At 67.5% G+C, this 44,597-nt stretch carries 42 protein-coding genes (1 of these 42 cut by a window edge); 23 read left to right on the forward strand and 19 right to left on the reverse strand.

The annotated features are described in order from the left end of the window. The 7 genes from ACT54L_RS24310 to ACT54L_RS24340 all read right to left on the reverse strand — a co-directional run. Nucleotides 1-885, reverse strand: partial view of a cyclic peptide export ABC transporter gene (locus ACT54L_RS24310; protein ID WP_476088241.1) — the 5' portion only. Its footprint begins 753 nt before the window's first position; the window shows 885 of its 1,638 coding nt (coding positions 1-885); its start codon is at nucleotides 883-885; its stop codon lies off the left edge, out of view. Beyond that, nucleotides 882-1,583, reverse strand: coding sequence for a siderophore-iron reductase FhuF (gene fhuF, locus ACT54L_RS24315; protein WP_476088242.1), 702 nt, complete (start codon nucleotides 1,581-1,583; stop codon nucleotides 882-884). Before fhuF ends, ACT54L_RS24310 begins: the two co-directional genes overlap by 4 nt. Continuing rightward, nucleotides 1,580-3,595, reverse strand: a complete 2,016-nt coding sequence (gene fhuB / locus ACT54L_RS24320; RefSeq protein WP_476088243.1) for a Fe(3+)-hydroxamate ABC transporter permease FhuB — start codon at nucleotides 3,593-3,595, stop codon at nucleotides 1,580-1,582. The genes fhuF and fhuB overlap by 4 nt, the downstream gene beginning before the upstream one ends. After that, nucleotides 3,588-4,442, reverse strand: coding sequence for an ABC transporter substrate-binding protein (locus tag ACT54L_RS24325; protein WP_476088244.1), 855 nt, complete (start codon nucleotides 4,440-4,442; stop codon nucleotides 3,588-3,590). The genes fhuB and ACT54L_RS24325 overlap by 8 nt, the downstream gene beginning before the upstream one ends. A gap of 69 nt (nucleotides 4,443-4,511) precedes the next feature. Next, on the reverse strand, nucleotides 4,512-6,947 hold the full coding sequence (locus tag ACT54L_RS24330) for a TonB-dependent siderophore receptor (RefSeq protein ID WP_476088245.1): 2,436 nt from the start codon (nucleotides 6,945-6,947) through the stop codon (nucleotides 4,512-4,514). A gap of 144 nt (nucleotides 6,948-7,091) precedes the next feature. Further along, on the reverse strand, nucleotides 7,092-8,102 hold the full coding sequence (locus ACT54L_RS24335) for a FecR family protein (RefSeq protein WP_476088246.1): 1,011 nt from the start codon (nucleotides 8,100-8,102) through the stop codon (nucleotides 7,092-7,094). 151 nt (nucleotides 8,103-8,253) lie between these two features. Continuing rightward, the gene (locus tag ACT54L_RS24340; protein ID WP_476088247.1) at nucleotides 8,254-8,763 is read right to left on the reverse strand and encodes an RNA polymerase sigma factor; all 510 of its coding nucleotides are present in this window, start codon (nucleotides 8,761-8,763) and stop codon (nucleotides 8,254-8,256) included. Nucleotides 8,764-9,156: 393 nt separating this feature from the next. Here ACT54L_RS24340 and ACT54L_RS24345 point away from each other — a divergent pair, with 393 nt between their 5' ends. The 7 genes from ACT54L_RS24345 to ACT54L_RS24375 all read left to right on the forward strand — a co-directional run bounded on the left by ACT54L_RS24345 (nucleotide 9,157) and on the right by ACT54L_RS24375 (nucleotide 14,706). Further along, the gene (locus tag ACT54L_RS24345) at nucleotides 9,157-10,353 is read left to right on the forward strand and encodes a CaiB/BaiF CoA transferase family protein (RefSeq protein WP_476088248.1); all 1,197 of its coding nucleotides are present in this window, start codon (nucleotides 9,157-9,159) and stop codon (nucleotides 10,351-10,353) included. A gap of 85 nt (nucleotides 10,354-10,438) precedes the next feature. Next, nucleotides 10,439-11,599 carry an acyl-CoA dehydrogenase family protein gene (locus ACT54L_RS24350; protein ID WP_476088249.1) on the forward strand — a complete coding sequence of 387 codons (1,161 nt, stop codon included), beginning with the start codon at nucleotides 10,439-10,441 and terminating at the stop codon, nucleotides 11,597-11,599. 26 nt (nucleotides 11,600-11,625) lie between these two features. Beyond that, nucleotides 11,626-12,042: a MaoC/PaaZ C-terminal domain-containing protein gene (locus ACT54L_RS24355; RefSeq protein ID WP_476088250.1), complete on the forward strand. Its 417-nt coding sequence runs from the start codon at nucleotides 11,626-11,628 to the stop codon at nucleotides 12,040-12,042. Then, complete coding sequence (locus ACT54L_RS24360; protein ID WP_476088251.1) at nucleotides 12,035-12,469, forward strand: MaoC family dehydratase; 435 nt, start codon at nucleotides 12,035-12,037, stop codon at nucleotides 12,467-12,469. Before ACT54L_RS24355 ends, ACT54L_RS24360 begins: the two co-directional genes overlap by 8 nt. Nucleotides 12,470-12,479: 10 nt before the next feature. Further along, nucleotides 12,480-13,409, forward strand: a complete 930-nt coding sequence (locus ACT54L_RS24365) for a dihydrodipicolinate synthase family protein (RefSeq protein WP_476088252.1) — start codon at nucleotides 12,480-12,482, stop codon at nucleotides 13,407-13,409. 19 nt (nucleotides 13,410-13,428) lie between these two features. Next, a complete protein-coding gene (locus ACT54L_RS24370; RefSeq protein WP_476088253.1) occupies nucleotides 13,429-13,767 on the forward strand; it encodes a DUF4286 family protein in 339 nt (112 codons plus the stop codon). A gap of 24 nt (nucleotides 13,768-13,791) precedes the next feature. After that, nucleotides 13,792-14,706, forward strand: a complete 915-nt coding sequence (locus ACT54L_RS24375; RefSeq protein ID WP_476088254.1) for a LysR family transcriptional regulator — start codon at nucleotides 13,792-13,794, stop codon at nucleotides 14,704-14,706. Here ACT54L_RS24375 and ACT54L_RS24380 read toward each other — a convergent pair. After that, complete coding sequence (locus tag ACT54L_RS24380) at nucleotides 14,653-15,261, reverse strand: ureidoglycolate lyase (protein WP_476088255.1); 609 nt, start codon at nucleotides 15,259-15,261, stop codon at nucleotides 14,653-14,655. The genes ACT54L_RS24375 and ACT54L_RS24380 overlap by 54 nt on opposite strands. Before the next feature lie 166 nt (nucleotides 15,262-15,427). Between ACT54L_RS24380 and ACT54L_RS24385 the strand changes: the two genes are divergently transcribed. Beyond that, nucleotides 15,428-16,123: a FadR/GntR family transcriptional regulator gene (locus tag ACT54L_RS24385; protein ID WP_476088256.1), complete on the forward strand. Its 696-nt coding sequence runs from the start codon at nucleotides 15,428-15,430 to the stop codon at nucleotides 16,121-16,123. 23 nt (nucleotides 16,124-16,146) lie between these two features. Here the strand turns inward: ACT54L_RS24385 and ACT54L_RS24390 are convergent, their stop codons facing one another. The 3 genes from ACT54L_RS24390 to dapA all read right to left on the reverse strand — a co-directional run bounded on the left by ACT54L_RS24390 (nucleotide 16,147) and on the right by dapA (nucleotide 19,720). After that, nucleotides 16,147-16,890: an aldolase/citrate lyase family protein gene (locus ACT54L_RS24390; RefSeq protein ID WP_476088257.1), complete on the reverse strand. Its 744-nt coding sequence runs from the start codon at nucleotides 16,888-16,890 to the stop codon at nucleotides 16,147-16,149. 313 nt (nucleotides 16,891-17,203) lie between these two features. Next, on the reverse strand, nucleotides 17,204-18,730 hold the full coding sequence (locus tag ACT54L_RS24395; protein ID WP_476088258.1) for an AMP-binding protein: 1,527 nt from the start codon (nucleotides 18,728-18,730) through the stop codon (nucleotides 17,204-17,206). 111 nt (nucleotides 18,731-18,841) lie between these two features. After that, nucleotides 18,842-19,720: a 4-hydroxy-tetrahydrodipicolinate synthase gene (dapA, locus tag ACT54L_RS24400; protein ID WP_476088259.1), complete on the reverse strand. Its 879-nt coding sequence runs from the start codon at nucleotides 19,718-19,720 to the stop codon at nucleotides 18,842-18,844. Nucleotides 19,721-19,934: 214 nt separating this feature from the next. Here dapA and ACT54L_RS24405 point away from each other — a divergent pair, with 214 nt between their 5' ends. The 4 genes from ACT54L_RS24405 to ACT54L_RS24420 all read left to right on the forward strand — a co-directional run bounded on the left by ACT54L_RS24405 (nucleotide 19,935) and on the right by ACT54L_RS24420 (nucleotide 23,299). After that, a complete protein-coding gene (locus ACT54L_RS24405; protein WP_476088260.1) occupies nucleotides 19,935-20,330 on the forward strand; it encodes a hypothetical protein in 396 nt (131 codons plus the stop codon). Nucleotides 20,331-20,371: 41 nt separating this feature from the next. Further along, nucleotides 20,372-21,514, forward strand: coding sequence for an acyl-CoA dehydrogenase family protein (locus ACT54L_RS24410; RefSeq protein ID WP_476088261.1), 1,143 nt, complete (start codon nucleotides 20,372-20,374; stop codon nucleotides 21,512-21,514). A gap of 31 nt (nucleotides 21,515-21,545) precedes the next feature. Then, nucleotides 21,546-22,490, forward strand: coding sequence for a dihydrodipicolinate synthase family protein (locus ACT54L_RS24415; RefSeq protein ID WP_476088262.1), 945 nt, complete (start codon nucleotides 21,546-21,548; stop codon nucleotides 22,488-22,490). Nucleotides 22,491-22,594: 104 nt separating this feature from the next. Then, nucleotides 22,595-23,299: a GntR family transcriptional regulator gene (locus ACT54L_RS24420; RefSeq protein WP_476088263.1), complete on the forward strand. Its 705-nt coding sequence runs from the start codon at nucleotides 22,595-22,597 to the stop codon at nucleotides 23,297-23,299. 69 nt (nucleotides 23,300-23,368) lie between these two features. Here the strand turns inward: ACT54L_RS24420 and ACT54L_RS24425 are convergent, their stop codons facing one another. From ACT54L_RS24425 to ACT54L_RS24450, 6 genes are all read right to left on the reverse strand, one after another. Further along, complete coding sequence (locus ACT54L_RS24425; RefSeq protein ID WP_476088264.1) at nucleotides 23,369-24,205, reverse strand: ABC transporter substrate-binding protein; 837 nt, start codon at nucleotides 24,203-24,205, stop codon at nucleotides 23,369-23,371. A 24-nt stretch (nucleotides 24,206-24,229) separates the two neighbouring features. Further along, nucleotides 24,230-24,730 (reverse strand): MaoC family dehydratase, encoded by a 501-nt coding sequence (locus ACT54L_RS24430; RefSeq protein WP_476088265.1) that lies wholly within the window; start codon nucleotides 24,728-24,730, stop codon nucleotides 24,230-24,232. Nucleotides 24,731-24,784: 54 nt separating this feature from the next. Beyond that, nucleotides 24,785-25,546 carry an amino acid ABC transporter ATP-binding protein gene (locus tag ACT54L_RS24435; RefSeq protein WP_476088266.1) on the reverse strand — a complete coding sequence of 254 codons (762 nt, stop codon included), beginning with the start codon at nucleotides 25,544-25,546 and terminating at the stop codon, nucleotides 24,785-24,787. A gap of 1 nt (nucleotide 25,547) precedes the next feature. Beyond that, nucleotides 25,548-26,228, reverse strand: a complete 681-nt coding sequence (locus ACT54L_RS24440) for an amino acid ABC transporter permease (RefSeq protein ID WP_476088267.1) — start codon at nucleotides 26,226-26,228, stop codon at nucleotides 25,548-25,550. A gap of 10 nt (nucleotides 26,229-26,238) precedes the next feature. After that, on the reverse strand, nucleotides 26,239-27,102 hold the full coding sequence (locus ACT54L_RS24445; RefSeq protein WP_476088268.1) for an ABC transporter substrate-binding protein: 864 nt from the start codon (nucleotides 27,100-27,102) through the stop codon (nucleotides 26,239-26,241). Between the two features lie 364 nt (nucleotides 27,103-27,466). After that, nucleotides 27,467-28,354, reverse strand: a complete 888-nt coding sequence (locus ACT54L_RS24450) for a LysR substrate-binding domain-containing protein (protein ID WP_476088269.1) — start codon at nucleotides 28,352-28,354, stop codon at nucleotides 27,467-27,469. A gap of 160 nt (nucleotides 28,355-28,514) precedes the next feature. On the opposite strand from ACT54L_RS24450, the gene ACT54L_RS24455 reads away from it, so the two are divergent. From ACT54L_RS24455 to ACT54L_RS24465, 3 genes are read left to right on the forward strand one after another with little or no spacing between them, the layout of a single operon-like run. Then, complete coding sequence (locus tag ACT54L_RS24455) at nucleotides 28,515-29,051, forward strand: sugar ABC transporter (RefSeq protein ID WP_476088270.1); 537 nt, start codon at nucleotides 28,515-28,517, stop codon at nucleotides 29,049-29,051. A gap of 7 nt (nucleotides 29,052-29,058) precedes the next feature. Continuing rightward, nucleotides 29,059-29,385, forward strand: a complete 327-nt coding sequence (locus ACT54L_RS24460; RefSeq protein WP_476088271.1) for a hypothetical protein — start codon at nucleotides 29,059-29,061, stop codon at nucleotides 29,383-29,385. Nucleotides 29,386-29,405: 20 nt separating this feature from the next. Beyond that, on the forward strand, nucleotides 29,406-30,245 hold the full coding sequence (locus tag ACT54L_RS24465; RefSeq protein WP_476088272.1) for an MBL fold metallo-hydrolase: 840 nt from the start codon (nucleotides 29,406-29,408) through the stop codon (nucleotides 30,243-30,245). Nucleotides 30,246-30,284: 39 nt separating this feature from the next. Here the strand turns inward: ACT54L_RS24465 and ACT54L_RS24470 are convergent, their stop codons facing one another. Beyond that, a complete protein-coding gene (locus ACT54L_RS24470; protein WP_476088273.1) occupies nucleotides 30,285-31,010 on the reverse strand; it encodes a TetR/AcrR family transcriptional regulator in 726 nt (241 codons plus the stop codon). A 206-nt stretch (nucleotides 31,011-31,216) separates the two neighbouring features. Here ACT54L_RS24470 and ACT54L_RS24475 point away from each other — a divergent pair, with 206 nt between their 5' ends. From ACT54L_RS24475 to ACT54L_RS24485, 3 genes are read left to right on the forward strand one after another with little or no spacing between them, the layout of a single operon-like run. Continuing rightward, nucleotides 31,217-32,665: an efflux transporter outer membrane subunit gene (locus ACT54L_RS24475; protein WP_476088274.1), complete on the forward strand. Its 1,449-nt coding sequence runs from the start codon at nucleotides 31,217-31,219 to the stop codon at nucleotides 32,663-32,665. A gap of 49 nt (nucleotides 32,666-32,714) precedes the next feature. Further along, entirely contained in the window at nucleotides 32,715-33,836 is a 1,122-nt protein-coding gene (locus ACT54L_RS24480; RefSeq protein ID WP_476088275.1) for an efflux RND transporter periplasmic adaptor subunit, read from the forward strand. Between the two features lie 12 nt (nucleotides 33,837-33,848). Next, on the forward strand, nucleotides 33,849-36,938 hold the full coding sequence (locus ACT54L_RS24485; RefSeq protein ID WP_476088276.1) for an efflux RND transporter permease subunit: 3,090 nt from the start codon (nucleotides 33,849-33,851) through the stop codon (nucleotides 36,936-36,938). 88 nt (nucleotides 36,939-37,026) lie between these two features. Here the strand turns inward: ACT54L_RS24485 and ACT54L_RS24490 are convergent, their stop codons facing one another. Continuing rightward, nucleotides 37,027-37,824 carry an IclR family transcriptional regulator gene (locus ACT54L_RS24490; RefSeq protein ID WP_476088277.1) on the reverse strand — a complete coding sequence of 266 codons (798 nt, stop codon included), beginning with the start codon at nucleotides 37,822-37,824 and terminating at the stop codon, nucleotides 37,027-37,029. Nucleotides 37,825-37,990: 166 nt separating this feature from the next. On the opposite strand from ACT54L_RS24490, the gene ACT54L_RS24495 reads away from it, so the two are divergent. The 5 genes from ACT54L_RS24495 (at nucleotide 37,991) to ACT54L_RS24515 (ending at nucleotide 44,354) form a co-directional block, all read left to right on the forward strand. Next, the gene (locus ACT54L_RS24495; RefSeq protein WP_476088278.1) at nucleotides 37,991-38,761 is read left to right on the forward strand and encodes an enoyl-CoA hydratase/isomerase family protein; all 771 of its coding nucleotides are present in this window, start codon (nucleotides 37,991-37,993) and stop codon (nucleotides 38,759-38,761) included. Nucleotides 38,762-38,824: 63 nt separating this feature from the next. Further along, nucleotides 38,825-39,892 carry an ABC transporter substrate-binding protein gene (locus ACT54L_RS24500; protein WP_476088279.1) on the forward strand — a complete coding sequence of 356 codons (1,068 nt, stop codon included), beginning with the start codon at nucleotides 38,825-38,827 and terminating at the stop codon, nucleotides 39,890-39,892. Between the two features lie 25 nt (nucleotides 39,893-39,917). Further along, nucleotides 39,918-41,000, forward strand: a complete 1,083-nt coding sequence (locus tag ACT54L_RS24505) for an ABC transporter ATP-binding protein (protein ID WP_476088280.1) — start codon at nucleotides 39,918-39,920, stop codon at nucleotides 40,998-41,000. 34 nt (nucleotides 41,001-41,034) lie between these two features. Further along, nucleotides 41,035-42,804 carry an ABC transporter permease subunit gene (locus ACT54L_RS24510; RefSeq protein WP_476088281.1) on the forward strand — a complete coding sequence of 590 codons (1,770 nt, stop codon included), beginning with the start codon at nucleotides 41,035-41,037 and terminating at the stop codon, nucleotides 42,802-42,804. A gap of 32 nt (nucleotides 42,805-42,836) precedes the next feature. Further along, nucleotides 42,837-44,354: an AMP-binding protein gene (locus ACT54L_RS24515; RefSeq protein WP_476088282.1), complete on the forward strand. Its 1,518-nt coding sequence runs from the start codon at nucleotides 42,837-42,839 to the stop codon at nucleotides 44,352-44,354. Nucleotides 44,355-44,597: the final 243 nt, after the last annotated feature.

A 44,597-nucleotide genomic window follows, 5' to 3' on the forward strand; every position in this document is an offset into this window, starting at 1 on the left:
GTGTGCCCGGCCCGCCGCCGGCAAATGGTTGAGCAGCTGGTCGAGGGGCCCTTTCAGGAACAGGAGGACCAGCACGAAGCCGCGCGCCGTATCGCCACTATCCCCGCCATGGGAGGCCAGCCCCACCACCAGGGCCACCAGCAGGATCAGCAGGCCAGAACCTAGCGTCCGGCAGGCAATGAGGGTCACCATGGCCCGCGCCTGGAGCCCCCGGATGCGCTCCGCCGTGGCCACGAACCCCTCGGAGAGAAGTCGCTGCCGGCGGCCGCGGTGAAGCTGCAATTCCTTCGCCCCGTCCACCAGGGTGCGGAAATGCCGATGCAGGTCGTCCTCGGCATCGCGCGCAGCCACATAGAGCCGCACGCCCCGCACCCGCGCCCAGAGCTGCAGGGCGACGCCGGCGCTAAGCACGAGAAAGGTCAGGCCGAACAGCAGCGGCGACAAGGCCACCAGGTAGGCGAGGCAGCCCGAAACCACCACCAGCGCCACCGCCAAGGGCGGCAGCACCGAGGCCATCTCGCTGAGGATACCGATGTCGGACACCAGGATGGGGATCAGGCGGTGGCTGCGGAACTGCTCCAGTTCCAGGAGCGGCGCTTCCAGGATCAGCCGCGCGAGATGGGCGCGCAGCTCCGCCACCATCCTCTGGCCCACCAGCGTGGAGGTCACGTCGGCGGCCATGGTGCCGGCAAGCGCCGCGCCGCTAAGCCCGAGGACCAGCAGCAGATCGGCCCAGGCGGCGGGCGCCGCAAGTGCCGCGTTCACGGCCGCCAGAACCCCCGCCATGGCCGCGCCGCCCAGGAGCCCTGCCAGGCCAGCGAGCACCATGCGCCGGCGAAAGGGCGCAATGAGGCGCCCGAAGGTGAGAGGGGGCGCATCGGTCATGGGGGTGGCGCCTGCGGCAGGGGGCACGTGTCGCACAGGTCGAGTTCGGGAATGAGGTAGCGCAGGCAACACACCTTTCGCTTTCGCCCTTCGGGCGTGTGGCGGATGGCGGCAAAAAGGGGGTTGCGCGCCCCGCTCGGCGTGCGCTCCTGTGCCAGGAACGCACGGGCATCGCCGGCTCCCTCGGCCCCCAGGGCCTGCGCCTCGCCGGCGAGCACATCGAACCAGTTTCCCACGTTGCTCCACAGGACCTTGGGCGCGATGCCGCTGGCCTTCGCCACGGCCTTCACCAGGGGCGCGACGTGACCGTCAAGGAGCGGCGCGAAGCGAGAGAAGGGGTTGGCGCTGTCCACCGCTGCGCCCGCATGGGTCAGCACCAGCGCCACTGCCACGCCCTCCGGGCCCGGAAGGAAGCCGACCTCCTCCAGCGCCACCGGCATCTGCCGGCCGAGTACAAGGTTGGCCGCCAGCACGGGCGTCAGCACGGCGGAGACGTGGTGCTTCAGCCAAAGGGAGGCGACCGCCCGTCGTTCGGGCTGGGCAAAGCGCCTGGCAAACAGGGCCATCTGCCCGTCGAGGTGCGCGGGATCGATGAGCTCCGATCCCGGCCGCGCGGCGGCCTCCTCCCCACGCAGGCGCAGGGCATTGGCATAGGGCGCAAGGGGGCCAGCGAAGAGGGGCGCGAGCTCGGCGATCATGGCATCCGCCGCGCCAGCAGCAGCAGGAAATATGCCCCGCCCATCAGGCTCGCCACGAGCCCAGCCGGCATCTGCCAGGGAAAGGCCAGCGCACGACCGAGGAAGTCGGCGCACACCATGAGGCCCGCCCCCAGCAGCGCGGCGGCATAGCTCTGCACCAGCGCGCCACGGAACCCCAGAAGGCGCGCCATGTGTGGCGCCAGCAGGCCGGCGAAGGACAGTGGCCCGGTGACGAGCGTGCCCACCGCCGTGGCGAGGGCCGCCAGCCCCAGTAGGGCGAGCCGGCTCGGCGCCAGGGGAACCCCGAGGCTGCGGCTGATGTGGGGGCCGAGCGGCAGCACGGTGAGCCAGCGGCGCAGCAACGGCAGGAGAGCGAGAGCCGCCAGCGCGGCCGCGCTGGCCGCCGCCGCTTCGCCGGTGCTGACCCCATAGGTGGAGCCGGAGAGGAAGGCCATGAGCACCACGGCGCGGGGATCGCCGCTGAACAGAAGCACGGCGCCCAGCGCCGAGAGCAGGGCGGTGAGCGCCATGCCCGCCAGCAGGATATGGGCCGGGGCGAAGGCGGTCCGCCGGCCGAGCGCCATCATGGCGGCGAGGGTCACCCCGGCTCCAAGGCCGGTGCTGGCAAACAGAAGGACGCCCGCCACCTGAGGCAATAGCAGAAGCGCAACCAGGAGGCCGAGCCCCGCCCCCGCGGCAATGCCGAACAGTTCCGGGCTCGCCAGGGGGTTGCCGGTCGTGCGTTGAAGGATCTGGCCGGAAAGCGCGAACAGGGCGCCCGCCGCCGCGGCTGCCGCCACACGCGGGCCGCGCCAGGGGAGCATGGCCGTGAAGTCTGGGCCAATCGCCAGCCCCCAGCCATCGGCGGTGCGGCCGAACAGGAGCGAAAGGAGGCAGGCTGTCGCCAGCGCCAGGACGAGCCCGGCGAGGGCGATGATCGCGGTCCTTTCGCGAAGGCGCCGCCCCGCCGCGGGGGGCACCACCGGCCCGGCGGCGCCGGCGCGCACCCGCCGCAGCAGCCACAGGAGGATGGGCGCGCCGAGGACGGCGGTGACCGCCCCGGTGGGCAGTTGCGAGCCAAAGATGGCGACAACGATCTGGTCCGTCAGGGCGAGCAGCCCGGCGGACAGAAGGGGGGCGCTCCACAGGCGCGCGGCCAGCGTCCGCGCGCCCGCCGCCCGGGCCAGCGCGGGGCCGGCCAGGCCGACAAAGGCCATCACGCCGACCAGCGCCGCGACGCCCACCGCGAGCGCCACCGCCGCGCACAGGGCGGCCGCCCGCATGGGAGCCACCGCCACGCCAAGGCTACGGGCGCTGCCTTCGGACAGGTCGAAGGCGGCGAGCGGACGCACCAGCAGCCACCCGGCGGCCATCCCCGCCGCCAGCAGGCCGACCAGCAGGCGGGCCGGCCCCCAATTGTTCTGCGCCAGGCTTCCCGCCTGCCAGGCCAGGAGGTCGGTGAGGGCCTCGTGGTAGAAGAGCAGCAGCGCCTGCGAGGTGCCCTCGCAGAACAGGCCCACCACCATGCCCGCCAGGACCACCACCAGCGGCGCGAAGCGCTGCCGCGCGCCGATGCCGGCGACGGCGAGGAAACTCAAGAGGCCGCCGGCAAGGGCCGGGACCTCCAGACCGAAGGCGAGCAGGCCCGGGGTGAAGAGCAGGACGGTCATCACCGCGAGCTTTGCGCCCGCAAAGACGCCGAGGGTGCCGGCTTCGGCCAGCGGATTGCGCAGCACCTGCTGAAACAGAACGCCGGACAGCCCCAGCGCGGCGCCGGCGAGCAGGCTGACCGCAAAGCGCGGCAGCAGGGCTTCCCGCACCATGAGCTGTGCCATGTCGAAGGGGCTGGGCGTGCGCACCATGGACCACCAGAGGGCCGGCGACACCTCGGCGGCGCAGGCCCGCGCCAGCAGGGCGGCGGCAAGGGCCAGCAGAATAAGGCCGAGCCAGAGGCCGGAAGCGCCGGTGCGGGGGGGGGCAGGGGGGTGGCAGGCGGAGAGGGCTTCAGACACGGGGGCCGCCTTCGGCCAGATACAGGGCCTCCACCTGCGCGACGAGGCGCAGGGCCGACGCCACGCCGCCGCTGGGATAGATCACGGGCATGGCGGCGATCCGCCCCGCACGCACCATGGGCAAGGCCTGCCAGAAGGGACTTTCGCCAAGGCGGGCGAGGGCCCGCGCGGTTTCCGCGCCCCGGTCGAAATGAATGAGCCCGGCTTCCGGCACCTGCGCGAGGTCGGCTATGCCGATGGTGGCCACGCCGCTGGCATTGCCGCGCCCGGTCCAGGCATTGGGCAGGCCGATCCGGGCTGCCACATCGCCGATGAGCGAGCGGGTGCCGAAGATGGCTGCGTGCCGTCCATCCTCAAGAAGCCGTACCAGATAGACCGGCCGCGACACGCGTCTGGCGAGCCGGGCGCGGGCGTCGGCGAGCCGCGCGACAAGCAGGGCATTGCTCGCGGCAGCTTCCGCCTCCCGGCCGGTCCGGCGTCCGAGCTCGGACAAAAGGCCCTGGACCCCTTCCACCGGCGGCCCCGCCTGGCCCGGCCCCGGTAGGAATGCGACGGGAGCGATGCGTTCCAGAGCCTGCTGGCGGACGCCCTGCCAGCTCAGCCCGACGATGAGGTCGGGTGCCAGCTGCTGCATCAGCTCACGGTTCGGCTCCTGCTGGGGCCCCACCTCCAGGACGCCCGCGGGCAAGGCGGGCAGGGCCACCAGGCGCTCATAGAGCGGGATGTTCGCCACCGCGAGCGGAGGGACACCCAGGGTGAGCAATTGCTCCGTGAGCATCAGGTCCAGCGACACCACCCGCCGCGCCGCGCCCCCCGCCCGGGCCGCGGCGGGGAGGCATGACGCCAAAAACCCGCCAAGGAGGACCTTGGCGAGCATTCGGCGGTCGACAGCGGTCCCGGGAGCGCCTGCCATGCCTCACCAACGATAGGTGAGGGTGGCGGTGACCGAGGCCGGCGCGCCGTATCGGCACCCGTCCGAGGCGGCGCACGTCATGTATTGGGCGTTGAAAATATTCTTGCCGTTCACCGCCAGGGTCGCGCCCTTCAGGCTGGGATTGGCGGCGCCCAGATCATAGCGGACCATGGCGTCGACCAGGGTGTAGCCCGGCACGGAGGTGCCATCGTCGGGAATGTTCATGTCGCTCAGGTAGCGAATGCCGGCGCCGATCTTGAGGCCGCGCACGCCCAGTTCGTCCAGGGCGTAGTCGGCCCACAAGGCGACGGTGTTGAGCGGCACCAGGGCCACACGCTGGCCGATCTCGGCAGGGTCAACGCTCTGGGTGATGCGCGCATCGGTGTAGGAATAGGCGGCGACCACGTTGAGGGCGCCGAACTTGCCGGTGGCCGAGAATTCGAAGCCCTTCGAGTCCACTTCGCCGATCTGATACTGCAGGCCATTGGCGTCCGTGGTGACCACATTGGACTGCGTGATGTCGTAGACGGCGGCGCTGATGAGGTAATTGGCCCCCGCCGGCTCATAGCGCACGCCCGCTTCATATTGCAGGCCCTTGCTGGGCTGGAACGCCACGCCGGTGAAGGAATCGGCACCCACCTGGGGCTGGAAGGACTGGCTGACGCTCAAATAGGGCGCCAGGCCATTGTCGAACAGATAGACAAGCCCGGCACGTCCGCTGAATGCATTGTCGTTCTGGTTGGTCACCACGCCGGTTTGGTAGCTGGTGCTTTCGGACTGCGCCCAGTCGTAGCGTCCGCCCACCAGCAGCACCAGCTTGTCCCACATCTTCATCTGGTCCTGAAGATAAAGGCCGTACTGGTTTCCGGTGCTGTTGGAGCCGTAATTGACCTTGTAATTGATGGTCGGCGGGAGTTGGTTATTGTCCGGGAAATAGATGTTGAAATTGTTGTAGAGGCCGCTGCGATAGCGATCCGTGTCATAGCCGCGATAATAATAGTCGAAGCCGGCGAGCGCCGTGTGGACGATGGGGCCGGTTTCGAACTTCCATTCCAGATTGGTGTCCGAGGTCACCCCCGTGGACGCGTCCTGCCGGTCGCTGGCGCGCCGGATCAGGTTGCCGTTGGCCTGCAGCAGCCCCCACTGCATATAGTCCCAGGTGACATCCGCCTTGTAGTAGCGCGTGGCGTTGCGCAGGCGGATGCCATTGTCGAAGTCGTGCTCGAACAGATAGCCGATGGATGAGGTTTCGGTCTCGAACGTGTCGTAGTTGGTATTGCCGATGAACAGGCTGCGGGATACCTGCCCGGTCGAGAGCGCCGAATAGGGCATGGGCGCGACAAAGCGGGAGTCGATCTTCTGGTAATTGGCGAGGATTGTCAGCGAGGTCGCGTCGTCCCGCCATGTGAAGGCCGGCGCAATGTAGAGGCGATTGTCGTTCACATCGTTGATGCTGGTGTCCGCCTGCCGAAACAGCGTGGTGAAGCGATAGGCCATGTTGGGGTTGCCGAGCGCCTGTCCCCCCATGTCGGTGGAGATCTGCGCCCAGTCGAAGCTGCCGTACTCGGCATTGACCTCGTAGAAGCTGTCGAAGGTCGGCCGCTTGGACACAGCATTCACCACGCCGCCGGGCGAAAGCTGGCCATAAAGGATCGAGGACGGACCGCGCAGGATCTCGATGCGCTCCAGCCCATACGGCTCCTGACCGCCATCATAGACGTTGGACTGGTATTTCATGCCATCGCGCAGCATGCCCATGTTGCCGTTGGCGACGTTGAAGCCGCGGATCATCAGGTCGTCGACGGTGCGGCTGAAGGCGGGCGACTGGGCATTGACGCTGGGCGTATACTGGATGGCCTCCGACACGGTGGAGGCGCCGGTGTCCCGGATCAGGTCGCTGGTGACCACCGACACCGACTGCGGCGTCTCGATGATCGGGGTGGCAATGCCGGTGGCGGTGGCGCTCACCGTGGCCAGATAGCCGTCCACATGGCGGGTGGGGTCTTCGCCCTGTACCTCGATCATATCGAGCAGGAGATCGTTCGTGGCTCCGGCCCGGCTCGGCGGCGGCACCAGCGTGGCGGTGCGTGGGCCCGTCGCGCTCACGCCGATGCCGGTGCCGGCCAGCATGAGGCGCAGCGCCTCTAAAGGCGCATAAGCGCCGTTCACGGGCTTGGAGGACAAGCCGTCCGCCAGGGCCGAGGAATAGCCCACCTGCCACCCGGTGGTGCGGATGAAGGCGTCGATCGCCTTGGCCAGGGGCTGGGCGGGAATGGAGAAGGTCATGGTCTGGGCGGCGGCCTGCGGCGCCCCTTGCGCCCGTGCGGGAGGCGCGGAGAGGAGGCCGAGGGTCAAGGCGGTGGAGGCCAGGAGCGCCGGCCCCAGCCTCGCGAAACGCAGATGTCCACGCCCACCGCGCGCCAAACTGAAATAGGTCACCACGCCCTCACCCGACAATCTCGACCGGGACCGCACATGCGTCCCTGAGAATGGAACGGGCGGGGCGCGCAGACCTCACAAGAAAAACGTGACGCTACGCAAACATTAGATCTGATGGAGTTCCAAACTGCAAAAATGACCCTTTCATCTCAAGATGATGATGCCGCCGGGCAGGATGCTGGCCTGCGCGCCCGCCGCCTCCGCCAGGGAGCGGATAACGAGCACGGGGTCGTCGAGGCGGTAGCTGCCGCTGACCTCCCTTTGCGTGACATCCCCATTGAGGATGAAGATGCGGCCATCATAGTTGCGGCGGACATCCTCGATCACGTCGCCCAGCCGGCGCCGGCTGAAGCTCAGGCGCCCGTCGAGCCAGGCCAGCGCGCGCTCCGGGTCCACCTTGCGCACCGCTGACAGGCCTGTCGCGCTCACCGCCACCATGTCGCCCGGCACCAGCTTGGAGGGCGGGTCATTGCCGGCCAGGGGCCTCACCTCCACCTGGCCACGGGCCAGGACCACTTCGTCCGCGCTCTCCCCGAGCCGGACGGAAAAGGCGGTGCCCGTCACTTCCACCTCGCCGAAGCGTCCCACCGCGCGAAACGGCCGGCCGGAGTCGCTCACCACGTCGAAAAAGGCTTCGCCTTCCAGGAGGCGCACGGTGCGGCGGTCGCCGCCGAAATCGATGACTGCGGCGCTGGCGCCGTCGAGGGTCATTTGGGACCCGTCGGGCAGTTCCACCGTTCGGCGCTCGGCCGCCGCGGTGGCGTAGTCGGCCCCCAGACGGGGCCAGGCGTCGGACAGGTGCACGCCCCCCACCGCAAGGAGCAGGGCCGCCGCCATGCCGCCCGCAAGCCATGCGCGCCGTGGCCAGACGTGCGGGCGGCCGTGGCTCCGACGCGGCGCGGCAGCGGGGGCGAGGGCCGCTTCCCGCCGCTGCACGGCGCTGCCGAACGCGTCATCACCCCACATCTCGGCGATGGTGCGAAAGGCGGCCTCGTGGCGGGGATCCGCCTCGCACCAAGCCTCGCACCGGGCGCGCAAGTCCGCGTCATCAGGATGCCCCTGCAGGTGCGTGAACCAGTCGAGCGCCTGAGCCCGCACCGGGTCCGGGGGGGAGCGGCCGCCGGTGCCGCCGGGATTGGAAGTGGCGCCTGTCACCTGCACCCTCCGGCACGGTCCGAGCAGGGGGCGCGGCTACGATCAGGCAGCGCGGAGCCGCGCACAGGCCAGCCTTCGGCCCGCGCGGCAGCGGGGGCCCGGTGGGGAGGGGTGCGAGCCGGTGCTGCGCGGCAGGGCATTCCCACGGGCCTCACGGATGGTCGCGCTCGGCCAGCGCATCAAGGCAATGGGCGATGGCGTCGCGAACATCGCCATAGACCGTATTGGGAGAAACGCCGAGATGTGCGGCGATGCGCGGATAGCTCCACCCATGCAGCCGATTGAGGATCACGGCCCGCTGCGCCCGTTCCGGCAGGCCCGCCAGCGCCTTCTCCAGCAGGCGCAGGCGCTCCGCATCGATCACCTTCTGCTCGGTGGAGACCGCGCCGTCCGGCACGCCGGTCAGGGCGTCATCATCGGCGCCGCTCACCTCCACCGCGCGCCGGGTCCGCTCGCGGCGCAGGTGATCCACCGCCAGGTTGCGGGCGGTCTGGAACAGGAAGGCCTGCACATGGTCGATGGGCCGGTCGCGCAGGACCTTGGCCACCCGCAAATAGCTTTCGTGCGCCAGTTCCTCCGCCACCTGCCGGGAGCCGACAAGGCGATGGATGTGGCGGATCAGCAAGGTGCGCTTGTCGAGAAAAATCGCGTCGATCGACATGGGCATGAGCGAGAGACCGTTGGCGCACGCGGGCAATTCGCATGGCGTTCGGCGGAATCGGAAACCAATGGGAGAAGGCTTGGAGGACAGGCCCGCAACCCGAGCCAACCTATCGCGGCTCAGGGGTCAGAACCAGGGGCCATTGGCCGATCAGCTCATGTTTGGAGACATTCTATCCCTCCGCGCTTGCGCCTTTCCCCAGGGCGCGCGGCCGCTTTCCTGCCGGGCGCGCCATGCGGCATGAGCGGAATACTATTCATTACAAAAATACTCTATCACCTAAATATCATAGTTATCGCTAGTGCCCCCCGTGGAGGGGCGCGGCTAGACTTGCTTTCGGATTGCCCTGCCGCCTCCCGGCGCCCGCGGGGCCGCGTTCCCGGAGGACCAAGCGTGTCGCTGCTCAAGGGCGTTCGCGTCATCAGTTTCAATCACTTCCTGGCCGGCCCCGTGGCCGCGCAGATGCTGGGGGACATGGGCGCGGACGTGATCGCCGTGGAGCCCTTGGACGGCGCCTTTCAGCGTCATTGGGCGGTGGCCGGCCATTTCGTGGCGGGGGAGAGTGTCAACCATCTCAACACCGGCCGCAGCAAAAGGTCCATCGCCCTGGACATGAAGAACCCGGCGGGCCGCGCCATCGCCGAGCGCCTGGTGGCCGGCGCGGATGTGGTGATGGAGAATTTCCGCCCTGGCACCATGGCCAAGTTCGGCATGGGGCCGGACGACCTGCGTGCGCGCTATCCCCGTCTCATCTATGCCTCCGCCACCGGATATGGCGCCACCGGCCCCTTCGCCCACCGGCCGGGCCAGGACCTTCTGCTCCAGGCCATGTCCGGCCTTGCCGCCCATACCGGTCCATCGGAAGGCCCGCCGGTGCCGCTGGGCTCGGTGGTGATCGACCATCACACCGCCGTGCTGTGCGTGCTTGGCATCGTCACGGCCCTGTTTGCCCGCACGCAGACCGGGGATGGCCGCCGGGTGGATGTGAGCCTGCTCCAGAGCGCCATCGATCTGCAGGGCGAGCCCTTGACGGCCTGGCTGAACGGCGCGCCACATGACGGCCCCCGCGCGCCGCAGGGGGTGGCGAGCTGGTTCTCCTCGGCGGGCCACGGCATCCACCGCACCGCCGACGGCTGCATCGCCATCTCCATGGCGGCCCCCGCCATTCTGGCGCGTGCCCTGGATTTGCCCGAGCTGGCGGAGGTCTCGCCCGAAGCCATGCTGAAGGAGCGCGCTCATTACAATCGGCTGATCGTGGCGCAACTGGCCACCCGCACCACAGCCCAGTGGCAGGCGGCGCTGGATTCCGCCGGGGTCTGGAATGCGCAGGTGGACGATTTTGATGCCGTCCGCGAAAATCCCCAGCTGGCGCATCTGAACGCCTTCCAGACAACCAAAAGTTCCGGTGGGGCCGACGTCACCTTCGTCTCCCATCCGGTTCATTATGACGGCGCCGCATTGCCCATCACCCGCGTGCCGCAGCCCCTCGGCGCACAGACGCGGGAGATCCTGGCCGAGGCCGGCTATGGCGCCGAGGAGATCGAGGCCTTCCTGACGGACGACGTGGTGCGCGCGGCCCCCGCCGCCTGACGTCCCGCCGCCCCCTTTTTCCGAACGCGCGTGGTGCAGCCGCCGGGCGCGAGCCCTTCACCTTTGCCTTTGAGGACACCGAGGCATGGACTTTTCCCTCTCCGACGAGACCCGCATGGTGGTGGATACGGTCCGCCGCTTCGTGCAGGACAAGGTGCAGCCGCTGGAACAGGAAACCGAGGACCTGGGCCGCGTGCCGCCCGAAAAGCTCGCGCCCCTGAAGGCCGAGGCCATCGCCCTCGGTCTTTATGCCCTCAACATGCCGGAGGAGGTGGGCGGCGGTGGCCTGTCCGTGCAGGACATGTGTCTGGTGGAAGAACAGCTCGGCCAGACCTCCGACGCCCTCATCCGCCGGGTGTTCGGTCAGGTCTATCCCATGCTGATGGCGGCAACGCCCGCCCAGCGCGAGACCTATGTGGAGCCCACCGTCCGTGGCGAGAAGATCTGCGCCATGGCCATTACCGAGCCAGGTGCCGGCTCGGATGCGGCCGCCATCACCACCACCGCCCGCCTGGAAGACGGCCACTGGGTGCTCAACGGCACCAAGCATTTCATCTCCGACGGCGACATCGCCGACTATGTGATCGTCATGGCCGTGACGGACCCGGAAAAGCGGGCGCGGGGCGGCATCACCTTGTTCCTGGTGGACCGCGATGCGCCGGGCTTCTCCGTGGCGCGCGTGCAGGCGATGATGGGCCATCGCGGCTACGGCCATGCCGAACTGGTGTTCGACAATTGCCGCATCCCGCAGGCCAATGTTCTGGGCGAAGTGGGCAGCGGCTTCAAGCTCATCATGTCCAGCGTCAGCGGCATTCGCCTCGGTCACATCGGCGCCCGCGCGGTGGGCATGGCCCAGCGCGTGCTGGAGATGATGCGGGCCCACGCGGGCACCCGGCGGCAGTTCGGCCAGCCCATCGGCGACTTCCAGATGGTGCAACAGATGATCGCCGACAGCGCCATGGAGATCTATGCCACGCGCATGATGGTCTTGAATTGCGCCTGGGAGATCGACCAGGGCCGCGACCCGCGCGAGAAGGTTTCCATGGTCAAGGTCTATGCCTCGGAAATGCTTGGCCGCGTAGCCGACCGGGGCATCCAGATGTTCGGCGGATACGGCTTCTCCAAGGACCTGCCGTTGGAACGCATCTACCGGGATAGCCGGGTGACTCGGATCTATGACGGCACTTCCGAGATCCACCGCATGCTGATCGCCCGCTCCATCATCCGCAACGGCCTCACCCTGTGAGCCCGGCCGCACCGAAGGATTTGCCCATGACCCCCCATCCGGCGCCGGCCGTCGGCCAAAGCATCCGTTTCTCCAAGACCATGACGGTGGCCGAGCAGGCGCTGTTCACCGGCATCAGCGGCAATCTGGGCGGCCTTTATGTGGACCGCACCAAGGCGCACGCGGCCGGGCTTCCCGACATGGCGGTGTTCGAGCTCGCCGCATCCGCACTGCTGTCCACCTGCCTGTCCCGCCTCGCCGGGCCGGGCCATCGCATCGCCGATTTCGCGGTCTCCTTCACCAAGGCGGTGCCGGTGGGCACCACCGTCGTGGCCATCGCCACCGTCACTGCTGTCGACGCGGCGGGGGCGCTCAGCTGCGCCCTTAAGGCCATGGCCGGTGCCGAGCCCCTGATCGAGGGCACCGCGCGCCTGGTGCCGATTGCGGGGGAAAACCATGTATGAGGTCAAGGCCTTCGCCGACCTGAAGGTGGGCGACCGCGTGCGTGTGGCGAAGACCGTCACGGAGGCCGACGGCAGCCTCTACATCGCCGCCACCGGTGATTTCGGGCCGGTCCATATCGATGAGGACTTTGCCTCCGGCACCCGGTTCGGCCGGCGGCTGGCGCCCGGCATCATGGTGGCCGGGCTGTGCACCAGCGTGCTCACGGCTGAGCTGGCCGGCATTCTCGGTGTCTCCATCGAGGACCGCTTCTGGTTCACCGGCCCGGTCTTCTATGGCGACACCATCGCCATCGAGGTGTGGATCGCCGAGAAGGACGAGGCCACCCGGACCCTCACTTGGGAAGCCTCCGCCTTGAACGAGGCCGGCCAGGAGGTGCTCAAGGCCCGCGCAACCCTGAAATTTCCCCGCCCCCGCCCGGCCGCCTGAGAGAGCCCCCATGAGCGACGCGACCTTCCCCTTCGGCGGCATTTATGCCGCCACCATCTGCCCCATGGACGCCGCCGGCACCGTCGATGCGGACGCCCTTCACGCCCACCATGCCGCCGTCCTCGCCACCGAGGGCATGGCCGGCCTGTTGGTGAACGGCCATGCGGGCGAGAATTTCGCTCTGGACCGGCCGGAACTGGCCGGTGTGGTGCGCACCGCCCGGGCCGCGGCCGGGCGCCGCCACAAGGTGGTCGCCGGCATCAATTGCGAGCGGTCCGACATTGCCGCGCGCATGGCCGAGGAGGCCGCGGTTGCGGGAGCCGATGCGGTGATGGTGTTTCCGCCCTTCTCCTGGGCATTGGGGGCGGATGACGACGCCATCGTCAGCCATCATCGCCGGATCGCGGATGCCGCCGGCGTGCCCATGATGCTGTTCCAGGGCGCGGTGGGGTCCGGCAAGACCGCCTTCCGGCCCCATGTGCTGGCGCGGCTGCTGGACATTGAAAGCGTGGTCGGCATCAAGGAAGGCAGCTGGGAGACGGCCGCCTACGACGCCACCCGCCGCCTCACCCGCCGGCTGCGGCCAGATGTGGCGGTGATGGCCTCGGGTGACGAACACCTCTTCCCCTGCTTTGCACTGGGCAGCGATGGCAGCCTGGTGAGCCTGGCCGCCGTTGTGCCCGAGCTGATCGTCGCCCTCGACCGGGCGGTTGCGCGCGGCGACATGGCCGCCGGACGGGACCTGCACGAGCGGCTCTATCTGCTCGGCCGCGTGGTCTATGGGGCGCCCGGCCATCTGGCAACCATCCGGCTGAAGACCTGCCTTGCCCTCCTGGGCCGGCTTGCCTCCACTCGCTGCCGGCCGCCGGTGGACGGTCTGCCGGAGGCCGAGGTGGCGCGCCTGCGCGAGGCGCTCGCCGCCGCCGGCCTTCCCGTCTGACCGCGTGCGAGGATCTGCCATGACCGAGAACACCGCCCCAAGGCCGCCCATGATCCATATGGTGATGGTGGACATCGCCCCCGAGCAGGAAGCCGCGTTCAACGACTGGTACGAGACCGTGCATATCCCGCAGATTCTGGCCTGCCCCGGCTGGCGGTCGGCGACGCGGCGGCTGGTGGACGAGGGCGGGCCGAAATATGCCGCCCTCTACGAGATTGATGGGCCGGAGGTCTACGACACCCCCGAGTTCAAGGCCATCAAGGGGTTCGGCCCGTTTGCGGCGTTCGTGACCAATTTCCGCCGCATCCGCCTGAAGCCGATTCCCGGTCGCTCCTGCGATTGGGTCGTGGCATCCTGAGCCGCAAGGGACCGCTTCCCGCACATGGGCTTCATGAACCTGCGCCAGTTGGAAATCTTCCGGGCCGTGATGCGCTGCCGCACCACGGTGGGCGCGGCGGAGGAATTGGGCATGTCGCAATCGGCGGTGTCCAATGCGATCCGCCACATGGAAGACCAACTGGGCCTCGCCTTGTTCGAGCGCATCTCCAATCGCCTGGTGCCCACCGATGAGGCCCGGCTCCTGCTGGACGAGGCGGAACCCCTCTTCCTCCACCAGCGGGCGGTTGCCGAGCGGGCGGCAGACCTGAAAGCCGGCCGGGCGGGGCGCATCCGGGTGGTGGCTACGGCGGAGCTGTCCGAATCCCTCCTGCCGTCCGTGATCCCGCGTTTCCTTGAGGGGCGACCGGGCGTGCATGTCTCCCTTGATACCCGCCCGCTGACCGGCGTTCTGGAGGCGGTGGAGACCGGGCTGGCGGAGATCGGCGTCGCGATGGAGGCGGACGGGCGCCATGGGCTCGACCTGTCCCCCTTGGCAGACCTGGCCGCCGTTGTTGTGTGCCGGGAGGGCGATCCGCTCGCCGCACTGGCGTGCGTCACTCCGCGCGATCTTGCGGCGGGGCGCCTGGTGGCGCCGCGTCCCGACAATCACATCGGCTTGCTCATCGCCGAGGCGTTCCGCCGGGAAGCGGTGCCCTTTGCGCCGGCGGTGGATGCCCGCTTCCTGAACGTGGCGGCGCGCCTCGTGCAGGAGGGCGGCGGGGCCACTGTCCTCGACGAGATAACAGCCTCCGCAAGCCGTTTCGCGGGCCTGGTGGTGCGGCCGTTCCAGCCGGAGATCCGGCTGCGGCTGGAGGCGGTGCTGCCTCGGGGGCGGGCCCTCTCGCGTCTGACGGGGGACTTCCTCTCAACGCTCAAGGCGGAAGTTGTGGCCCGTCTCGCCCGGCTCTCCAGCCCCTGATCTGGCGACACCTGATCTGGCGCTCTCGTCCGACAGATCAACCACCACCGGCCGTGCCAGAGGCTGCACCTGGGTGTCGGGATTGTCGCCCCGCCACATGGCCATGAGGAAGCCGCCCGGCTCGCCCGCCGTCGTCAGCCCCGCGTGCCATACGCCGGGATCATAAAGGATCGCCTGGCCGGGCATGCCGAGGAAGGCTTCCAGCGTGTCGAGGTCCGGCCCCCCGTCCGTCCCTGCCAGCGCCACCACCACCACGGGTCGGGACCGGCTGACCGGCAGGAACACCTGGGCGCTGAAGGGATGGGCCTCCAGCTCCGTGACCGTGGCCGGCAGGGCCATGGGTCGCACGTCGAAATGGGACAGGCACAATTGTGGCGCCGCCTCCACATGGGCGAGACGCGTGAGGAGGTCGGTCCGGTCGGCGAGGCCGCCATTCACGGTATAAGCCGCATCCGGCTCCAGCACCTGCCCGAAGCGGCGGAAGGCGTCCGCCGTCAGCTGCCGGAGGACGCGGGCGGAGGCAGGCCTGACCGGCCCGCCCTGTTGGAAACTCATCGTAAGGCAGCTTTCCTGGTGAGAGGGGGAAGGACCGGGCACGGCCATTTCCCCATGGCGACGTGAAACGATCTAGACTTACCAGTCTGACCAGCTTTAACTGGCGCACACCAAGAGACTGGCCAGACCTTCGGCGCGGGCGCAGGCGCGGCGCGCGAAGCGGGACATGAGCGTGCTGAAGAAAACCAACCAACCCATTCCCATCCGAACGGCCGAGGCCATCCAGACCTTGATCCGCGAGCGCGGCCTGAAGGCAGGAGATTCGCTTCCGGCCCAGCGGCAGCTGGCGGACCATCTGGGCGTCTCACGCCCGTCCCTCCGGGAGGCGCTCTCCATCCTGGAGACCCTGGGCGTCATCAGCGTCGAGGCGGGGCGCGGCGTCTATGTCACCGATCCCGCCAACCGGCCGGCGGCGCCTGCCCAATGGCGCTACAATCAGCTCTTCAGCCTGCGCGATGTCTACCAGGCCCGCCTGGCCATTGAAGGTCTGGCTTCCGCCCTCACGGCCGCGACCATCCATGGCGGCGTGATCGCCGAATTCGAGGCGCTCAACAGCGCCATGGACGCCGCCGCCGAGCGGCGCGACGGGCTGGCGCTGGCGGATGCCGACACTCGTTTCCACGACTTGATCTTTTCGCTGTGCGGCAATGCCATGTTCCAGAAGCTGTACCAGGACATCCGCACGGTGTTCGTGGAAAGCCAGCGCATTCCCATGAGCGAGCGCGAGCGCCTGCGGGAAACGGCGGCCGAGCACCGCCGGGTTCTGGAGGCCTTCGCCGCGCGCCAGCCGGAGGCGGCGCGGCGGGCGATGGAAAGCCACATCATCAATTCCGCCGCCCGTGCGGGGCTGGCGATCCTGTGACGGGTGGGCGACGGACCCCGTCTTCATGAGGATGCGCGGCCGGCGAGTGCAGCCACCAAGGCCGTTCCGCCATCCACCAGCAGGTTGATGTCATTGGTGGCGATGACGGTGGCCGCGCCGAGGGAGAAGGCGTGGCTTTCCAGCAGCGCATCCGGGACGCCGATCACGGCAAATTCCTTGCCCGCGGCGGTGGCGGCGGCGGCAATCCGGGCGAAGGCGGCGTGCACATCCGGGTGCCCCACCTCCCCCGCATGCCCGAGGCTGACCGCCAGATCATTGGCGCCCACCATGAGGGCATCAATGCCGGGAACGGCGGCGATGGCCTCGGCCTCCGCCACCCCTTCGGCGCTCTCGATCATGACCGTGACCTGCACCTCCGCCTCGCAGCCGGCCATGAGCGTCTTCACGTCCACGGGGCGGAAGCCGAAAAGGGCGAGGGGGCTCGGCACCGAACGGTTGCCGTAAGGCGCATAGCGGGTCAGCTGGGCAATGCGGCGGGCCTGGGCGGCAGTGTCCACATGGGGCACGATCACGCCACGTGCGCCGCAATCCAGCACTCGGGCCAAGTCGGGATGGTCCGGCCCACCCACCCGCACGTCCACCGGCAGGCCGGCCATGCGGCCCGCGACACACAGGCTGGCTACGTCGGCGATGCCCATGGCGCTGTGCTCCATGTCCACCACCAGCAGGTCGAAGCCGGCGGTGCGGGTAAGGCTAACCACCTCCACGCTGCGCAGGACAACGGCGGCCAGACCAAAGCGGGGCATCGGCACTTTCCTCTTGGACGGGGCAGGGCCGTGACGCCTCCGCCTCTCTCGTGGAAAGGCATGCAGTGACCGGCCCGACTGGTCAGACCACGCTTGCACAAGCCCCGAAACCCTGCAAGGCGATTTTTTGGGCGGTGGTCCTGCATGGGGCGAGCGCTTTCGCGGCCTGCGGCCACATGTCGGGCGGTTCGCCCTGCGCCGCGGGCACCGGCGGGTGCGCGCGCATCGGCGGACAGGCCTGACCAGTTGGCGATCTGCTCGACGGTGCGCAGGGAGGCCTGGCGTCCGACGATCCCCCTGCGATGGGACGGTGTCAGCCGCCCGCCTGCTCCTCGGCGGCGCGGACCAGGCGCCGCTTCACTTTGCCGAAGCCGTCCCGTGGCAAACTGGGCCGCAGGGAGAGGCTCTTGGGCAATTCGTCCGATGCCAGTCGCCCGGCGCAATGCCGGCGCACGTCGGCGAGGGTCACGGGCTTGTTGGCGTCCACTGGCTCGATCACCACATGCACCCGTTGGCCCCAGTCCCGGTCCTCAAGGCCCACGGCCACCACGTCGCGCACGCCGGGGCAGGACAGGACGGCGGCCTCAACCTTTTCCGGGTGGACCTTCACGCCGCCGGAATTGATGACGTCGTCGCGCCGGCCGGCGAGGTGCACATAGCCGTCCGCGTCCAGGAACGCCATGTCGCCCACGCTGACGAAGCCATCCGCATCCTCGCGGGAGGTCACGCCGGGATCGAGGTAGCGCACGCGGGCTTGCGGAACAGGTTCGCCATCGCGGCGCATGAACAATTCACCCACTTCGCCAACCGGCAGCAGTGTTCCCTCCGCATCGTAGATGCGCGCCGCGCTCTGGAACGGACGGCCGACGGAGCCGCGATGGGCGAGCCATTCGCTGCCCGTGATGAGGGTCTGACCCACATTCTCGCCGGAGCCGTACATCTCGGTGACCCGAGCCGGCCCGAGGCGGTCGATCCAGGCGGCTTTCAGCCAGTCGGCGCAGGGCGCGCCTGTGTGATAGAGCGCCTCCAGTGTGGCAAGGCTGCGCGGCCGGCGGGCGTCCGCATCCAGCATGCGCACCATCATGGTGGGCACGACCATGGCGAACTGAACCTCGAAACGGTCGATGGCGTCGAGGGCAAGGTCGGCGCTGAACGCTTCCATCACCACCAGATGATGCCCCTCGAACAGGCCGATATGGGCCCAGGTGAGCGGCGCATTATGGGACATGGCGCCCGCCACCAATTGCACCTGGTTCGCCCGGAAGCCCAGCGCGGGGGCCACGTCGCCCCAGGGCCGCCCCGGCGCAAAGCGCCAGGGCAAGTTGTCTGCCATGAGCTTTGAGACGCCGGTGGAGCCGCCCGACAGCAGGATCTTGCCCGGCCGGGAAACCTGGTCGGGCATCTCGCTTGCGGGGTGCGCTGTAATCTCCGCCCAAATGGAGGGCAGGGCGACCGCCCGCGAATCGGCCGCGTGAGCGTCGGGCATCACCACCAGCCCCGCCTTCGCCCGGTCCCACATGCCGGACAGGATGTCGGCGGGCTGGCGATGGTCGAACGAGAGCACCGTGCCGCCCATGCGCCACACGCCCAGCACCAGGACGATATGGGCGAGCCCATTGGGCAGGCCGATGCCCACCACGGCGCCCTGACCGAGCCCTCGGCCGACCAGCACACCGGCCGCCTGGTCCACCAGGCGGTCGAGCGCGGCCCAGCCGACGGGATGGGCCGTGCCGTTCGGGGACAGCACGGTGATGGCCGGGGCGCCGCCACGGGCGCGGGCGTGGCCGCGCAGGCGCGCTCCGAAGGTGACCGTCGTGTCGGCGCTGGCGGCATCACTCATGGGGCGAAACTCTCGGTGTAAAACGCGCGGTGTCCAAATGGGTGAGGCCGGCGACGGCGCGCATGGCGCCGCACCGGCCGGACTGGAAGCTGGCCTATGGCGCCCGCCGGGTCAAACCAGGCCGAGGCTTTCCAGCACCGCCTTGAGGGGCGCGCGCCGGTCGTCAGGCAGCGGGAGGCGCGGGGCGCGGGGCGGGCCGCCCGGCTGGCCCATCATGCCCAGTGCCGCCTTGGTGGCCGACACATAAAGATCACCCGCCAGTGCATCCAGAAGCGGCGCCACGCGATCGGCGATGGCGCGGCTGCCGGCGAAGTCATTCTCCACCACCGTGCGCGTGTAAAGCTCCGCCGAGAGGGCCGGGGCGATGTTGGAAAAGACGGACACATAACCCGCCGCGCCCACCCGGTAGCTTTCCCAAGGGTGGTAGCCGGAAAACACCGTCATGCGGTCTCCGCACAGCCGGATGATCTCGGCGGTGCGCGGCACGGAGCCACTAGATTCCTTGATGTAGGAGACGTTGTCGATCTCGGACAGGCGCGCCACCAGCCGGGCGGAAAGATCAACGTTTGAGGTGAAGGGGTTGTTGTAGATCATGATGGGGATGCGGATGGCCCCGGCAATCGCCCGGTAATGGGCATAGATCTCGTCCGCCGTGGGCGAGGAGTAGAAGGGCGGGATAATCATCACGCCGTCGGCGCCGATGCTTTGCGCCTCCACGGTGAGGTCCACCGCGTCCTTCGTCCATTCCGCCGCCGTGCCGATCAGGACCGGCACGCGTCCCGCGGCCGCCTGCACAACGATTTCGCCGACCCGGCGGCGCTCGGCGCGGGTCAGGGAGAGAAATTCGCCGGTGGAACCGAGCGGAATAAGGCCGTGAGCCCCCTCCCGCACCTGCCAGTCCACGAAGCGGGCGAGGCCCTCCTCGTCCAGGCGTCCGTCGTCGGTGAAGGGGGTGACCATCACGGTGAAACTGCCTCGAAAGGTCGTCACGGCACGGGCTCCGGCAAGAGGTCAAAGGGGGGCGTGCGCAGCCGGAGGGCGCCCAAAGAGGGGGCCTCCGTTGCGAGATCCATATGCTTTTATTTGATCTAATATATGCAAATCAAGTTGACATTTGATCCATATCGCGGCCAATCAGAAGGTGCGCGTTTCAGGCGGTCCGCTGCCGCCGGAGCCCGTGCCCGCCTTCGCGCAGGAGCCCGCCATGCCCTTTCTTGAAGTGAACGACTTTCCCGGCACCGATGGCGCCCCGCCCGCCGGCCGGGCGGAGGCGGCTCGGCGCATGACCGACGCGCTGGCGGGGAGCTGGGGCATCGATCCAGCCATCATCTCCTGCTATTTCCAGCTCTATCCCACCGATGCCTATGCGCATGCGGGCCATATGCCGGCGCCGGAGGAGGCGCGCCGCATCTTCGTGAAGCTTCATGCCATCGCCCGCACGGCGGACCTGCGGCGCATGGCGGCAGAGGCCGTCACCCGCGCAGCGGCACAGGCCTATGGTGTGCCGGAGCAGGCCATAGTCATCTATTTCTTCGAGCGCGCCGTCAGCGAGATCGCCCATGGCGGAGTGCTGGAAGCCGGAACAGGCCATGTGACTTGATCGAATATTAGCCAGTCTCAAGCAATGGGAGATCAAAGATCGTGCACCGCCTTCTGTCCGCCGACCAGCGCCTCGTCATCGACACCGCCCGCCGCTTCGCCGAGGCGGAAATCCTGCCCGCAGCCGCCGCCATCGACCGCGACAACCGCTTTCCGCGCGAGCTGTATCGCGGGCTGGCGGATCTCGGCCTGTTCGGCATCGGCCTAGACGAGGAGAAGGGCGGGGCCGGCATGGATGCCGCCACCGCCTGCCTGGTGATGGAGGAGATTGCCCGCTGCTCCGGCGCGGTCGGCAACGCCTTCGCCATTCCAGTGGAGTCGGCCCGCTTCCTCGCCGAGCATGGCGGGCCGGTGCATCAGGCCTTGGTGCCGGGGGTGCTGTCCGGGGACGTGATCGTCGCAACCGCCGCCACCGAGCCGGACTTCGGCTCCGACGTCGCGGGCCTGCGCACCCAGGCAGTGAGGGACGGCGACGATTATGTCATCACCGGAACCAAGGCATGGGTCACCTTTGGCGAGATCGCCCATGTGGTGCTTGTCTTCGCCAAGACCAATCCGCAGGCCGGCCAGCGCGGCCTCAGCTGCATCATGGTGGAGACCGATCGCCCCGGCATCAGCCGCGGCAAGTCCGAGGAACTTCTCGGCATGCACGGCCTGGCCGAGTGCGGGCTGAGCTTTGATGGCGTGCGGGTGCCGGTGGCCAATCGCCTCGGGCCGGAGAATGGCGCCTTCAAGATGGCCATGGCCAATTTCAATTTCTCCCGCCTGATGATGGCCTCCATGGCGCTGGGCATGGCCCAGGCGGGGCTTGAGGATGCGCTGGACTATGCCCATAGCCGCATTCAGTTCGGTGCGCCCATCGCCAGCTTCCAGGCCGTGCAATTCATGCTGGCCGACATGTCCACGGAGATTTCCGCCGCCCGCCTGCTCATCCAGCACGCCGCCCGGCTGATGGACGCGGGCCACGAGATCGCGCGGGAGGCCGCGGAGGCGAAGCTCTTTGCCACCGACATGGCCAATCGCGCCATCTCCAACGCCCTTCAGATCCATGGCGGAAACGGCTATTCCCGCGCCTACCGGGTGGAGCGGCTCTACCGGGATGTGCGCCTCTCGCAGATCTATGAAGGCACCAACCAGATCCAGCGGCTGATTATCGCCCGCCAGCTCTCTCGCGCGCACGGTTGACCCGCACGCGCCCCGCCACCAGGAGCCCGCCTTGACCCGATCCCCTGATTTGTCCGGCGTCACCGTCGCCACGGTCCTGCCCTTCCATGAGGATTTCTCCATCGACTGGGCGAGCTATGAGCGGGTGCTGGCCTATTGCACCCGGCCCAAGGGCATTCGCGCCGTCTTCGTGAACGGCCATGCGGGTGAAGGCGCGACGCTGAGCGATGCCGAGCGGCTCGAGGTGATCCGCCGCACCCGGGCCTTCATCGGACCCGACGTGCCGCTGCTCACCGGCATCATCGCCTGGTCCACCGCCGAGGCGGTGGCACAGGCGCAGGCGGCCGAGGCGGCCGGCGTGGATGCAGCCGTGCTCTTCCCCCTGCCGCAGTTTTCCGGCGGGGCGGGCACGGACCCGCGCTACGCGCTTGATTATGTGGACACCGTGCTCGCCGCGACCGCACTGCCACTTTCCATCTTCCAGCAGCCAGTGGCCTCGGGCTACGGCTTCTCCTCCGCCATCCTGGGGGAACTGGTTTCCCGCCCGCGGGTGATCGCGGTGAAGGAAGGCAGCGGCGACATCGGGCTCTATGAGGACAATCTGCGGCGCATCAAGGCGGTGGCGCCCGACTGCTACATGCTGCCCTCCAATTATCACTGGCTGGTGGCGCAAGTGGCCATCGGCGCGGACGGCATCCTCTCCGGCATGGCGAGCCTCATCCCGGATCTCCTTTCCGACCTGTGGGCCGCTGCCGAGGCGGGCGATCTGCGGGCGCTGCGGGTGGTGAACGATCAGCTTTATCCCATCGTGCGCACCATCTATGGCGCCCCGCCGCTGATCGAGATGCACACGCGCATCAAGGTGGCGCTCAAGCATCTGGGCCTCATCTCGTCCGCCGTGCCCCGCCGTCCCCTGCTGCCGGTGCCCGGCGACGTGGCGGCGCGCGTGGGCACGGCGGTGGATGCCGCGGGCCTTTCCCGCTTCCTCGCCGCCTGAGGGCCGCGGGGCACTGCTCCGCTCTTTCCTGCGTTCCCGAGGTCCAGGCTATAAGGGCCAGGGCGGCCCTCGTGGTCGCCCGTCTTCTTCGTCCGGTGGTTCCCATGACGCATCCCCTCCGCCCTGCCCGACAGGCCCCCGCCGGGGAGACCGGCGAGGACACGGCCAGCAATTCGGTGGAGCAGGCCTGCCTGCTGATCCGGCAGGATATTCTCTCGGGCCATTATGCGCCGGGCGCCCGCATCAAGGTGGCAGACCTGTCCGGTCGCTTCGGTTTCTCGGCCATGCCCTTGCGCGAGGCCTTGCGCAAGCTGGAGGGCGAGGGGCTGGTGGAGATCGAGCCCAATCGTGGCGCCACCGTGCGCCGGCTGGACCGGGCCTTCATCGAGGATCTGTTCGAGCTGAACGCCGAGTTGCAGCTGCTCGCCATTCGTCGCTTCATCAAGGTGATGACACTGGACAAGCTGGACGAGCTGGAGGCGCGCGCCGAGGCCTATGCGGCCGCCGTGGAGGCCGGCGACCGGGAGCGCGGCGTGCGCCTTAACCGGGACCTGCACGCCCGCATGGTGGAGTTCGGCGGCAATCGGGAAGCCCTGCGCATGTTCCTGCGGGGCTGGGAGCTCATTGGGGCGTTCCGCCTGCGCTTCGGCTATGGGCCGGGCCGCGAGCGGGGCCTCGTGCGCGAGCACCGGCTGTTGCTGGAGGCCCTGCGCCGGCAGGACCTCCAGATGGCCGAGGCCATCATCCGCATGCAGCAGGCCGCCGTGTTGGAAGACCTGTTTTCGCGCCTGGGCGAGGAGGGAGCCTGAGCGCCCACCCTCGCCTGGCTTGAGCAAAGGAGCGGCCGGCGGCTTTTCGCACGACTGGCCGCCGGTGCCTCACTGGGTCGGGCCGGGGCCGCGAATGGCGAAGTTGCGGTCGGTGAGGCGGGTCATCTTGAAGGTGTCGAACAGCTTGTCATAGGTGCCGTCGGCATTCAGCTCCTTCAGCGCCTGCACCACCGCGTCCGCCAGGGTGCGGTCGACGAAGTCGAGGGTGATGTCGGTGCCGTTCAGGCCCTGCACCTTGATCTTGGCGATGCCCTTTTCTTCCAGCACGCGGGCGGTCTCGTCGATATTGATGCCGGCTTCCACCTGCCCGGCCTTGAGGGCGGCGGTGGTCTCGGACGCCGTCTTGAACGAGCGGAATTCGATGGGCTTCATGCCGGCGGCCACCATCTTGTCGTTCAGGAGCTTGGCCTGCTTCTCCTGGTAGGTCCCGGTCTCGATGCCCACGGTGTGGCCGGCCAGATCCTCGAACTTGGTGATTTCCAGCTTGCTGTCAGGCGAGGTGTAGATGCTGACCGCCTGCTGGGCATAGGGGATCATGAACATCAGCTTGGAGCGTTCCTCGGTCCAGAACATACCCGTGTCGATGCCGTCGAAGCGCTTGGCCTTGAGGGCCGGCAGCATGGAGGGCATGTCCATGCGCACGAACTCCATGTCGAGGCACAGCTTCTTGGCGATGGCCTTGCCCAGCTCCACGTTGAGGCCCTGCAGCTCGCCCTTCTCGTCCACGAACTGCTGGGGCGGCAGGGTGGGATTGGTGGACATCTGCAGCTTGCCGGGCGTGACGAGGTGTTCAGCGGACACCTTGGGCGTGCAGTCGGCGGCGGCCGCCGCCTGGGCGACGCCGAGCGCGCCGAGCAGGACGGAGAGGGCGACGAGTTTGCGCATGGGAGACGCTCCAATTCCTAGCGGTTAATCCTGGGATGCGGGACGCATGAGCACGAGGGCGGCGTGGATGGCGCTCACCGCCACGCGCCCGGTCTGGTCGAGGAGCTGCACCTCCTCGGTGACGATGCCGCGGTCGCCGCGCGAAGCGGGGCGTTTGGCGGTGAATGCAAATTCCACATGCACCGTGTCGCCCGCCACCACGGGCGCACGAAACTTCACGGCGTCCCAGCCGAGAGAGGCGACCGAGGTGTGCTCGTAAAGGCCACTGGCCGTCTTAAGCCCCTCCATGATGGACAGGCAGAACAGGCCGTGGACGATCACATCGGCAAAACCCTGGCTGCGGGCATAGGCGGCATCGGTGTGCAGCGGGTGATGGTCCCCCGTCACGGCGCAGAAGGCGGCGATGTCGGCGGCCGAAAGGGTGCGCGCCGGCGTGCGGTAGCGCGCGCCGATCTCCACATCCTCGAAAAACACATCGCGCGGGATGATCGTGCGGACCGCGCCCTCGGCTGCAAGATGAGGCATGGACACTCCCTCCGGTGCCGCGTGCGGACCGCTGGTCGAAACGGGCGCGCGCCCTTAGTGGATGATCTGGCTGAGGAAGAGCTTCGCCCGCTCGGACTTGGGGTTGCTGAAGAATTCGGCCGGGGTTTCCACTTCCACGATCCGTCCTTCATTCATGAAGATGACCCGGTCGCAGACTTCCCGCGCAAAGCCCATCTCATGGGTGACGCACAGCATGGTCATGCCTTCCTGGGCGAGCGACTTCATGGTCTCCAGCACTTCCTTGACCATTTCCGGGTCGAGGGCGGAGGTGGGCTCGTCGAACAGCATGACCTTGGGATTCATGGCCAGCGCCCGGGCGATGGCGACGCGCTGCTGCTGCCCACCCGACAATTGGCTGGGAAACTTGCGCGCCTGGTCCTGGACGCGCACCTTTTCCAGAAGGGACATGGCCATGGCCTCGGCATCCCTGCGGGGCATTTTCAGCGTGGTCATGGGCGCGAGCACGCAGTTTTCCAAAATGGTCATGTGCGGGAACAAATTGAAGTTCTGAAAGACCATGCCGGTCTGCCGCCGCACCTTGTCCACATTGGCCTTGGTCAGCTCGATGCCGTTCACATAGATGAGGCCGTCATCGTGCTTCTCGGTGCCGTTGATGCAGCGGATGAGGGTGGACTTGCCGGAGCCCGACGGCCCGCACACCACCACCGTCTCGCCCTTGCGAACGGACAGGTCCACTTCCTTCAGGGCGGTGAAATCCCCGAAGCTCTTATAGACCGCCTCCATGCGCACCGCCCATGTTCCGGCGGGCGCAGCGGCTTGCGCAGGTGCGTCCATCTCAGCGGCCTCCCTTCTTGATAAAGCGGCCGAAATGCTTCTCCAGCGGGCGCTGCACCAGGTCCCACAGGGAGGTCAGGACGAGGTAGTAGACGGCGGCCGCCGCATAGACCTCGAGGGTCAGGAACTGCTCCTGCATCAGCATCTCGGACCGGCGCATCAACTCCTCCACCGAGATGACGGAGGCCAGCGAAGTCGCCTTCAGCAGTCCGTTGATGGAATTGCCCAGCGGCGGGATCATCAGGCGGAAAGCCTGGGGCAGGATCACCCGCCAGAAGGCGGTGCCGCCGCCAAGACTCAGCGCCCACGCCGCTTCCCGCTGCCCGGCGGGCACCGAGAGGAAGCCCGAGCGGATGATCTCCGCCATGTAGGCCGCCTCGTGCAGCACCAGGCCGAGAAGCGCGGATTCCACCGCGCCGAGCTTGATGCCCAGTTGCGGCAGGCCGGTATAGATCACCACCAGCTGCACCAGCAGCGGCGTGCCGCGGAACAGCCAGATATAGAAGCCGGCGATCCAGGCGAGCGGACGGGCGTCGGCCATCTTGAGGAGGGCGATGCCCATGCCCAGCACCAGCCCTCCCACCACACCGGCCACCGTCAGCGCGACGGTGACGCCGACGCCGCCGATGAGGAACCAGTTGCCGAGATAGCCGATGAAGGCGTCGACGTTGAAATAGTGCATGGGCCGGGCTTTACTGCGGGCCCGGGCCGTCGATGGCGACCATCTGCCCTTCGGGCAGGCCGCGCAGGCCGAATTTGTCGAACAGCTTCTTATAGGTGCCGTCCATCTGCATGGAATCCAGCGCCTTGACCACGGCGTCCGCCACCGCCTTGTTGCGGAAGGCCATGGACATGCGGTTCTCGCCGAGGCCCGTGACTGCGACGCGGACGCGACCCTTTTCCACCAGCGTGCGGGCGACGCTGTCGATCAGGAGGGCGCTGTCCACCTGGCCGGCAAGCAGGGCGCCGGTGACATCGGTGGCGGTCTTGAAGGCGCGGATGGTGATGGGCTTCTTGCCCTCGGCCACCAGCTTCTCGCTATAGGCGATGAGCCATTTCTCCTGGTAGCTGTTGGTCTCGGCTCCCACCGAAGTGCCGGCGAGATCCGCTTGCGCCTTGATGGTGGAAGGCTTGTCCGACGCCTCGACCACCGAGAGGCTCTGCACGCCATAGGGCACCATGAACAGGATCTTGGAGCGCTCTTCGTTCCAGAACATGCCGGTGTTGAGGCCGTCCAGCCGGCCCGCCTTCACCGCCGGGATCATGCCGGGAAAGTCCATCCGCACGAGCGTGATGGGGGTGCAGATGCGGGTCGCGATCTCCTCGGCCAGTTCCACATTCAGGCCCTTCAGCGTGCCGTCGGCATCCACATATTGCTGGGGCGGATTGGTGGGGTTGATGGAGAGCTGCACGCTGCCCGGCGTCACCAGGTCCGCCGGCTTGATTTCGGCCACGCAGGCGGCATTCGCCCCCACAGTGCCGGCGCCCAGGAGCGCACAAGCCAGGAGGGTGCCCAGCGTTTTGGTGGCGAGAGAAATGCTCAATGTCTTGCTCATGGCGGGCGGTCCATGCGTCCAGCGGGCGAGGGGGACCTGTCGGAGGTCGATCAGGCGATCCGGCACAGCGAACCCTCAACAGTTCTGACTGGCCTGACCACACTATCGCCCTCGGCCTGCATCGGAGGCAAGACCGTTTTTTCGGCATAATTTGCTCAGAATTCAGCCAGAGGGCCAGGGCGCGGGCGCGAGGCGCGTCACAAAAGGCGTTCACCTTGGGTCTAGCTTGCGGGTCAGGGGTGGTTTTCTGGCCAGACCGGTCAGCTGGAATCCTGGTTTCACCACGCCTTAACGTCATACCCGCCGCGGGCGGGAGGCGTGGCAGGCGGGATCATTGGAACGGGGTGCGTGGCGACCTAGGTCATCATGCCGCGCGTGCCTCTTCGGCGATCCATTGCGCGAAGGCTTGGGCGGGTCCCCGGCTCAGCCGCACCGGCTCGGGAAGGATGAGGCAGAAGGTCTTGGAGATGGCGCGACCCTCAGGCCAAGGCGCCACCAGCCGGCCCGCCGCCAGTTCGGCTTCCACATACAGCCGTGGTACCAGCGCGACGCCGAGGCCCGCCAGGGCCGCTGCGATCAGCATGGCGTGAAGGTCATAGCGGGCTCCAACGGCCGGATGGCTCAAGGGGATGCCGGTCTCTTCCGCATAGGCTTGCCAAGCTCCCGGGTTTTGGCGGCGATGGAGGCGCGGCAGCGTATCGAGGGCGCGCGCGCCGCTCCCGCCGTCCAGCAGGTTGGGGTGGCACACCGGGACCAGCACTTCCTTCATCAGGGCCTGCACGCGCATGCCGGTCCATGCGGGGTGGTCGAAGTGAATGGCGGCGTCGAAGCCGCTGTCGGCAAGGACGAAGGGCTCCATCTGCTCCGCCAGATGCACGGTGATGTTGGGGTGCCGCGCCTGAAACCCCTTCAGACGCGGGATCAGCCAGCGGGCGGCGAAGGTCGGGAGGGTGGCGATGTCGAGGCTCGCGCCGTCCTGGGGCTGGCCCATGAGATATTGGCTGTCCCGTTCCAGCCGGTCGAGCGTCTCGCGCACCTGCACGGCATAATGCGCGCCGTTCGGGCGCAACCGCACACGATTGCCGACCCGCTCGAACAGGGGCACGCCCAGGAAGGCTTCCAGGCGGCCGATCTGGCGGCTGATGGCGCCCTCCGTCAGCGCCAGTTCGTCGGCCGCCCGCGCAAAGCTGCCGTGGCGGGCGGCAGCCTCGAATGCCAGGAGCGCGGAATGGCTGGGGATCTTGCGGCGCACGGGGGGGCTCCAGGATCTGGCCGATCTCACGGCTCAGGATGACTTTTGTTCACTGAAGGATGACCCGACATCGTTATTGCGTGGCCATTTCGGCGGCTATCGTGATCGAACATCACGGAAAGGCAAGGCCCGGCTTATGCTGCCGGCCAAGGATGGTCCCATGATCTATACGGTGGAATGCGGCTTCGCCGATCCCGGCAGCGAAGCGGCCTGGAACGCTTTCTACAGCGACGACAAGCTGCCGGCTCTCATCTGCGTGCCCGGTTTTCGCTCCTCCCAGCGCTTCAGGGCGGTGCACGGCGCGTGTCCCCCCTATCTTGCCCTGCATACCGTTGACGGGCCGCACGTCCTGGCCAGCGATGCCTACCGCGAGAAGGGCGGCGGCAGTTTTGCGCGCTGGCAAGCTCACATCACGCGGTGGCACCGCAACCTCTATGATGGTCTCGACCACGGGCCGGAGGTCGCCAGCGACATGGTCATGCTGGCAAGCTGTTCCGGCCCCGGTTCTCTCGCCGACTTGGGCCTGGCCCCTTGCGCCTTGCGCGCCGTCGGGCTGGACCGGTCCCCGGCACAGCGCTGGCTGGGCACGTTGCCCCGGCGCGCACTCCCGCCTTTCCGAGGGCTGCCGGACGATGTCCAGGTCTATGCGCCCATGACACCTTGCCTGACGCCTCCGGCGCGCGAACCGGGGAGGTAGGTCCGCCATGCCCAATGTCACCATCTTCCTTCCACCCGCCGCCATGCCGTCGGACGCCGCGCTGTCCGGCCTGACCGACCAGTGTGTGGCGCTGTGCACGGACATCCTCCAGGCTGCCGAAGACACCGTGCATGTGATCTACGTTCCCGTTCGGCACGGACGCGGCCATCCGGTGTTCGCCGAGATCCGCTATCGGTGCACCGCGTTCCGCACGCCGGAGGTGTTCGCGCGCTTCATGGCCGGATTGGACGCGGCCATCCGCACCGCGACCGGCTGCACGCCCCGCATCCGCTGCTTCGGGTCGTCCCCTTCCAGCCTCCATGCCCGCAATTGAACGGCATCCAGAAGGTCACCATGTCCGATCCCCGCTATCCGAGCCGACAGATCGGCGACATCGCCATCACGCCCATTCCCGACGGGAGCCTCACCGTCAGCCTCGATCTCCTGGCCAACATCGAGCCGGCACAGGCGCTTGCCTTGCAGCGTGCCGCCGGCGTGACGGAGCCGGAGGTCCTCCATGTCCAGTGCTATCTGGTCCGCAGTCGCGCCCGCACCATCCTGATCGATGCGGGCGGTGGCGGCATCCAGAACCTGGGCGGGGAGATGCAAGGTCATTTGCGCCGCGCAGGCGTGCAGGCCGCAGACATTGACGCGGTAGTGTTGACCCACGCTCACCCGGATCACGTGGGCGGGCTGATGGACCCTGCCGGGAACGCGGCGTTCCCGAACGCCGAGCTGATCGTCCCGCAACGGGAGATCGCTTTCTGGCAGGATGACGCCCATCTGGCACGGGCCAGTGATCGGTCCCGGAGGAATTTTCAGATCGCCCGTCAGGCCTTCGAGGGCTACCGGGATCGGCTGCGCCCGTTTGAGGGGCCGCATGTGCTGCCGGGCATCACGGCGGTGCCGCTCCCGGGACATACGATCGGGCATACCGGTTATCGGATCGATCTGGGCCGGGAGAGCCTGCTGGTCTGGGGAGACATCGTGCATTTTCCGCACATCCAGATCCCCTGGCCGCAAGCCGCTCTGCCCTTCGATCAGGATGCCACGTGCGCTGCCGCCACCCGCGCGCGCATTCTGGATGAAGCCGTCAGTGACCGCCTGCTCATTGCCGGCATGCACCTGGGCCCGCCCGGCTTCCTGCGGATCGAGCGCCACGGCCAGGCGTTTCGCGTCGTGCCGGGGGCCTGAGGCGGAGTGAGGGCGTGACGAAGCGGCCCCGCGCGGCTCTCAATCGCCGGGTAAATGATCGGCCGGGGCGCCATCCTGGTCCTGCGGGATGGCATAGAAGCTGAGGAACATGGAGACGCCGCTTGAGATCTCCTTCTGAGTCTTGTGCGCATTGGGGAGGGGCAGGCCCAGAGCGCCGTCCAGCTTGATGTCCTCCGTCACCAGCGCGAGAAACTGGCGCGCGGCAAGATTGGGGTCGGTCAGACGCAGCCGGCCGCTGTCGCGCAACGCGCCCAGATAATCGGCCAGCTGACGGATCGTGGCCGCCGGGCCCTCGGCATAGAAGATGCGGGCGAGGCGCGGGAAGCGAGGGGCCACCGGCACGATGATCCGGTACAGCTCTATGCCGGCCTTCTGGGTGAAGATTTGCCGGTATTGAACGGCCACCTTGCGCAGTTCCTCGGCGATGGACGGCGCACCCGTGTCGGGTGCGTGGAGGGTGGCGTTGATGGTCCGGCATTCGTGCCGGATCAGGGCCTCGAAGAGATCGCCCTTGTTGGCAAAATGGGCATAGAGCGTCGCCTTGGACATGGATGCGACGCGGGCGATGGCATCCATCTTGGCGCCGTCATAGCCGTCTTCCAGGAACACCGTTCGGGCGGCCATCAGCGCTTCGCGCGCCTTCGGCCGCAGGTCCAGCAACTCGGGGCGGCTCTGGTCAGACGTAGGGGAATCGCCGGTGTCGGGATCGACATCCTCCGGCGCGGGCGGATCGAACGGAATCATGTCTGGACTTTATCAAAACTGAACGGTTCGGTCCATCTTGACTCCTTCATCCGTCGAGCTTATCCAATGATCGAACTGTACGGTTCGGTTCAGATTGGGTGCTGCCTGTGCCATCGATTCCGCGACATCATCGCCCGTTCCCAAAAGGGGCCGCCTGGCTGAGGGGCGGCCTCGCGCTTTCCGCGCTGCTCGTGCTGAATGGCTGCATGGTCGGGCCCGATTTCCAGTCGCCTGACGCGCCGCGGGTGAATGGCTATCTGCCGGGCGGCCCGCCGCAGGCCACCACCTCCGCCGATGTGCATGGCGGGCAAAGTCAGGTCTTCCTGCGCGGCCGCGACCTGCCAGGCGAATGGTGGAAGGTGTTCCGAAACAAGCAGATCGACGCGTTCGTGGCGGAGGCGATCCGCAATCATCCCGACATCGCCGCCGCCCAGGCGGCCCTGCGCGCGGCGCGGGAGAATGCGCTGGCGGAGGAAGGGGCGCTGTTCCCCCAGGTGTCCGCCAACGGCGGGCCGACCCGCCAGGTGACCTCGCTGGCAACCCAGGGTGAGAGCGGGAATACCAGCCCGTACAATCTTTATAACGCCACGGTCAGCGTCACCTATGTGCTCGACGCCTGGGGCGGCACCCGCCGCCAGGTCGAGGCGCTGCAGGCGCAGGCCGATTATCAGCGCTTCCAACTGGAAGCCACCTATCTCAGCCTCACCGCGAACGTGGTGACGGCGGCCATTTCCGATGCCTCGCTGCGGGCCCAGATCGACGCCACCAACGACATCATCAAGTCGGAGCAGGAGCAGCTGACGCTGGTCCAGCGGCAGTTCGAGCTGGGTGCCGTGGCGCAATCCGACGTGCTGTCCCAGCAATCCAACCTCGCCCAGACGCAGGCCACCCTGCCGCCGCTGCAGAAGCAGCTGGCACAGCAGCGCAACCAGCTCATGGCCTATCTCGGCCGGCTGCCCAGCGAGGATCGGGGCGAGCATGTGACGCTCGCAAGCCTCACCTTGCCGCGGGACCTGCCGGTGAGCCTGCCCTCCGCCTTGGTGCGCCAGCGGCCGGACATTGCGTCTGCAGAAGCAAGCCTGCACAAGGCCACCGCCACGGTGGGCGTGAATGTCGCCAATATGCTGCCCCAGATCCAGCTTTCCGGCAGCTACGGGCGCTCAGGCCTGACCCCCGACAGTCTCTTCAACCCGGGCACCGCCGCCTGGAGCATCGCGGCGAGCGCGGCCCAGACGGTGTTCGACGGCGGCACGCTGTTCCACGACAAGGAAGCCGCCATCGCCACCCGCGAGCAGGCCTTCGCGCAGTACAAGAGCACGGTCATCACCGCCTTCAAGGATGTGGCCGATGCCCTGCGCGCGATCCAGGCGGATGCCGAGACCCTGAAGGCCCAATTGGCTTATGAGCGGGCGGCGCAGGAGAGCGTGAAGATTTCGCGCACCCAATACCTGGCCGGCGCGGTCACCTACCCCTCGGTGCTGACCTCCGAGCAGAACTATCAGCAGGCCGTTGTCGCCCGCGTGAAGGCGCAGGCCACGCGCTTCTCGGACACTGCGGCCCTGTTCCAGGCGCTTGGCGGCGGCTGGTGGAACCGCGTGGACCAGACCGCCCAGGCCACGCCCCGCGCGGACGCGGGCTATTTCCAGGATCACTGACCAACCGGCGCCCTTCGGCCCGCTCCGCATCTGCGAGAAGAGACCACACATGAAAAAGCGGATGATCCTCATGCTGGTCGCCGTTGGCCTGATCTTCGGCGGGCTCTACGGCTTCCAGACCTTCAAGGCGACCATGATCAAGCAGGCGCTGGCCTCGCTCAAGGACCCGCCGCAGACGGTGGCCACCATGGCCGCGGCGCTGACGCCCTGGCAGTCCTCCATCAAGGCGGTGGGTTCCGTGCGCGCCGAGGCGGGTGCCGACCTGTCGCTGGAAAGCTCCGGTATTGTCGCCACGCTCAATTTCAAGTCCGGCGACGAAGTGAAGGAAGGCCAGGTGCTGCTCCAGCTGCGCAATGAGCAGGAGCTGGCCAATCTGGAAGCGCTGAAGGCGACCGCCAATGTCAGCGCCATCATCCTGAACCGTGACCAGGAGCAGCTGAAGATCCACGCCGTCAGCCAGGCCACCATCGACAGCGACACCGCCAATCTCAAGAAGGCGCTGGCCCAGGTGGCCGAGCAGCAGGCGGTGGTGGACAAGAAGACGCTCACCGCGCCCTTTTCCGGCCGTCTCGGCATAAGGTCCGTGGATCTCGGTCAATATGTGAGCGCCGGCACATCCGTGGTGACGCTCCAGTCGCTGAACCCCATCTTCATCGACTTCTACTTGCCCCAGCAGGCGCTGGCCGAGGTGCGCACCGGGCAGACCGTGAAGGCGAGCGTGGACACCTATCCCGGGCAAGCCTTTGAGGGCACGGTGACCGCCATCAGCCCCAAGGTGGATTCCACCTCGCGCAACGTTCAGGTGCGGGCGGAATTCCGCAATGACGATCATCGCCTGGTGCCCGGCATGTTCGCGACGGTGGATGTAGCCGTTGGCTCGCCGAGCCCCCTCATCACGGTGCCGCAGACCGCCATCATGGCCAACCCCTACGGCGACATTGCCTTCGTGGTGGAGAAGAAGGAGGGATCGAGCACGGGCCTTGCCGTCCGGCAGGTGTTCGTGAAGACCGGCGAGACCCGCGGCGACCAGATCGCCATCGCCTCCGGCATCACCGCCGGGGACGAGGTGGTGGTGGCCGGCCAGATGAAGCTGCACAACGGTTCGCAGGTGACCATCAACAACGCCGTCCTGCCCACCGACAATCCCTCTCCCTCCATTGTCGACAAGTGAGCGGAGGCAGCCATGTCGTCCTTCACCGATATTTTCATCCGCCGCCCGGTGCTGGCGATCGTGGTGAGCCTGTTGATCCTGGTGCTCGGCCTTCGCGCCATGAGCTCCATGCCCATCCTGCAATATCCGCGCACGCAGAATGCCATCGTCACGGTGACGACCAGCTATCCCGGCGCCAATCCCGATGTGGTCGCCGGCTTCATCACGACGCCGCTGGAAAACGCCATCGCTCAGGCCAATGGCATCGACTACATGACGTCCACCAGCACCACCGGCACCAGCACCATCACGGTCAACCTGCGGCTCAATTACGATACCGGCAAGGCGCTCACCGAGATCAACACCAAGGTCAATTCGGTGCTCAACCAATTGCCCACCGGCACCCAGCAGCCGGTGCTGACGGTGAAGGTCGGGCAGACCATCGATTCCATGTATATCGGCTTCCGCAGCGATGCCATCGCGGCCAACCAGATCACCGACTATCTGATCCGGGTGGTGCAGCCCAAGCTCCAGGCGGTGACCGGCGTGCAGACGGCGGAACTCCTGGGCAGCAAGACCTTCGCCATGCGCGCCTGGCTTGATCCCATCCGCCTCGCCGCCTATGGCGTGACCGCCTCGGAAGTCTCCACGGCACTCAGCAACAACGACTATATTGCCAGTCTGGGCAACACCAAGGGCCAGATGGTGCAGGTGAATCTCACCGCCTCCACCAGCCTGCACAATGTGGATGAGTTCAAGAACCTCATCGTCAAGCAGGCGAACGGCGCGGTGGTGCGGCTGAAGGACGTGGCCAACGTCACGCTGGGCTCCGATGACTATGATTCCGCCACCATGTTCAGTGGTCGCGAGTCCGTCTATATCGGCATCCAGATCGCCCCCTCCGCCAATCTGCTGGACGTTATCAAGGGCGTGCGGGCGGCTTTGCCGGAGATTGAGGCGCAGTTGCCCACCGGCCTCAGCATGGGCGTCATCTACGATGCCTCGGCCTTCGTGAACTCTTCCATCGAGGAGGTGGTGCACACGCTGGTGGAGGCGCTGGCCATCGTCACCCTGGTGGTGTTCGCCTTCCTGGGGTCCTGGCGTTCGGTGCTGATCCCGGTCATCGCCATCCCGCTGTCGCTGATCGGCACCTTCCTGATGATGCTGGCCTTCGGCTTCAGCATCAATCTCTTGACCCTGCTCGCCCTGGTGCTCGCCATCGGGCTGGTGGTGGACGACGCCATCATCGTGGTGGAGAGCGTCAACCACCACATGGAGGAAGGAATGAGCGCGCGCGAAGCGGCGTTTGCCGCAGCGCGCCAACTCGCCAATCCCATCATCGCCATGACGGTGGTGCTGATCGCGGTCTATGTGCCCATCGGCTTCCAGGGCGGGCTTACCGGCGCGTTGTTCACGGAGTTTGCCTTCACGCTGGTGGGGGCGGTGACCATCTCGGCCATTGTGGCCCTGACGCTGACGCCCATGATGTCGGCCCACATGCTGAAGCCGGTGGATCATGCCGGCGGCGATCTGGAATCGCGCATGGTGTTGGCGGTGGACAAGGTGATGGGCGCGGTGACCGCCGCCTATTCCCGCTCGCTCGATTCCGCGCTGAATTATCTGCCGGTCATCGCGGTGTTCGCGGGCTTGGTGCTGTCCAGCATCTATTGGCTCTATGGCACAGCGCAGAGCGAGCTGGCGCCGGAAGAGGACCAGGGTATCATCCTCGCCCAGAGCATCTCGGCGCCCAATGCGACGCTTCAGCAGAAGCTGCTTTACAACAGGGCGACCTATGAGACCTTCGCCAAGCACCCGGAGACCGAGACGGTGTTCCAGGTGGAGGCGCCGAGCACCAGCATCGCCGGCTGGGTGCTGAAGCCCTGGGACGAGCGCAAGGCCACCACCAAGCAGCTCCAGCCTATGATCCAGCAGGAGTTGAACCAGGTGGCCGGTCAGAAGATCGTCGCCTTCCAGACCTCCCCGCTGCCGGGCTCCAACGGCCTGCCCATGCAGATCGTCATCGGCACCTCCGATGGCTTCGACAAACTGAATGCGGTGGCGGCCAAGTTCCTCCAGGATGCCCTCGACACCGGGCTGTTCATCTTCCTCAACAATGACCTGAAGATCGACCAGCCGCAGGCGTCCATCGTCATCGACCGCGAGAAGACCTCGCTGCTCGGCTTGTCCATGAGTGACGTGGGCGGGGCGCTGTCGTCCCTCATGGGGGGCGGATATGTGAATTATTTCAGCCTGGATGGGCGGTCCTACAAGGTCATCCCCCAGGTGCAGCAGGAGGCGCGCCTCAATACGGATCAGGTGCTTGATTATTATATCCGCACCTCGGACGGCACCATGGTTCCCCTCTCCACGGTGGCGCGGATCGAGACCAAGACGGTGCCGGAATCGCTGAACCACTTCCAGCAGGTCAATGCCGCCACCATTGCCGGCGTGGTGGCGCCCGGCATCACCACGGGCGATGCCATCACGGCGCTGAAGGATCTGGCCCAGCGCACCCTGCCGCCAGGCTACACGCTGGATTTTGGCGGCGCCTCCCGCCAATACGTGCAGGAGAGCGGCGGCTTCGTCACCACCTTCGCCTTCGCCCTGATCGTGATCTTCTTGTCGCTGGCCGCCTTGTTCAACAGCTTCCGCGACCCGGTTGTGATCCTGCTCTCCGTGCCCATGTCGCTGGCCGGAGCGCTGATCTTCATCAGCCTCGGGGTCGGGGGCGCGAGCATCAACATCTACACCCAGGTGGGCCTTACCACCCTCATGGGGCTCATCAGCAAGCACGGCATCTTGATGCTGGAGGTGGCCAACGAACTGCAGCTGGAAGGCAAGACCAAGCGTGAGGCGATCCTTGCCGCCGCGACGCTCCGGCTGCGGCCGATCCTGATGACCACGGCGGCCATGGTTCTGGGCGTGGTGCCGCTCATCTTCGCTTCGGGTGCCGGCGCGGCCTCCCGCTATAATCTGGGCCTCGTCATCGCCACCGGCCTCGCCATCGGCACGCTGTTTACGCTCTATGTGGTGCCGGCCGCCTATGTTCTGATGGGCCAGACCCATCGGCGGGAGGTGCCCGAGGTGCCGGAAGGGACGGGCGTCTCCGCACCGGCGGGCTGAACGTTCGATCGCTTCAGGGTCTTCATGAACTCTGAAGCGATCTTGGGACGAGATGGGACGGCGCGCGCTCCATGGCGCGCCGTTGCGTTTATCGAAGAAGGCCGCCCTTGTATTGGGAGATGGAGCGGGCGGCCGCCGTCACCAGGGGCGAGAACTTCGCTTCGGCTTCCTCGGGGGTGAAGCGCGCGCTGGACACCGCCACGTTTACCGCCGCGATGGGCCGGCCGACCCGGTCGAGAATGGCCGCGGCGACCGACAGGTCGCCGGGATAAAATTCGCTGAAGGCCGTGGCGTATCCCTGTTTTGAGGCCTCTTCCAGCTTGGCTTCCAAGTCCGTCATGTCCACGGTGGTGGAGGGCGTGAAGGCCCGCCGCTCCGTCCGTTCAAGCACGGCAAGGGCTTCCTCCCGCGGCAGCATGGACAGCATGGCCATCCCCGGCGCGGTGCAGAAAGCCGGCATGCGCGTGCCGATGATGACATCCGTATTGAGCACGTGGCGGCTGAGGAAGCGGGACACGAACACGATCTCGGTGTCATCTCGCACCGTGAGATTGATGGTCTCCTCGGTGGTCTTGCTGAGGTGCTGGAGATAGGGCAAAGCCCGGTCCACCAGCGTATTGGCGCGCGTATAATGGTAGCCAAGGTCCAGGGTCCGGGCAGTCAGCTCGAAGTGCTTTGTGGCTGAATCCTTGCGCAGATAGCCGAGCCTTTCCAGCGTATGGGCGAAGCGCTGCGTCGCGCTCAGGTCGAGGTCGATGGCCTCCGCCAGTTGCGTCAGGCTCAAGGTGGGCCGCGCGGCATCGAAGGCGGTCAGCACCCGGAACGCCTTTTCCACCGACTGGACCATCAGCCCGTCCCGCCGCTCCTGCGCTTTTTCCTTTGCCATTTTTTCCTCCGCGCGTGGCGGCGGCCAACCTGAAGGTGCGCGCCCTCGCCTGTTGACAGGACGCGCAGATCGCCGCATCGTAAGCAACATGAAATAAAAGTTATCGCATTGCGATAAACTTGGCAAGCCCCCAACCAGCCTGAGAAGCTCCAGCAGGAGAGACGTCGTGGCAGATTTCATTCTCACCGAACGGCGCGGTCCCGTCGGCATCGTCACCCTGAACCGGCCGGAGGTGCTCAATGCCTGGAACCGACCGATGCGGGAGGCGCTGATCGCCGCCTTTGACACCTTCGAGGCTGCCGCCGAAATCCGTGCCATCGTGCTGACCGGCGCCGGCGACCGGGCTTTCGGGGCGGGCCAGGATCTCAACGAGACCAAGTCCTTCAATGCCGACCGGGCGGAGGAATGGGTGGCGGAATGGGAGCGCCTCTATGATCGGATGCGGTCCCTGTCCAAGCCGCTCATCGGTGCGCTCAACGGCATTGCCGCCGGGTCTGCCTTCCAGGTGGCGCTGCTGACCGACCTGCGGGTGGGCCATGACGGCGTGCGCATGGGCCAGCCCGAGATCAATTCCGGCATCGCGTCCACCACCGGGCCTTGGATCATGCGGGAGATGATCGGCCTTGCCCGCACCATCGACCTCACGCTCACCGGCCGCCTGATGGATGCGGACGAATGCTACCGGATCGGCCTCATCAATCGCCTGGTGCCCCGCACCGAGGTGCTGGCCGAGGCCGTCAAGCTGGCGGAAGAGCTGGCCGCCAAGCCGCCGGTGGCCATGCGCCTCGATCGGCAGCGCTTCCGCGAAATGACCCAGCCCGGCTTTGAGGACTGCCTGGCCGCCGGCATCCGCATCCAGCGCGAGGCCTACGCCTCCGGCGAGCCCGCCCGGATGATGGAAGCCTTCCTCGCTCAGCGGGCCGCCCGCCGCGCCTGAACCTTCAACCTCGCGCAAGACCGCACAAGCGGCGCGCTGCGTCTTTCCAGAGGGGACCAGACCATGACCGATCTCCCATCGAAGCTCTCGCGCCGCGCCGCCTTGCTGGGCGCTGGCGGACTTGCCTTGGGCCTGGCGACGCCGGCCCTCCTCCGTCCGGCCCGTGCGGCTGGCGGCAGCCTCACAGTGGCCGATCCCGGCGGTCCCTATTCGCCGGGCTATCGCAAGGCCTTCTATGATCCGTTCGAGAAGGCGACCGGCATCAAGGTGGTGAACGTGGCGCGCGATGCCGAACCCACCGCCCAGTTCAAGGCCATGGTGGAAACCAAGGCCTATACCTGGGACGTGTGCACGCTGACGCTCTCGGCCCGCGACATCCTTGCCAAGCAGGACCTGCTCGCCCCTATCGGATTTTCCGCCGCCGAGGTGCCCGGCCTGATGCCGGAGGCTCTCACCGGGCTTTGGATGGGGGTGGACGTCTATTCCACCATCATGGCCTATCGCACCGACCGCCTGAAGAAGGCGCCGCAATCCTGGGCCGACTTTTGGAACGTGAAGGAGTTTCCCGGCCGCCGCTCGCTGCGCAAGAACCCCATCGACACCCTGGAACAGGCCCTCCTCGCCGATGGGGTGCCCCTGGACAAGCTCTATCCCCTCGACGTGGAGCGGGCGTTCAAGAGCCTTGAGCGCGTCAAGCCGCACGTGGATGTGTGGTGGGCCTCCGGCGCCCAGTCGAGCCAGCTCATCCAGAGCGGTGAAGTGGACATGATCGCCCTGTGGAACGCACGCGGACAGGCTGCCATCGACGGCGGCGCGCCGGTGAATCTGGTCTGGAACCAGGGGCTTTATTCCATTGAGGGCTGGGGCATTCCCAAGGGTTGCCCGCGCCTGAAGGAAGCCCAGGACTTCGTGAAGTTCTGCGCCGGCGCGAAGCAGCAGGCCCTGTTCACGGAAACCCTGGCCTATGGGCCGACCAATCTTCAGGCCTATGCCGACATTCCCGCGGCCCGCGCCACCGCGCTGCCCACCGCGCCGGCAAACCTGAAGGTCATGACCATCGCCCGCGAGGACTGGTGGAGCGTGAACCGGTCCGCCATGACCGAGCGCTTCAACACCTGGCTCCTGGGCTGAGCGCGTGGCCGCGGAAGGCGCCCCCATGCTTGCACCCTCCCCAAGGTCGGACACCGCCCTCGGCACGCCCAAGCTGCGGGTCGAGGGCCTCGCCAAGACCTATGGCGCAATCCCCGCGCTGAAACCCACCGACCTGTCGGTCCCCGCCGGAGAGTTCCTGACCCTTCTGGGGCCGTCCGGCTCCGGCAAGACCACCTTGCTGCAGATGATCTGCGGCCTGACGCCGCCGAGCGCGGGGCGCGTCCTGCTCGACGGGCGGGACGAGACCCGCACGCCTGTCCATCGCCGGGACATCGGGCTCGTCTTCCAGCACTATGCGCTCTTTCCCCACCTGACCGTGCGGGAGAACATCGCCTTTCCCTTGCGCATGCGCCGCTTGCCCGCGGCGGAGGCCGCGCGGAAGGTGGAGGCGGCGCTGGAGATGGTGCAGCTCGGCCACCTCGGTGGCCGCTTCCCCCGCGAGCTGTCCGGCGGGCAGCAGCAGCGCGTCGCGCTGGCCCGCTGCTTCGTCTATCAGCCCTCCGTGATCCTGATGGACGAACCACTGGGTGCCCTCGACAAGAAGCTGCGCGAGCACATGCAGTTCGAGATCAAGCGCCTGCATCGGGAGACCGGTGCCACCGTCATCTATGTCACCCACGACCAGGAGGAAGCCCTCGCGCTCTCCGACCGCATCTGCCTGATGAACCATGCGGAGATCGAGCAGCTGGGGACGCCGGAGGAGATCTATGCCCGGCCGCGGACGGCGTTCGCCGCCGACTTCATCGGCATCTCCAACATCTTCCGCGGCGAGGTGCGGGCCGCGCCGGACGGCGGCGTTCTGGTCTCGCCGCTCGGCACGTTCCGCCTGCCCCGTGGGGCGCATCCGAACGGCCCCGGTGGGCTGGTGGTGAGGCCCGAGCAGCTTTGCGTGGGGGAGGGCGGCGACAATCGCATATGCGGGCATCTCAGCGAGACGGTTTACGCAGGTTCCGAGACCCGCCTGCAGGTGGCGCTAGCGGATGGTGCGAGCGCCATCGTGCGCCTGCCACCCGGCCATCCGGTGCCGCAGGTGGGCGCCCCCATCTGCCTGACCTGGGCGGCGGACTCGGCCGTGCTCGTGCCATGAGGAAAGCGTCGGAACGCCACGGGGAGAGACGCAGATGAGCCTTGCCGCCGCCATCCTGCGGCCTTCCCTGACCCGCCGAACAGCTTTCGGTCCGCTTTGGCTCGCCGTGCCCGGGCTCGCCTTCCTGCTGGTGTTCTTCGTCTTGCCGGTGGCCAGCCTCCTGGTGCTGAGCATCGAGAATGCCGACACGGGGCAGTTCACCGCCGCCCATTATCTGCGGATGGCCAGCGCCAGCGTCTATCTGCGCGTGCTTGGCATCACGTTCCGCATCTGCGGGGAGACCGCCCTGTTCTCGGTTCTGCTCGGCTATCCCCTGGCGTATTGGCTGGCCCGGCAGCCGGCGAGCCGCAGGGGACGTCTCGTGCTGCTGGTGCTGGTGCCGTTTTGGACCAGCTATCTCGTCAAGACCTTCGCCTGGATGATCCTGCTCGGCCGTTCCGGCGTCATCAACGGCCTGCTCGGCTCGGCGGGCATCATCGACGCGCCCCTCAGCCTGCTGCACAACGAGCTGGGGGTGATGATCGGCATGGTGCATGCGATGCTGCCCCTGGCGGTGCTCACCATGCTGCCGGTCATGACCGGCATCGACCAGCGCCTCGGCCAGGCCGCGGGCACGCTGGGCGCGGCACCGGGGCAGGCCTTCTGGCTGGTTTTCTTTCCCCTTTCCATGCCCGGCCTTGCCGCTGCGGGCCTCCTGACCTTCATCTCTTCGCTCGGCTTCTTCGTCGTCCCCGCTCTGCTGGGCGGACGACAGCAGACCATGCTGGCGCAGATGATCATCACCCAGGTTCAGGAGCTCCTGAACTGGGGCTTTGCCGGCGCCTTGGCCATGCTGATGCTGGTGGCCGCCCTTGTCACCTGCTGGCTCTATGACCGGGTGTTCGGCCTCTCCAGTCTTTCCGGCGAGGGCGGGCGCCATGCCGGCGCGCAAGGCCGGGGGCGGCGGCTGGGCCTGGCCGCCCTGCATGCCGCCGCCAGCCTCTGCGGACGCATGTCCGATGGTCTGCGCGCCCTGCTGGGAGACCGGGCCCTGGGCTGGGTCCTGCCGGCCTATGGCGGGCTGATCCTCGCCTTCCTCGTCGTGCCGGCGCTCCTGGTGCTGCCCATGGGCTTCACCTCGTCCTCGTTCCTGGAGTTTCCGCCGCCGGGCTATGGCCTGAAATGGTTCGAGGCCTATTTCTCGTCCCCGGTCTGGATCGCCGCAACGGTGCGCTCCTTCGGGGTGGCGCTGGCCACGGCGGTCCTGGCGACTGCACTCGGTGCCGCCGCCGCCCTGGCGCTGGCGCGGTCCACCTCGCGCTGGCGCGGCCTCGTGTTCTCCGCCTTTCTGGCGCCGATGATCGTGCCGCGCATCATTCTCGCGGTCGGCCTATTCTACCTGTTCGCGCGCATGGGACTGGTGGCCAGCGACCTGGGCCTTGTCATCGGCCACACGGTGCTGGCCTTGCCCTTCGCCCTGGTGGCCGTCTCCGCCGTGCTGAAAAGCTACGACTGGCGGCTCGACCAGGCCGCCGCCACACTGGGGGCCAGCCGCTTCCAAGCGCTGCGCCTGGTCACGGTGCCGATCGTGAAGGGCGGGCTTGGGGCCGCGTTCCTTTTTGCCTTCATCACGTCCTTCGATGAATTGAGCATCGCCTTGTTCGTCTCGGGCGGCATCAAGACCACGCTGCCCAAGCAGATGTGGGACGACATGATCCTGCAACTGAACCCCACCCTGGCGGCGGTGTCGGTGGTGATCTTCGTGCTCATCACGTCGCTGCTGCTCGTCGCCGAGGAGCTGCGCCGCCGCGCGTCGGCCCGGTGACAACCTGCTTGCTCCCAGATCACGGACCCCCCATGACCTTTCCCAGCGAGGGTTTCCTCGACCTTTTCCTCGCCCAGGCCGCCACCGAGCCGAAGCGCGTCTTCGCCAGCTTTGCGGGCGTGCCGATCCGCTTTGCCGAACTTGACCGGCAATCGGCCGGCCTTGCCGCCGCGCTCCGCCAGAAGGGCATCGCGGTGGGCGATCGCGTGGCGGTGATGATGCGCAACAACCCGGCCACACTTGCCGTGCTGTTCGCCATCGCGCGGGCGGGGGCGGTGTGGGTGCCGGTGAATGCACAGCAGAAAGGGGAGGGGCTGAAATATATCCTCGAGCACAGCGGCCCCAAGGTGCTCATTGCCGATGCGGATCTCATCGCGACCGTGGAGGCGAGCGGCGCCGTGTGGGACGGCCTGGCCCTGGTGCCCGCCGACCACCTGGACCTCCTGTTTTCCACCCCTCCGGAGACGGATCTTCCCCTCCCTGGGCCGGAGGCGCCCTTTGCCCTGATGTACACATCGGGAACCACCGGCCGCCCGAAGGGCGTGATCGTCACGCACCTTATGTTGCGCCTGGCCGGGGAAGGCGTGGCGCGGGTCTCCGCGGCCGGCCCCTCCGATGTCTTCTTCGTCTGGGAGCCGCTCTACCATATCGGCGGCGCCCAGCTCATCGTCCTGCCGCTTATCCGCGGCGTCCGGCTCGCCATGGTCGATCGCTTCAGCGCCTCCCGCTTCTGGGACCAGGTGCGTGCGGAGGGAGCCACCCACATCCATTATCTCGGTGGCATCCTCCAGATCCTGCTCAAGCAGCCCGCCCGCGCGGACGACCATCGGCATGATGTGCGCATCGCCTGGGGGGGCGGCTGCCCAAAGGAGGTCTGGGAGCCTTTCGAGCGCCGGTTCGGCATCCAGATCCGGGAATGCTATGGCATGACCGAAGCCTCCAGCATCACCACCTGCAATGATACCGGCCTCGTGGGCTCGGTGGGGCGCCCCATGCCCTGGTTCGAGGTCCTGTTGCTGGATGAGGCCGGGCAGACGGTGCCAAGGGGCGAGCGGGGGGAGATCGTGGTGGCCACCCGACTGCCCGGCGCGCTGACGCCGGGCTATTATGCCAACGCGGACGCTACCGCCCGTGCCCTGCGCAATGGTCGCCTGCATACGGGCGACCTCGGCTCGTGGGATGGCGCGGGAAACCTCCAATTCCACGGCCGCATGACGGACAATGTGCGTTGCAAGGGCGAGAATGTTTCCGCCTGGGAGGTGGAGCATGTGGCTGGCAGTCACCCCGCGGTGGAGGAGTGTGCAATCATCGGGGTCGCGGCGGAGGTGGGCGAACAGGACATCAAGCTGTTCGTGAAGCCGAAGGCGGGCGCGCGGATCGGCGCGTCCGAGCTTCTGGCGTGGCTGGAGCCGCGCCTCGCCAGCTACCAATTGCCTCGCTATGTGGCCGTGGTGGACGATTTTGAGCGCACGCCCAGCCAGCGCATCATGAAGCATCGCCTCTCCACCGCTACGGACGAGTGTTTCGACCGGCTGCGGGTCCCGGCTTGAATGGGCCAATGGACGGGCACGGGCCGCCCGCCGGACCCTGTCGGCTCAACGCTTTGCCCCTCCCTGACGCGGCATCCCACGGGTGCGATGCCCCGCAGTGTCCACAGCGCAAGGAACCAAAAGCGATTTCCGTTTTGAAGGGTGTTGACACGGCAAAGGGTCTGCCCCTATAACCCGGCCATCAACGACGGGCTGCGGCCGCGAGTTCAGCGGCTGGTTCGTCGTCTTTAGATGTCTCTCACG

This window comes from Aquabacter sp. DMC10, assembly GCF_056314145.1.

Bases quoted from the DNA above. Each gene is read 5' to 3' on its own strand.
- fhuF (WP_476088242.1), bottom strand. From the start codon at position 1,583: ATGATCGCCGAGCTCGCGCCCCTCTTCGCTGGCCCCCTTGCGCCCTAT.
- ACT54L_RS24340 (WP_476088247.1), bottom strand. From the start codon at position 8,763: ATGTCGATCGACGCGATTTTTCTCGACAAGCGCACCTTGCTGATCCGC.
- ACT54L_RS24350 (WP_476088249.1), top strand. From the start codon at position 10,439: ATGGACTTTTCCCTCTCCGACGAGACCCGCATGGTGGTGGATACGGTC.
- ACT54L_RS24355 (WP_476088250.1), top strand. From the start codon at position 11,626: ATGACCCCCCATCCGGCGCCGGCCGTCGGCCAAAGCATCCGTTTCTCC.
- ACT54L_RS24360 (WP_476088251.1), top strand. From the start codon at position 12,035: ATGTATGAGGTCAAGGCCTTCGCCGACCTGAAGGTGGGCGACCGCGTG.
- ACT54L_RS24365 (WP_476088252.1), top strand. From the start codon at position 12,480: ATGAGCGACGCGACCTTCCCCTTCGGCGGCATTTATGCCGCCACCATC.
- ACT54L_RS24370 (WP_476088253.1), top strand. From the start codon at position 13,429: ATGACCGAGAACACCGCCCCAAGGCCGCCCATGATCCATATGGTGATG.
- ACT54L_RS24375 (WP_476088254.1), top strand. From the start codon at position 13,792: ATGGGCTTCATGAACCTGCGCCAGTTGGAAATCTTCCGGGCCGTGATG.
- ACT54L_RS24380 (WP_476088255.1), bottom strand. From the start codon at position 15,261: ATGAGTTTCCAACAGGGCGGGCCGGTCAGGCCTGCCTCCGCCCGCGTC.
- ACT54L_RS24385 (WP_476088256.1), top strand. From the start codon at position 15,428: ATGAGCGTGCTGAAGAAAACCAACCAACCCATTCCCATCCGAACGGCC.
- ACT54L_RS24390 (WP_476088257.1), bottom strand. From the start codon at position 16,890: ATGCCCCGCTTTGGTCTGGCCGCCGTTGTCCTGCGCAGCGTGGAGGTG.
- ACT54L_RS24395 (WP_476088258.1), bottom strand. From the start codon at position 18,730: ATGAGTGATGCCGCCAGCGCCGACACGACGGTCACCTTCGGAGCGCGC.
- ACT54L_RS24405 (WP_476088260.1), top strand. From the start codon at position 19,935: ATGCCCTTTCTTGAAGTGAACGACTTTCCCGGCACCGATGGCGCCCCG.
- ACT54L_RS24420 (WP_476088263.1), top strand. From the start codon at position 22,595: ATGACGCATCCCCTCCGCCCTGCCCGACAGGCCCCCGCCGGGGAGACC.
- ACT54L_RS24425 (WP_476088264.1), bottom strand. From the start codon at position 24,205: ATGCGCAAACTCGTCGCCCTCTCCGTCCTGCTCGGCGCGCTCGGCGTC.
- ACT54L_RS24430 (WP_476088265.1), bottom strand. From the start codon at position 24,730: ATGCCTCATCTTGCAGCCGAGGGCGCGGTCCGCACGATCATCCCGCGC.
- ACT54L_RS24435 (WP_476088266.1), bottom strand. From the start codon at position 25,546: ATGGACGCACCTGCGCAAGCCGCTGCGCCCGCCGGAACATGGGCGGTG.
- ACT54L_RS24440 (WP_476088267.1), bottom strand. From the start codon at position 26,228: ATGCACTATTTCAACGTCGACGCCTTCATCGGCTATCTCGGCAACTGG.
- ACT54L_RS24445 (WP_476088268.1), bottom strand. From the start codon at position 27,102: ATGAGCAAGACATTGAGCATTTCTCTCGCCACCAAAACGCTGGGCACC.
- ACT54L_RS24455 (WP_476088270.1), top strand. From the start codon at position 28,515: ATGATCTATACGGTGGAATGCGGCTTCGCCGATCCCGGCAGCGAAGCG.
- ACT54L_RS24460 (WP_476088271.1), top strand. From the start codon at position 29,059: ATGCCCAATGTCACCATCTTCCTTCCACCCGCCGCCATGCCGTCGGAC.
- ACT54L_RS24465 (WP_476088272.1), top strand. From the start codon at position 29,406: ATGTCCGATCCCCGCTATCCGAGCCGACAGATCGGCGACATCGCCATC.
- ACT54L_RS24470 (WP_476088273.1), bottom strand. From the start codon at position 31,010: ATGATTCCGTTCGATCCGCCCGCGCCGGAGGATGTCGATCCCGACACC.
- ACT54L_RS24475 (WP_476088274.1), top strand. From the start codon at position 31,217: ATGGTCGGGCCCGATTTCCAGTCGCCTGACGCGCCGCGGGTGAATGGC.
- ACT54L_RS24480 (WP_476088275.1), top strand. From the start codon at position 32,715: ATGAAAAAGCGGATGATCCTCATGCTGGTCGCCGTTGGCCTGATCTTC.
- ACT54L_RS24485 (WP_476088276.1), top strand. From the start codon at position 33,849: ATGTCGTCCTTCACCGATATTTTCATCCGCCGCCCGGTGCTGGCGATC.
- ACT54L_RS24490 (WP_476088277.1), bottom strand. From the start codon at position 37,824: ATGGCAAAGGAAAAAGCGCAGGAGCGGCGGGACGGGCTGATGGTCCAG.
- ACT54L_RS24500 (WP_476088279.1), top strand. From the start codon at position 38,825: ATGACCGATCTCCCATCGAAGCTCTCGCGCCGCGCCGCCTTGCTGGGC.
- ACT54L_RS24505 (WP_476088280.1), top strand. From the start codon at position 39,918: ATGCTTGCACCCTCCCCAAGGTCGGACACCGCCCTCGGCACGCCCAAG.
- ACT54L_RS24510 (WP_476088281.1), top strand. From the start codon at position 41,035: ATGAGCCTTGCCGCCGCCATCCTGCGGCCTTCCCTGACCCGCCGAACA.
- ACT54L_RS24515 (WP_476088282.1), top strand. From the start codon at position 42,837: ATGACCTTTCCCAGCGAGGGTTTCCTCGACCTTTTCCTCGCCCAGGCC.